Source organism: Mesorhizobium jarvisii, from assembly GCF_003601985.1.
Classification (GTDB): Bacteria; Pseudomonadota; Alphaproteobacteria; order Rhizobiales; family Rhizobiaceae; genus Mesorhizobium; species Mesorhizobium jarvisii.
Genome location: NZ_QZXA01000001.1, coordinates 396,473 through 453,665 on the forward strand (window position 1 = coordinate 396,473; position 57,193 = coordinate 453,665).

Sequence of the window (57,193 nt, forward strand, 5' to 3'; positions counted from 1 at the left end):
GCCGTCACGGCGCGTCTCGATCTTTTCGCCGAGCACCTCCCAGAGGCTTTCGACCTGGATCGCGTCGGGATTGGCGAGCACCTGCTCGCGGCTTTCGGAAGTCGACACCAGCCGCCTCAGTTCGGCGTCGTCAGGTGCCTGTCGCCAGGCCTTGGCCAGCAGCACGAGCTTGCCGAGTTCGCGGATTGCGGCGTCTGGCCGTTCCTCGCTGCGCAGACCCATCAGCCGGGACGGAATCTCATCGATGCGGCCAGCAAGCGCCGTCGCCTTCATGTCGACCAGCCGCGCCGCAATGCGGCGGCACCGATCACTGCTGTTGTCGACAAAGCCTACAAGACCAAGCCGTAGCTGATCCGATATCCATTGATCGAGTTCGTCCAAAGCCGCCGAGACCGAGGACCGCGTATCCTCGTGGCGCTTGCGCTGCGCCGTCTCCCGGCGTTCGATCGCGGCTGCGTCCTCGACAGCGGCGCCTTCGTCGTTAAGCGAGGCCTCGCCGATGCTCTTGCCTGCCGCGCCGGGCGTCGGTGCAACCGGCGGCGATGTGGTCTTCCTGCGACGGCCGAGCCAATCGTTCACCCATTCCGGCGTCGAGCCGGCGGCGGCGAAACTCGCTGGCGCGGTGGCGGCGATCCACATCAGCGCCAAAGTGTGCTTGCAGGGAAATTTCCGCGACGGACAGGTGCATTTGTAGCCGTGGTCGCTGGTGTCGACGACGACGCGATAGGGGTTGGAGCCGGAGCCCTGGCATTCGCCCCAGATAAGCGCCAGTTCTTCGTTCTTTTCGAGCCGTGGCCAGTTCGATTGCTTGGTCAACTTGGACGCCGCGCTCAACGACGCCTGGTCGGGCGCGAGCGCTTCGATGGTTTTCAAGTCAAATTCCAAGCCGCGCCTCTCGTCGCTCGAACGAATTCCGGTCGCCAGTATAGATGGCCCGATATGACGGATTCTTGTAGCAGCAGAGGGATAGAGGTCGATACAGCGGGCTGCAAGCACTCAACTGGCGTTGCGCAGAAACTCTATCACCATTGCCGCCGTCCAGGTGAAGCGGCCGCCGCCGAGCGGCTCGCCGGTGAGAGGGTCGTAATATTCGGCAAAACCGCTTTCCCGAATTAGATCCAGGCTGGACTGGGTGATGCGTTGCGCGACCTTACCGTGGCCGGCGGCGGCTAGGCCATCTGATATCATGTAGTTGACCACCAGCCAGACCGGGCCGCGCCAATAGCGCTTGGCGTCGAAGCGCGGATCGCCGGGATCATGCGACGGCACGACATAGCGTGCCTTGCCGGCAAGCCGTTCGACGGTCGCGGCGATCGCGGCAGCACGAGGCTTGGGGATGGCCGCGAAAGCCGGAAGGATGCCGCCGACCGACGCGCTGTCGATCAGTTCGCCAGTGATGCGGTCGAGGCAGAGATACTGGCCGTGCACGTCGCTCCACAGCCGCTCCATGGCAACCAGGCCCTTTTTCGCGCGGGCGCGGTTGGCGGCGGCAATTTCGGTTTCGCCGAGCGTTTCGGCGAGATCGGCGAGATCGGCCGCGGCGCGGATCAGGATGGCGTTGAAGCCGGGATCGACGACCTGGAAGGGCGAGGCGTTGTGCAGCCTGGCATTGTCCCAGCCGAGCCCGCGAAAATGCTGCACCAGCCAGATGTAGCGGTCATACTGCTCGCGCGTTGGCCGATGCGCCGGATCGGCGTGCAAGGTGTCGCGGCGGGTGTAGGGCTCGACGCCTTCGGTCGGCACGCGCTCGAAGGCATCGTCCCAGTCGATGGAATTGTCGCGGCCGGACTCCCAGGGATGGATGATGGCGACCAGCCCCTCCCCCTTGGGATCACGGTTCTCGTAGAACCAGCGGTGCCAGGCATCGATTTTCGGCAGCAATGCGCGGGCTCGCTCCGCAGCCAGTTTCTTGTCGTTCGCCCGGTCGAACAGGCGGCGCGCGGCAAAGCCGGCGACCGCCGGCTGGGTGATGCCGGACGTCGCCGTCGGACGGCCAGTCCGCCAGACCTCGGGGCCGGGAAAATAGCCGTCGTTCCAGACATGGAAGACGATGTGCGGCACCATGCCGTCCGGCCACTGATGCGCGAACAAGGTCTCGATCTCGGTCCAGGCGCGCGCCTCGTCGTAATGGGCAAGGCCGAGCGCGGTCAGGCAGGAATCCCAGTTCCATTGGAAGGGATAGAGGCCTTTTGTCGGAATGGTGTAGGCGCCCTGGTCGTTCTCCCTGAGCACCTCGACGGCGCGGGCGATGATGTCACTTGTGGCGGAAACAGTCATGGGCGTTTCAGGGCTTTCGGCGTCAAAGGGCATTGGTGGTTTCGGGATCGAACCAGCGGATGCGGTCGGGTTTGGGAGCCAGGCGCAGGTCGTCGCCGACCTGAACGCTGGCGTTGGAGTCCAGGATGGCGCGGAACAGGCCGCCCTCGACATCGCAGGTAACCAGCGTGTGCGGCCCGAGCGGCTCGATGACGTGCACCGTGGCGCGCAAGCCCTCGCCGCCCGCATCGACATCCTCGGGACGGATGGCGAATTCTATTCTTGGCTTGTCCGACTTCGGGCCCGACAGCGTCAGTCCGGCAACGGTCCAGCTGCCGTTCGCGGCCTTGGCCGCCGGGATAAAATTCATCGGCGGATTACCGATGAAGGAGCCGACGAAACGCGCGGCCGGATTGCGGTAGACCTCGACCGGCGAGGCCGCCTGGACGATGCGGCCCTGATGCATGACGGCGATGCGGTCGGCAAGGCTCATCGCCTCGACCTGGTCGTGGGTGACATAGATGGTGGTGGTCTTCGACGCGGCGAGCACGCCCTTGAGCTCGGCGCGCATTTCCAGCCGCAGCAGCGCGTCTAGGTTCGACAGCGGCTCGTCCATCAGGATGACGTCGGGCTCCATGGCGAGCGCGCGTGCGACCGCGACACGCTGGCGCTGGCCGCCGGACAATTGGCCGGAATAGCGCTTCAGCAACTGCTCGATATGCATGAGCTCGGCGGTGCGGTTGACGCGGCGCTCGACCTCCTGCTGCGGCAATTTCTTCATGCGCAGGCCGAAGGCGATGTTCTCGAACACAGTCAGATGCGGAAAGACGGCATAGTTCTGGAACACCATGGCGATGCCGCGCTCGCGCGGCGGCAGATGGTCGACACGGCGGCCGCCGATCCAGACCTCGCCCTGGCTCGACCTCTCCAGCCCGGCGACGATCCTCAGCAGCGTGGTCTTGCCGCAGCCCGAGGCGCCGAGCAGCACCACGAATTCCTGGTCTGATATTGTGAGGTCGACCTGATGCAGCGCTGTGAAGCCGCCGAAGCGCTTGGCCACGCCCTTGATTGCGATTTCAGCCATGGGCCGTCTCCGTATAACGCGTCATCGGTTGGCGATCCCCCACATGGCGAAAAGGTATTTGCGGACGGCGAAGATGAAGATCAGCGCCGGCACGACCAGCGCCGCGCCGCCGGCGAATTTGAGATAGAGTGGCGATTCACCAAGGCTCTGCAGCAGGAACGCAGTCAGCGTGCGGTTTTCGATGGTCAGCACGGCGGCCGCGAATACCTCGTTCCAGGAGATGGTGAAGGCAAACACCGCCGAGGCGGCGATGCCGGGCAGCGCCAGCGGCAGGATCACCTTGCGGAACGCCTGCCAGCGCGTGCAGCCGAGCGTCCAGGCCGCCTCCTCGAGCTCGACGGGAATGCCGGAAAACAGCGAGAAGGCGATCAGTACGGCGAACGGCAGCGCCAGCGTGGTGTGCACCAGCGCCAGCCCGATGGCGGTGTCGTCGAGGCCAGTGCGGATGAACATCACTGCCAGCGGCAGCGCCAGAAGCGGCAGCGGGAAGGCGCGGGTCATCAGCACCAGGAAGCGGAACGCGCCCTTTCCCGGAAAATCGAAGCGCGACAGCGCGTAACCGGCCGGCGCGCCGAAGCCGATGGCCAGGATCATCGTCAGCGTGGCGACAAGCACCGAATTCCACAGCGCCCGGGCGACGCCGGCGAAATTGATGAAGAACGAAAGACTGCCGAGATCGAAGGACGGAAAGAAGCGCTTCGGGAAAGCCGTCACCTGGTCGGGCGACGACAGCGCGTTGACGATCAAGAGATAGATCGGCAGCAGCACCCAGACGCAAAGCAGGAGGGCGGTGGCGACCAGCAGCAAGTCGCCGGCCTTGCGTGCGTCGGCGGTCGCCGCAACCGGCGATTCGGTGATGGCGTTCATATCCGTGCTTCCTTGGGCACACGCAGCACCCTGAGGAAAAACAGCGTGAAGCCGATCGAGATGGCGAGGATGAGCAGCGCCGAGGCGGCGGCGACATTGCGGTCCTGCAGCGTGAATTGCCAGTTGTAGGTTTCGCCCATCAGCACCGGCAGGTTGGTGCCGCCGAGTGCCGCGACCACGGCGAAGACCTCGAAGGCGAGGATGACGCGCAGGATGATCGCCGTCTGCAGGCTGGGGCGCAGCAATGGCAGCGTGATACGCCGGAAGCGCTGCCACGGGCTTGCCCCGAACACCTCGGCCGCCTCGTAATATTCCTTGGGGATCAGGCCCATGCCGGCGACGAGGATGACCATCATGATTGCCGTGGCCCGCCAGATCTCGGCCAGCGCCACGGCGATGAAGATGGTCAGCTTGCTCTGGTAGCCGAGGAACATGACCGGCCTGTCGACGACGCCGAGGCTCGAAAGCAGCGTGTTGAGGAAGCCGGACTGATCGAAGATGGCGAGCCAGATCATCCCGGCGGCGAGATCGGAAATGCCGAGCGGAATGGCAAAGACATAGAGGGCCGCGCTGCGCCCGGTCTCCAGCCGCGACACCACGCTCGCCATCAGCAACGCCATGACCAGCTGGATCGGCACGACGATGGCCGCCAGCAGCAGCGTATTGCGGACGGTGACCGGGAATTTCCAGCTGCCGGCCATGGTGCGGAAATTGTCGAGGGTGAAGGCGCCGTCGCGGCTCACCGCCTCGAAGGCGACCAGCGCGAACGGGTAGAGGAAGAAGATGCAGAGGAACAGCGTCGCCGGCATCAGCAGCAGATAGGGCAGAGCCTTGCCGTGCATGGTGGTGTCCTTCGCGTGCTGCGGTCGAGTGCTGCGGTCTGGGCGCCCGGAGTGCAACAAACTCCGGGCGCCCCCTCGGGAGGATTCCTACTTTTGTTTGACCATGATCTTTTCCGAAAACCGGTTTCCACTTTTCGGGATCATGGTCTAATCGACCGGGCAAGCGCCGGCGGATGGCTTGTCGGGCGCCCAGCACGGCGCCTTCGACTGGTCGATGATCGCCTTGAGCGCCGCTGCTTCTTCGCCGAGCACGCCATGGACATCTTCGCCGCCGAGTACGATGCGCTCGAAGCTGTCGGTGTAGACCTGGTTGAACTTGCCGCCGAGGTCCCCGAGCCCCATCGGCAGCAGCGCCGGCAGCGCGTCGGGTGCAGCGGTCATGGTGGCGATCGCCGGGCCGAACGCCTTCACCGAGGCCGGCATGTCGTCGGGCAGCTTGACGTCGACGACCGGAAAGAAATTGGTCGCCTTGAGCGTGGCGATCTGGGTTTCAGGCTTCAGCATATAGGCAACCAGCGCCTTCGCCTTGTCCATGTCCGGCGCGGTCTTCGGAATGGCGACGCCGGCCACGACCGGCATGAAGCCGCGACCGGCAGGCCCGGCCGGCGCCGGGAAGGCGACGAAGTCGTCGGGCTTCTTGTTGAAGGCGTCGGCGAGCCGCGCTACATGGTCGAACGCCACCCAGACTTCGCCCGAGAGCAGCGGCTCCTGCATGAAGGCGTAATTGGTCGAGTTCGGGTTGGTGTACTGCCACAATTCCTTGAACTTGTTCCACGCCGTCTCGGCCTCGGCCGAACGGAATTTCGTGACCATCGAACCGGTGTAGGACGGATAGAGAAAGCCCTCGAAGAAGCGATGCTTCAGCCCCTTGGGGCCGGCCGGAAAGCCGAATTTCGGCGACCCGGTCTTTTCGGCGATATTCTTCGACCATTCGATCAGCTGGTCATAGGTGATGGTGTTGAGATCGGTGCCCGCCGGCAGATATTGCAGCGCCTGCTTGTTGGCGGCCATCAGATAGGTGGCCTGCATCCAGGGCATATATTTCTGTTCGCCGGTGCCGAGCATGCCGAGTTTCTTGTAGGCCTCGTTGACCTTGACCCCGCCGACATCGACAGCCGACAGGTCGACAAGGTTGGCGCCGACGGTGGAGAAATCGCCGTGCAGGCCGCCAAGCAGGCCGATGGTGCCGGAGCCGGCCTGCAATTCCGCCTGCAGGCGGGTGAGCCAGGGACCGTCCTCGGCGACCTGATAGTCGACGGGACCGTCGAAACCCTTCAGCACCTCGTCGCGCATCTTCTGGGTTTCCTCGACCGGCCGCGCCTGCGTCGACCAGAACAGCATCTGCTGGGCTTGCGCGCCGCCCGAAGCGATCGATAACGCCAGCGCGGCGCCGGTCAGTGTCTTCAACGCTTTCATCATGGTCTTCCTCCCTGGATATGCGCCGTCAGGCGGCGTCAGCTTCTTGTCTGCGGTGCGGGTCCATGGCTTGCCCGCGCAACCAGCGTCGGCCGGATCAGCCGCGTCAGCGGCTTGCCGGGTTTTTCGGCGATGACAGTGAGCAGCATGTCGGCGATCTCGCGCGCGCATTGCCGGATCGACGCGTCGAAAGTGGTCAGGCCCGGCGGCGCATAGGCCGACGCCGCAATGTTGTCGAAGCCGATGACGGAGAGCTCGCGCGGCATGCTGAAACCAGCGCGGGCAGCCTCCTCCATCACGGTCAACGCCAGTTCGTCGAACAGAGCGACGATGGCCGTCGGCCTGTCGGGGCCCCGCAACATCCGGTTGACGGCCTCGATGCGCGCCTGCTGGTCGAAGCGCGGCGCCGTGACCACGTCGAGCCGCACCGAGGGGTCGCCCCGCCGGGCGATGGCCGCGGCGAGGCCATCCTGCCTGAGATGGCGAAAGGTCATCGCCTCCGAGATCGTCACCAGGCCGAAGTGGCGATGGCCGAGCTCATAGAGCATGTCGAAGGCTTCGCCGAAGGCGTGCGCGCCATCCGTGTCGAGCCAGTTGTAGTCAAAGTCGCTGTCGAGCAGCCGGCCGTGCGCGACGAACGGAAAGCCACGCTCGCGCAGATAGGCAAGGCGCTCGTCGGTCTCGGCGATGCGGGTCACGACGACGCCATCGGCGCGCCCGGATTCAACGACGTGGCGCAGCACCGACAGCTCGGAATGGCCAAGCGCTGCCGTGGCCAGGATCAGGTCGGCGCCGTGCGACACCAGCCCTTCGCCGAGCCCGGTGACGAATTCGCCGAGGAAGGAATCGACGAGATTGGGGCCGCGTATCGGCAGGACGAGGCCGACGAAGCCGCTGCGGCCCGAGACAAGCGTGCGCGCTGCGGTGTTGGGCACATAGCCGGCCTGGCGCGCCGCCTGCGCGACGCGCTCACGCGTCTTCAGCGCAATCTGCTCATGGCCGGCAAGCGCCCGCGAAACCGTCGTGATCGACAGGTCGAGGCTTGCCGCAAGCTCCTTCAGCGTGATGACGCGGGTGGTCATCGATCCTCCCTCAGGCGAGTTTGAAACGTTTGTAATTGCCTTTTGCAAAAATGCAAACGTTTTAAACTTCGGTCGGGAATGGCCGTTTTGTCCAAAGTGGGGAGCGCAAGCGAATGCAGCGCGCCTGCGTCATTCCGCAGGCCGCCTGCCCGAGGCTCCCTTAAATTCGAAGAGAAAAAGCTACTGCAAGATCCTTGCGGCGGACGGCACGGAATGGTCATGCGCGATGCCGGCATCGGCCTCGCCCACGCCGAGCGCACGGTCGAGACCCGTCGCCACCACCGAGACCCTGAAGCGGCCTTCCATGCTCTTGTCGAAGATAGCGCCGACGATGATGTCGGCATCCTCGTAGACCTCCTCGCGGATGCGGGTGGCGGCCTCGTCGACCTCGAACAGGGTCATGTCGCGGCCGCCCGATATCGAGACCAGCACGCCCTTGGCGCCCTTCATCGACACTTCGTCGAGCAGCGGGTTGGCGATCGCGGCTTCAGCCGCTTTCATCGCCCGGCTTTCGCCCGACGCCTCGCCGGTTCCCATCATGGCGCGGCCCATGCCGCGCATGACCGATTTGACGTCGGCAAAATCGAGATTGATCAGACCTTCCTTGACGATGAGATCGGTGATGCAGCTGACGCCGGAATAAAGCACCCGGTCGGCGATGACGAACGCGTCGGCGAAGGTGGTCTTGGCATCGGCGATGCGGAACAGGTTCTGGTTCGGGATGACGATCACCGTGTCGGCGGCTTCGCGCAGCCGCTCGATGCCCTCCTCGGCCATCTGCATGCGGCGCCGGCCCTCGAAGGTGAAGGGCTTGGTAACGACACCCACCGTCAGTATGCCGGCCTTGCGTGCCGCCTGGGCAATGACCGGGGCAGCGCCGGTTCCGGTGCCGCCGCCCATGCCGGCGGTGACGAAGCACATATGCGTGCCGGCCAGATGATCCATGATCTCGTCGAGCGATTCCTCGGCGGCGGCACGGCCGATCTCAGGCAGCGATCCGGCACCAAGGCCTTCGGTGACGTGCGCGCCAAGCTGGATCAGCCGCGTCGCCTTCGACATGGTCAGCGCCTGGGCATCGGTGTTGGCGGCAATGAATTCGGTTCCCTGAAGCTGCTCCGCGATCATGTTGTTGATGGCGTTGCCGCCGCCGCCGCCGACACCGATAACGGTGATCTTGGGCCTCATCTCGGAGATTTCCGGCTTCTTGAACTCGGCCATGCCTGCTTCTCCTTCGCCAATTGCGCGCGCTTCACGACCCACGAGCAGACTGTCTGCAAGACATTGCAATCGAGCGGCATGACGCGAATCAGTCCGTTCGGATGGGTGCCCCAAAAAGCCAGAGAGCGGCCGGACGTGCAAGTGCGCGCAAGGTCAAGATTTGTGATCGCGATATTGCAAACCGCTACGCGGCTACCGCGTGCGCCGGAATCGTGCCGCGCGACCTGCCCTTGGCCGCATTGCTAACGGCTTGCCGCGTAACGATTGAGGCGTCTATCATGCGCCGATATATCGCTGACTTCGGCGCCCGCCGTGCTCGGCCCAATCAGGATCACCTGCGGCTGCCGTCGTCAGGCCAGATTTCAGAACGAATGAAGTAGCGCCCCCGCCAATGGCCGACAGAACACAATTCGGGTTGAGCGCCATCGACAGCGTACCCCTGCATGAGAAGGTCTATCTGGAGCTTGTGCGGGCGCTGATGTCCGGCCAGTTCACGCCGGGCCAGAAGCTGACATCGCGCAGGCTCGCCAAGGAACTCGGCACCAGCGACATGCCGGTGCGCAGCGCTTTCATGCGGCTGCAGGCATTGCGGGCGCTGAGCCCGATGCCGAACGGCAGTGTCGAGGTGCCGGTCATTTCGGCCGAACGGTTCTCGCAATTGACCGCCGTGCGCACGATCCTCGAAGGCTCGGCGACCGAACTCGCGACAAAACGCATCAACGGCAACAATCTGCGGGCGATCCGGCGCCACAGCAGCGAATTGACCCTGGCGGCGCGCGAGGGCGATATCGACGATTATCTCAGGAAGAATTACGCCTTCAAATTCTCGATCTATCGCCATTGCGGCAACGAGCAGATGATCTTCCTGATCGAGACCGTGTGGATGCAGGTCGGCCCCTTCCTCAGGAACCTCGCCATGGGCTTCGAGGACGATCTCGCCTCCATCCTCGACATCGACTATCACGAGGAAGTCGTCGCCGCGATCGAGGCGCAGGACGCGGCACGCGCTCGCGCGGCCATCGTTCGCGACATCGAAGAAGGCGCGGCGCACATCCTGCGCCAGGCCAGATTTCCGGGCGCCGGGCGCTAGGATCGCCGGGTGATAGTCGCTCGACCCAAAGGCCGATCAGGCCTGCCCGGCGGCAAAGCCGGCATGCCGAATGCCCCTTGGCTTTCCGCCTCCTAGCCTCTATGTTGCGATCGCAGATCGCGCAATTGGTTTTGAAATGCCTCCCGACATCCCAGCTAGTGACTTGAAAAAATAAGGAAAAATATCCGGCAGTGGCTGGATAGGCTTTCCGAAAACTCACAAGCACTTTTACCAGGGATAGCGCAGCCGGCAGGGCTTGGGCACCTTCGAAAACCAGAGGTTTTAAAATTGAGCGATGCAATTGCGGACGTTCTGAGCTGGCTTGAAAGCAGAAGCGACATACAGAGCCTGAGGGCGGCGGTGTGCGACCTCAACGGCGTCATGCGAGGAAAACGCATACCCGTGGAGCAGGCCCGCAAGGCGCTGGAAGGCAAGCTGCGCATGCCCTATTCGCTGATCGGGCTCGACATCTGGGGCGAAGACATCGAAGGCAACAGTCTGGTTTTCTCGACCGGCGATGCCGATGGCCTCTGCCAATGGACGGGACGCGGCATTCTGCCGGTGGACTGGACGGCGCATCCGACGGCACTTGTCCCGCTCTGGCTCGCCGATGAAAGCGGCGCGCCCTATCTCGGCGATCCCCGGCGGGCGCTGGCCCGCATCCTCGACCGCTACAAGGCGCTCGGCCTGACCCCGGTCGCGGCAACCGAACTCGAATTCTATCTGGTCGATCCGCAATCGCAGCGGCCGGTCGGGCCGGTGTCACCGGTCACCGGGCGGCGTCTCGATTCCGACGCAGCGCTGTCGATCGATGAGATCGACGATTTCGAAGCCTTTATTCATGACGTCTACGAAGCCTGCCGGGCGCAAGGCATTCCGGTCGACACGGCCATTGCCGAAAATGGCGTCGGCCAGTTCGAGATCAATCTGAACCATGTCGCCGACGCGCTGCGGGCGGCCGACGACGCGGTGCTGTTCAAGCGCACGGTGAAGGGCATTGCCCGCAAGCACGGCTTTGCCGCCTGCTTCATGGCCAAGCCCTATGGCGACCGCGCCGGCAACGGCTTTCACGTCCATTTCAGCCTGGTCGACGCCGAAGGGCGCAATGTGTTCGACGACGGCACCGATCAGGGCTCGGAAACGATGCGCCACGCGGTCGGCGGGCTGCTGGCGGCGATGGCCGAGAGCACGCTGGTGTTCGCACCGCACTTCAATTCCTACCGCAGGCTCCGCCCGCGTTCCTATGCGCCGACCGCGGTCGCCTGGGGTTACGAGAACCGCATGGTCGCGATCCGCATTCCCGGCGGCCCGACCGGGGCGCGCCGCATCGAGCATCGCGTGTCGGGCGCGGATGCCAATCCCTATCTGGTGCTTGCCGCCATACTGGGCGCGGCCCTGATCGGCATCGAAAGGCAGATGTCGCCGGGCGAGCCGACCGGGAGCGACGGCCAAGGCGCGGCACCAGCCAAGCTGCCGCCGGACTGGGCCTCGGCGATCGCCACCTTCGAAAGCGGGACACATGTGGCGGAGATTTTCCCAGCGATCCTGCGCGACTCCTTCGTCGCCTGCAAACGCCAGGAGTTGAATACGTTTGCTCTCAACGTCAGCGATTTCGAGATCGAGACCTATCTCGAAAGCGTCTGAGACCTTACGAGGACCGCTCGGCCTTCAGCACCGAGACCGCCGCTTCGCTGTTGTGGACATAGTCGTTGGCGTCGGGCTGCTTCTGCAGCAAAAGGATGAACAGCAGATCGGTCAGCGTCAGCTGCGCATCGCGCGCGGTGATGGAGGAGGAGCGCGCGCGCTCCTCGTCGGCGATGGTGTAGAGGCGGATGTCGGCGACCCGGCTCAGCGGATTGTCGTGCAGGCCGGTGACGGCGATCACCGTCGTCCCGCGCTTGGCGGCGAGTTCGGCGATGCGCAAGGTTTCGATGCTGGCGCCGGAATAGGAGAGCGCGAACAGCACGTCGCCAGGCCCGAGCGTCGCGGCATTGGCCATCTGGATGTGGCTGTCGCTGTCATGCAGCACGTTGCGGCCGAGCTTCATCAGCTTGTAGGAGAAATCGCGCGCCACCAGCGACGAGGCGCCGACGCCGACCAGATGAATGCGGCGCGCGCCATCCAGCAGCTCCAGCGTCCGGGAAATGATGCGCTCGCTGTTGGCGGCGACGGTCTGCTGCATCGACAGAAGTTTGCTGCCGATCAGTTTCTTGAGGATGACCGGATAGGTGTCGCCGACCTCGATCGAGCCATGGATGACGCCGGCCGGCACCTGCCAGTCCTGCGCCTTGGCCTCGCTGACGGCGAGCTTGAGCTCCTGGTAGCTGGCATAGCCGAGCTTCTGGCTGAACTTGACGACGCTCGACTGACTGCGCCCGATCTCGGCGGCAAGCGCTGCCGTCGACAGGCGCAGCATCTGGTCGGGATTGTCGACGATGTACTGGCCGATCTCGCGATCGCCTGGCGCCATGCCGTCGAGCTTCGCATTGATCTTCTTGAGAACGGACATGGACCCTCTGCAGCGCTTCGGTGCTCGGAGGAATAAAATATTCCAATTTCGATTGACAGCCAAGAACGCAGAATTAATTCTCGAACCGGCCAGGTTCGGGAATCGAATGGCTCTTCCGGAGCGACCGGACCGCCGCCCGGCTTTCGCCATACGAGGGTTCAGCCATGGACAGATTGCGGATCGTCGGCGGACGAAGACTGGAAGGCGCGGTCACCATTTCCGGCGCCAAGAACGCTGCCTTGCCACAGATCGCGGCCGCCCTGCTCAGCCCCTACCCGCTCGAACTGACCAATTTGCCTGATGTGACCGATGTCGAGAACATGCTGGGCGTTGTGCGGCTTCACGGCGCCGACGTGACGCGATCGGCCCATGCCGCGACGATCGACACCAATGCCGCCGTTTCGAAGGAAACGTCCTATGACACGGTGCGCAAAATGCGCGCGACGGTGCTCGTTCTGGCGCCGCTGCTCGCCCGGTTCGGCCACGCCCGGGTTTCGCTGCCGGGCGGCTGCGCCATCGGTGCGCGGCCGGTGGACATGCATGTCGCCGCACTCGCGGCACTCGGCGCCAAGATCGCCGTCGAGAACGGCCTGATCGTCGCCTCGGCGCCGAACGGGCTGACCGGAACGCGCATCGTGCTCAGCTCGCCGTCCGTCGGGGCAACGGAAACCGCCATGATGGCGGCAACCACCGCCAAGGGCGAAACCGAGATCCTCAACGCGGCGCGCGAGCCCGAGGTGGCCGATCTCGCCGCTTGCCTCAACGCCATGGGCGCACGCATCGAAGGCGCCGGCACGCACCGCATCCTGATCGCCGGCGACACCGGTTGGCACGCGGCCCGGCACGACATCATTCCGGACCGCATCGAGGCCGGCACCTATGCGATCGCCGCGGCGATCACCGGCGGCCAGCTTGAGCTCACACACGCCCGGCTCGAGCACATGGCCTCGGTGGTGCAATTGCTGGAAGCCACCGGCGTCAGCGTCTGGCCCGGCGATCGCGGGCTCATCGTGTCGCGCGAGCGGCCGCTCAAGGCCGCCGATCTCACGACGGAACCCTATCCGGGCTTTCCGACCGACCTGCAGGCGCAGTTCATGGCGCTGATGTGCTGCGCCGAGGGTGCGTCGCTGCTGCGCGAAACCATCTTCGAGAACCGCTTCATGCATGTGCCCGAACTGATGCGGCTCGGCGCCAACATCAAGTTGCAAGGCACAATGGCTTTGGTGCTCGGCGGCGAGAAGCTGCATGGCGCGCAGGTGATGGCCACCGACCTGCGCGCTTCGGTGTCGCTGGTGCTGGCGGCATTGGTGAGCGAAGGCGAGACGATTATCAACCGCGTCTATCATCTCGACCGTGGCTATGAGCAACTCGACCGCAAGCTCCGCCTTTGCGGCGCCGACATCGAGCGGCTGAGCGCATGAGCGGCGCTAACTATCTTCTCGGCGTCGATGGCGGCGGCACCGGCTGCCGGGCTCGTATCGAAGACGCGGACGGCAACGTGCTGGGACAAGGCTTGTCCGGCCCGGCGACGACGCGGCTTGGCATTGACGCGGCATGGGCCTCGATTGCCAAAGCGTTTGGCGCGGCGATCGCGGAGGCTGGCTTTGGACCGACCGAAATCGCTCGGACCCACGCCGGCATCGGGCTTGCCGGCATTGGCCGCAAGGGCGCGCTGGAGGCGTTGCGGGCAATCGCGCACCCGTTTGCCAGCATCGATTTCGTCAGCGACGGCGTCGGCGCCTGCCTGGGCGCGCATTCCGGTCAGGACGGCGCCATCGTCATTGCCGGCACCGGTTCGATCGGCCTCGGCTTTGTCGAGGGGCGTGACCTGCGCGTCGGCGGTTACGGCTTTCCGATCTCCGACGAAGGCAGCGGCGCCCATCTTGGGCTGAAAGCCGTGCAAATGGCGTTGCGCGGTCATGACGGCCGGCACGAGCGGACGGCGCTGCTGGCGGAGGTGATGCAACGTTTCGAGGGTGACCCGATGGCGGCGGTCGCCTGGATGGATCGCGCCAGCGCCACGGATTACGCCGCTCTGGCGCCGATGGTCATGCGCCATGCCGACCAGGGCGATCCAGCCGGGCGGCGCATCGTGCAAAATGCCGCCGAGCAGATCGACACGCTGGTGCGGGTGCTGTTCGAAAAAGGCGCGCCTCGCGTGACCTTGCTGGGTGGCCTCGCCAGCCCGCTCGAACCGTGGCTTTCGCCCGATGTAAGGCGCCGCCTGAAGCCCGCCGACGGCGACGCCGTATCCGGCGCGATCATCCTTGCCAAGAGATCGCCCCGCGTATTGTAGGCTTAGCAAAGAGATAGGAATAAAATATTCCAATCTCCTGTTGACGATACGAATATCCAATTCTAGAAAGTTAACAAAGAAAGACTGTGATGACGGATCAGACGTCCGTGTGCCCTGGCGCCCGTTGAGCCATGCCGGACGCCGGCAGCAGAATTTTTGAAAGCGCTGGAATGACCGAGCAAGGTTTGATGTCTGAGCTGGACCTGCTGGTTTCCGAAGGCCGCAACCCGCGGACAATGGATATCGACCTGCTGCCGACCATCGACGTGCTGCGCAAGATCAATGATGAGGACAGGCTTGTCCCGGCTGCTGTTGAAAAGGTGCTGCCGGAAATCGCCGCGGCCGTCGACCGGATCGTTCTTGCCTTCCAGAAGGGCGCAAGACTGATCTATATCGGCGCCGGCACCAGTGGCCGGCTCGGCGTTCTCGACGCTTCGGAATGTCCGCCCACCTTCGGCGTGCCCGAGGGCATGGTGATCGGCCTGATCGCCGGCGGTCCGGACGCCTTGGTGCGGTCGACGGAAGGCGCCGAGGATGATCCGAAAATGGGCGCGAAGGTGCTGCAGGAGATCGGACTAGTACGGAACGACGTGGTGGTCGGCATCGCGGTCAGCGGGCGCACGCCTTACGTTATCGGCGGACTGAACTATGCCAAGCAGGTCGGCGCAACCACGGTTGCCCTGTCGTGCAATCCGGCATCGACCATTGCCGGCATCGCCGACATCGCCATCTCGCCGGTCGTCGGCCCGGAAGTGCTCACCGGATCGACGCGGCTGAAGTCGGGAACCGCGCAGAAGCTGGTGCTCAACATGCTGACCACCGCCTCGATGATCCGCATCGGCAAGAGCTATGAAAATCTGATGGTGGACCTCAACCCGTCCAACAAGAAGCTGGTGGCGCGGGCAACCAGGATCGTCATGCAGACCGCCGGGTGTTCGGCGCAGCAGGCCAAACAAGCACTCCATCTGACAAACAATGACGTGAAGCTGGCGATACTGGTGACGATCACCGGCCTTGATGTCGAGGCGGCGCGAACTGCCCTCGGCAAGGCCGGAGGCTTCCTGCGAAAGGCAATCGGCGATGGGACGGCATGAAGCCGCCCGGGACAAGACGGCAACAAGCCGCTTTAGACAAGACGGCAAGAAGCCGCTTTAGACAAGACGGCGTGAAGCCGCATAGACTGGGCCGATACTCCGAAGCATGTGTGTCTTGGAAGCGGTCGGCGGAAACTGCAAGGCATCAAGTCAAATCATAATGGGAGACGGAAATGACAAGGCATCTCACAAGAACATTGCTGTCGGGCATCACGGTTGCCGCGATGCTCGGCATGGCTGTGGTTTCGACGCAGGCCGCGACGCTGCACATGGCGTGGTCGCAGGACGCCACCGGGCTTGATCCGCACAAGCAAACGGCCTTCTCGTCGCTGCGGCTCCTGGAACTGATCTATGAGCCGCTGGTGCGCGTCGATGCCAGCCTGCAGATCATTCCGGCAATCGCCACTTCCTGGGAATTCTCGAAGGACGGCAAGGAACTGACCTTCAAGCTCGATCCCAAGGCGAAATTCCAGGACGGCAAGGCCGTCACCTCCGCTGACGTCAAAGCCTCGTTCGAGCGCATCCTCGACGAGAAGACGGGCGCGGCCGCCCGCGCCAATTTCCTGTCGATCGCCAGCATCGACACACCTGATGCGGCCACCGTCGTATTCCATCTATCGCAGCCCGACGTGCCGATCCTGACGGCGATGAGCGACGTCAACGCGGCCATCGTTCCCGCAGCCGAGATAAAGGCCGGCTCGATCGGCACCAAGGCGGTCGGCTCGGGCCCGTTCAAGCTCGACAAATGGGACCCCAACGCCAAGGAAGTCTTGAGCGCCAACAAGGATTGGGCGGGGGGTGCTACCGGTGTCGACGGCATCGAGATCAGCGTGCTGCCCGACGAAGCGGCGATCCTGGCCGCCATGCGCACCAAGCAGATCGATTTCGCCCTGCTCAACGACCCGCTGGTCGCGACGCTGGTGCCGAAGGAGGCCAGCCTGCAGCTGAATCGCGTACCGGTGCTTGCCTATCACGTGCTGCAGCTCAACCCGTCGCGCAAGCCGATGACCGAGTTCAAGGTGCGCCAGGCGATCTCCTGCGCCATCGACCGGCAAGAGGTGCTGGACACCGCATCGCTCGGCGAAGGCAAGGTCACCGGACCCCTGACCATCCCGGCGCTCGCCACCGATCCGACCCAGCTGTTCTGCTACAAGCGCGATGTCGAAAAGGCCAAGAAGCTGATGGCCGAGGCCGGCTTTGCCGACGGCTTTTCGGCAACAGTGATCGGCGCCACCGGCGAGCCGCCGACGGCGGCTGCGGAGGCCCAGGTCATCCAGTCACAGCTCGCCGAAATCGGCGTCAAGCTCGACATCAAGATGATGGAGCTCAACGTCTATGTCGACGCCTGGCTGAAGGGCGATTTCGACATGGCGATCGCGCTCAATGGCGGCCGCGCCGACCCCTACACCATGTACAACCGCTACTGGACCAAGGCCGGCAATCTGCAGAAGGTAGCCAACTACATCGACGACACGCTGGACAGCCAGATGCAGCAGGGGCGCGCCGAGACCGACCCGGCCAAACGCAAGGCGATCTTCGCTGCATTCGAGAAGCACCTCGCCGAGATGTCGCCGTGGATCTGGCTCTACACCTCCTATAGCTACACGGCCCAGCAGAAGAACATCGCCGGCTTCGTGCCGACGCCGACGGGCACTCTGTTCAGCCTGAGCAAGGTTACCATCCAGCAGTAGCCTCGGCAGGCATTGGACGAGAGGACTTCTTCGCGTGATTTATCTGATGCGACGACTGGCGACGTTTCCTCTCGTCCTGCTTGGCGTGTCCATCCTGGTCTTCGTTGCGATCCGGATGGTACCGGGCGATTCGATCACGGCGATGCTGGGCACCGAAGCCGGGCTGCTGACGCCGGCACAGCGGGATTCGCTCGCCGCCTATTTCGGCATCGACCAGCCCTGGTTCGTCCAGTACTGGCGCTGGATCGGCGGCATCCTGTACGGCAATTTCGGCATTTCGGTCACCTATGGCAGGCCGGTGCTCGACGTCATCCTTGAACGCTTTCCGCTGACACTGGAGCTGGCTCTGCTGTCGATGATCATCGCGCTTGCCGTTGGCATGCCGGCCGGCATCTACGCCGCCACGCATAGCGAAAAACCGTCCGATCTTGGGGTGCGCATCGTTGCCATGATCGGCCAGTCGACGCCGAGCTTCGTGCTCGGCCTCTTGATCATCTACACGCTGTCGGCCGGCTTCGGCGTGCTGCCGGCGATGGGCGAATTCGCGCCGCTCTGGCAGGATCCCTTGCGCAATCTCAGCCAGCTGATCCTGCCTGCGATCACGCTCGGCTTTGCCTTCGCCGCGTCGGTCACGCGCATATCGCGTTCGGCCATGCTCGACGTTTTGAGCGACGACTATGTGCGCACCGCGCGCAGCAAGGGCGCTTCGGCGCGCAGCGTCATCTGGCGGCACGCGCTCCCCAATGCGCTGATCCCGGTGGTGACGCTGAGTGGCATTGAATTCGGCTATCTCCTGGGCGGCGCCGTCATCGTCGAGCAGATCTATGCCTTGCCCGGCCTCGGACGCATGGTGCTCGACGCCATCCTGCAGCGCGACTACGCGCTGGTGCAAGGCGCTGTGCTGTTCATCGCCTTCAACTTCATGATCGTCAATCTCCTGGTCGACCTCGCCTATGTCGGGCTCGATCCGCGCATCCGGCTGGGAGAACAGTGATGCGCACCCTGCGCGCTATCTTCGGCCATGGCAGCGGCCGTATCGGCGGCGTCATCGTCAGCGTCTATTTGCTGATCGCCATCCTTGGCCTGTTCGGGCTGACGCCGCACAATCCGATCACGCAGTTCCGCGTCGACCGGCTGCACGCACCCAATGGCGCCTACTGGATGGGCACCGACCTGTTCGGCCGCGACGTGGCCAGCCGGCTGATGGCCGGCATCGGCCAATCCTTCACGGTCGCCTTCTTCTCGGTGGCCTTCGCGACCCTTGCCGGCACCGTGCTGGGGCTGGCGGCAGCCTGGCTCGGACGCCGCTGGGACGGCGTGGTGATGCGCATCATGGATGTGCTTTTGGCTTTCCCAGCGATCCTTCTGGCATTGCTCATTGTCACCGTCGCCGGGCCTGGCACATGGACCAGCGTGGTTGCCATCGGCATCGTCTACACGCCGATCTTCACGCGCGTGGTGCGCGGCCCTGCCCTTTCGCTCAAGGCCCGCGAATTCGTCGATGCCGCGCGCACCTTCGGCAGCAGTTCGAGCTACATCGTCACGCGCCATTTGTTGCTCAATCTGGTGGCGCCGCTGACCGTGCAAGTGACGCTGGCGCTGGCCTGGGCGCTGCTCACCGAAGCCGGCCTGAGCTTCCTCGGGCTGGGCACGCAGCCGCCCGCCGCCTCGCTCGGCCTGATGCTGAGCGACAGCCGCAATCTGATGGAGACCGCGCCCTGGCTGATGATCTTTCCAGGACTGACCATCATGATCAGCATTCTCGGCTTCAACCTGCTGGGTGACGCCTTGCGCGATATCCTCGACCCCAGGATGCGGAGGGCGCCGGCATGACGCCGCTGTTGTCGGTTCGCGATCTGCACGTCGGCTTCGGCCGCGATCCGCAAGCCAATGAAGTGGTGCGCGGCATCAGCTTCGACCTTGCCGATGGCGAAACACTGGCCATTGTCGGCGAAAGCGGCTCCGGCAAATCCGTCACCGCGCTGTCGATCAACCGGCTGATCGATTTCGGCGGCGGCCGCATCACCGGCGGCGCGATGAAGCTGAAGCGGGCCGACGGCAGTCTCTTCGACCTGACGAGCGCCGCCGAACCGCAGCTACGCGGCATTCGCGGCGCCGAAATCGGCATGATCTTCCAGGAGCCGATGACCTCGCTCAACCCGGTGCTGACCATCGGTTCGCAGATCGAGGAATCGTTCCGGCTGCACCGCGGACTGACCGGCCGGCAAGCCACGGCGGCGGCCAAAGATGCGCTCGACCGCGTGCGCATTCCCGATGCCGCAAGGCGGCTGAAATACACGCCAAACCAGCTATCGGGCGGCATGCTGCAAAGGGTGATGATCGCCATTGCGCTCGCCTGCAATCCGCGCCTGCTGATCGCCGACGAGCCGACCACCGCGCTCGACGTCACCGTGCAGGCGCAGATCATGGCGCTGCTGGCCGAGTTGAAGCGCGAAACAGGCATGTCTGTGATCTTCATCACCCACGATATCGGCCTGGTTGCCGGCATCGCCGACAAGGTCATGGTGATGCAGAACGGGCAGGCCGTGGAGCAAGGCGAGCTGAACCAGATCCTCGACAGGCCGCGGCACCCCTACACCCAGCATCTGCTGCAGGATGTGCCGCATTTTGCGAGGGGAGGCGCGACCCGCGCGGACGGACAACGCGACAAGGATCCACACGCAGAACCGGCCTTGAAGGTCGACGGACTGGTGGTGCGGTTTCCCCTCAAGAGCAATTTCTTCAGCCGCGCCACCGGCGCCGTGCATGCCGTCGATGGCGTCGACTTCGACCTGATGCCGGGCGAGACTTTGGCCATCGTCGGCGAGAGCGGTTCGGGCAAATCGACCACCGCGAAGGCGGTGCTTGGGCTGGTGCGCTCGACGCGCGGCAGCTTCTCGGTCGGCGCACGAAAGGCTTCGGCCGAGCGCAGCGCCAAGCCCGTGCAGATGGTGTTCCAGAATCCCTATGCCTCGCTCAATCCGAGGCTGGCCATCGAGAGCATCCTGGCAGAACCGGTGATCGCGAACGGTGGTCGTGTGGACACCGAGACACGCGCCAAAATGGCGAGCCTGCTGGAACGCGTCGGCTTGCCCAGGAATAGCCTGGAGCGCTATCCGCATGAATTCTCCGGCGGCCAGCGGCAGAGGCTGTGCATCGCGCGTGCGCTGATGCTCAACCCGTCCGTGGTCGTTCTCGATGAGGCCGTGTCGGCGCTCGATGTCTCGGTGCAGGCCAAGGTGCTGGAGCTGCTGGTCGAGCTTCAGCGCGAATTTGGGCTGGCTTATCTCTTCATCTCGCACGATATAGCAGTGGTCGAGCGGATCGCGCACCGCATCGCCGTCATCTATGCCGGCCAGATCGTCGAGATCGGCGATGCGGCCTCGGTGCTGTCGAAGCCGAAGCACTCCTATACGAAGAAACTGATCGCAGCGGTTCCGACCATCGACCGGCGGCGCGAGCATTTCGAGATCGACACACGCCAGGTTCCCTCGCTCGTGCGCCCGCAGGGTTTCGAGCCGGCGCCGGCGCTGTGGGAGCGGTTCGGGAGCGACCATATGGCGAGGGTTGAGGCGTGACTTCAGTTCTTTCGGCCGATCTTCAACAGCTCTTCGACCGCGCGTTCGCACCGTTGGAAGCCGCAGTGGCTGCCAAGCGGATTCCCGGCGGCGTGCTCGGCATCGTCGACAGCAATGGCCACCGCATCGTCAGGGCGATCGGCTCGGCGCAACTCGTGCCCAAGCAGCGTCCAATGACCGTCGAAACCTGGTTCGACCTGGCATCGCTGACCAAGGTCATCTTCACCACGCCGCGCATCTTGGCGCTGGCGGAGGACGGCGTCATCGATCTCGACGCGCCGCTAATCTCGGTGCTGCCCGACCTTCGCCAGTACGATCAATCGGCGTGGGAGCGGAAGGTGACGTTTCGCCAGTGCCTCGGCCATCAGACGCCGTTTCCAGCCGTCGAACCGATCTACACCTACGGGCGCGATCCCGAATTGCTGCGCGCCTTCATCCTGCAGCGCGAATGGCGAGCCCGTGACCCCGTTTACTCTGACATCAACTTCATCCTGCTCGGTTTCGCGCTCGAGCGGCTGTCGGGCAAGACCATCCGCGACATGGATCCCGGCCCCGGATTTGCCTGGTCCACCGAGCCGGATATCGCCGCGGCGACCGAGGACTGCACCTGGCGTCATCGCGTGCTGTCCGGCGAGGTGCACGACGACAATTGCTCGGCGCTGCAAGGCGCCGGTCATGCCGGGCTGTTCGGCACGGCAGCTTCGGTGCTGGATTTCGCACAAGGGCTGCTGGACGGCAGCGGTGCTTCCGCACGGTCGATCGCGCTGATGCGCACACCCCTTTCCGCCACCCGCACCCATGGATGGGAGCGCCCCTATGACGGCTGGTCCGGCGGGAAGTTGTGCAGGCTGGGAACGATCGGCCACACCGGCTTTACCGGCACCGGACTGTGGATCGATTTCGACAGCGGCAAGGCCTGGACCTTGCTCACCAACCGGATCCATCCGACACGTCATTTCGACAGCGGAATCATCCCGCTGCGGCAGACGGTCGGCGATCTCGTCAACGGACTTTAGGAGCTAGATGATGGAACCAATCTGGGCCGTCGGCCTGATGACGGGCACGGTGCTTGACGGCAATATCGACGTCGCGGTGATCAAGACCGATGGCGAGCGCATCGACGACTTCGGCACCTACCGGCTGATGCCCTATCCCCCGTCGATCCGCTCGCTGCTGGAAGAGACGCTGACGGCGGCGCGGGCCTGGAATTTTGTCGGGCCGGAACCGGCGATCTTCCGCAAGGCCGAGGAAGCGCTGACGCGTGCCCAGTCGGCGGCGGTGAAGGAATTGGTCGAGGGCTACGGCATGACGATGGCCGATATCGGCGTCGTCGGCTTTCATGGCCAGACGGTGCTGCATCGCGCGCCGCAGGTGGGACGACTCGGCCAGACGCGGCAATTGGGTGACGGCGAGCTGATGCATGCCCTGTTGGGCACCAAGGTCGCCTATGACTTTCGCTCGGCCGACATGCGCGCCGGCGGGCAAGGCGCGCCCCTGGCCGCCGCCTATCACACCGCGCTGATGCGCAGCGCCGGCGCCAGCGGCGAAGTGGCCGTGCTCAATCTCGGCGGCGTCGCCAACGTCACCTGGTGGGACGGCGCCGACAATGTCGTCGCCTTCGACACCGGACCGGCCAATGCGCCGCTCAACGACTTCATCAAATCGAAGGGGCTCGGCGACATGGACCGCGATGGCGCCCTTGGCCGTGCGGGAACGGTCGACGAGGCCCGGCTCGCCAAGCTGTTGCAGCATCCTTATCTCAGCAAGCCCCACCCCAAATCGCTGGACCGTTTCGATTTCGGCGCCGCCATGGCCGACGGCCTCAATGCCGAGGACGGTGCCGCCCTGCTCACCGCCTTCACCGCCGGCGCCGTCGGCAAGGCGCTTGATCTCTTGCCAAGCCGGCCCAGGAAACTGGTGGTCAGCGGCGGTGGCCGGCACAACCCGACGATGATGGCGATGCTCGCCAGCCGCGCCGGCGTCGAGGTGGTGCAGGCGGAAAGCCTAGGCTGGAGCGGCGACGCGGTGGAGGCCGAGTGTTTTGCCTTCCTGGCGGTGCGCGTGCTGCGCGGCCTGCCGATCAGCTTTCCAAGCACCACTGGCGCGCCGCAGCCGATGCGCGGCGGAAAGCTGGCCGGTTAAGCCAGTTTCTTCCGCAGGAAGATCCGGCTGCGTCCGACCGGGAAATCGGCCAGCGTGCCGAAGGGCTGATAGCCCTGGCGCTGGTAGACCTTGGCGGCGTTCGGATTGAAGGTGTCGATCCAGGCGTTGTTGCAGCCGCGCGCCAAGGCTTCCTGCTCGGCCGCGTCCAGCATCCGGCCGGCCATGTGCTGACCGCGCAGCCTTTCATCAACCCACAGCCATTGCACGTAGAGCCAGCCCCAGGCGGTGTAGCCCGAAATGCCGGCGACGACTGCGCCATCCTCGTCGCGCACGAACACAGCGAGCGCCTTTTTTTCGGACGGGCCGACATCGCCGTCATTGAACGCCGTCAGCCGTTCGGCAAGAAAGGCAAGGTCCTCCGGCAAGGGGTTTGCCGTTGTTTCGAGTGTCGTGTGCATGGCTCTTTCCGGAAAGCTCGGCTGGATGGGATGAAGGGTTACGGATCAGGAGGCTCTTGCGCAATTTCTATGTCTGCTCCCGAACAGGGTGCGGATCGCCGCCGTTGCGGAATTCGGATGCGGCAATGCCGTAGCGCTTGAGCTTGTCGTAAAAAGTCTTGCGCGGCACGCCGAGCGCGTCGATGGCGCTGCGCACATCGCCGCCATGGTCGCGCAACGCGTCACGGATGAGCTGCGCCTCGTAGTGGCCCACGCGTTCGGGCAACGAGGCGGCTGGCTCCGCCGATTGCGGGGAAACAGCTTTCGTCTCGTCATCAGGCCCAAGACCGAGTGTGACGCGATCAGCGAAATGCGCAAGTTCGCGGACATTGCCCGGCCAGGCATGCGACTGGAGATGATCGCTGACCGCGGCATTCACCTTGGCGACAGGACGGCCGAACCGTTCCGCTGCCTTGCCGAGGAAATGGCCGAACAGCATTGGAATGTCGCCGCGCCGCTCGCGCAGCGGCGGAATGCGCAGCGTCACCACGTTGAGGCGGAAATAGAGGTCCTCGCGGAAATCGCCACGCTGGTCCTGCCGGCCGAGATCGACCTTGGTTGCCGCGACGACCCGTAAATCGATGCGCCTTGTCTCGTTCGAGCCGAGCGGGGTGAGGCTGCGTGTTTCCAGCACCCGCAGCAGCTTGACCTGCAGGGCCGGCGGCATGGATTCGATCTCGTCGAGAAACAGCGTGCCGCCGCTGGAATGCTCGACGCGGCCGATCCGCCGCCGCTGCGCGCCGGTGAACGCGCCGGCCTCGTGGCCGAACAGTTCGCTTTCGATGACGGTCTCCGGCAAGGCGCCGCAATTCAGCGCCACGAAGGGTTTGGAACGACGCCGGCCCCACCGGTGCAGGAGGTCGGCCACCACCTCCTTGCCGGTTCCCGTCTCCCCCTCCACCAGAACGTCGACATCCATGTCGGCGATCTGGCGCAAGGTCTCGCGCAACCGCCGAATGGCCGGCGCCTCGCCGATCAGCGGCAGGCCGTCGGCCGCAAGCGCGGCGGCCTCGCGCAGCCGGCGGTTCTCCATCACCAACCGCCGCTTCTCCGAGGCCCTTCTCAGCGCCTCGACGAGGCGATCGCCGGCATAGGGTTTTGGAATGAAATCGTAGACACCGTCCTTGAGCGCGGCGACAGCAAGATCGACATCACCATGCCCGGTGACCAGGATCACCGGTATATCAGGGTCGATCGCCTTGATACGATCGAACAGCTGCAGCCCGTTCATTCCCGGCATGCGGATGTCACTAACCACCACGCCGTCGAAGTCCCTGTCGACGACCGCAAGCGCGGCCTCGGCGGCATCGCGCGCCACCACGGTGAAGCCGGCAAGTTCGAGCAATTGCGTGGTGGCATGAAGCAGGTCCGCATCGTCGTCGACGAGCGCCACCCGCCCTGATCCCTCGTTCATTCAATTCGCCTCAAATCGATGGTGAAGGACGCGCCTTTGGCGCTGTCGGGATCGAGCCGCAAAGTGCCGCCCAATTCCTGGGCAATCTCCTGCGAGATCACCAGCCCGAGGCCGAGCCCCTTCTCCTTGGTGGTCTGGAACGGCATGAACAGATTGCCGGCCGCTTCCAGCCCGAGGCCGGGGCCGTTGTCGCGCACCGAAATCAGCACTCTGTCGCCACGTTCGGCGAGGTCGATGTCGATGCGGGGATCGGGCTGGTCCTTCGTGGCGTCGAGCGCGTTCTGCAAGAGGTTGACGAGGATCTGCTCCAGCCGGATGCGGCTTGCCATCACCATCGGCGACGCGTCGCCTTGCGGCTTGACGATGGTGACGCCGGAATCGCGGATGCGGCCGGAGAGCAGCGACAGCGCGCCGTCGATCGCCTCGCGCACCGGCAGCGGCGAAGCGGCGACACCGGGCCGGCGGGCGAAGGTGCGCAGCGTGTTGGTGATGGCGCCGATGCGTTCGGTCATCGAGACGATCGAGCTCAGATTGCCGCTCGCCGGTTCGGTCTTGCCGGTTTCGAGGAAGCGGCCGGCATTCTCGGCATAGGTGCGGATCGCGGCGACCGGCTGGTTGATCTCATGCGCCACGCCGGCGGCGATCTGGCCGAGGATGGAGAGCCGGTTGGCCTGAGCGAGATCGTCGCGCAGCCGGCGGACCTTGGCCTCGGCATTTTCGCGCTCGGCGATTTCGCCGGCAAGCGCGGTGTTGGAGCGGGTCAGCTCGGCCGTGCGTGTGCTGACCCGGCTTTCAAGCTCGGCATTCATGCGCGCCAGCGCCTCCTGCCGCAGACGGCGTGTGCGGCGGCGCCTTGTGAATACGTAGGCTAGCAGGCCGGTCAGCAGCAGCCCGAGCAGCGTCGTCAGCCGCGCCGTGTTGGCGGCGGACGAGAGAGCCGCATCCGCCGGCGTCAGCAGCCAAAGGCGCCAGCCGGGAACCGCACCGGGCAGATCCTGCACCACCTCGACAAACTGGCGCGGTTTGCCGGGGCCGTCGACAGTCGCCAGGCCGTCGCCGGCACCTCGCCGTATCGGCAGAGGTTCGAAACCGGCGTCCGGCAATTGCAGCTGCTCATGGGCAGCGGCGGCGTCCTCCGCCGAAAGCGGCGCAAGGGCATGAAACCGCCACTCGGGCTGGCTGGTGGCCAGTACGACGCCGCGTTCGTCGGTGACGAAAACGAGAAACCCGCTGGAGCGCCAATTGGCCTCGACGCCGTCAAGCTCGACCTTCAGCACCGCGACGCCCAGCGGCTTGCCGTTGTCGTCGACGCGGCTCGAAAGATAGAGTCCCGGCCGGCCGCTGATCGTGCCGAGCCCATACTGGCTAGCCGAACCCTTTGCCATCGCCTCGTTGAAATAGTGGCGGAAATTATAGTCGATGCCGACAAAGCTGGTCGGCTCGCCGGCATTGCTGGCCGATATCGCGATGCCCGCCGTGTCGATGACATAGATGGCGGACGCCGAGGCGTCGCCTGATATCGCCTTGAGCTTGTCGTTGAGGGCCGCTTCCTGCATCGTCCCGGCCCGGCGCAGCGCCCCGCGCACAGCATCGTCGCGCGCCAGCACCAAGGGAACCAGGCGCTGTTTTTCGATTTCGCCGGTCAGCGTTCCCGCCGCCAGCGGCAAGGCGGCAAGTGCGCCATCGCGCAGGTCAGTGGTCGCCTGGCCGGTGGCGATGCGTCCCGCGACGGCGATCGCGCCTGCCAGGATCGCGAGGGCGACGACGACGACAAGCCAGCGGCCATCGCGCAGCCGCGCCACCGCCTCGCGCAGCATTTCACGACCGGCTGCGGAGCCGCTATCGGTGCCTGTCTGCGGCGTCTGCCTTCTCCTTTTCCTAGAGCCCGCCACTCTAATGCGAAATTCCGCCCAGGCAAATGCCACGTGTGCGGAAATCCGCACACGCTTCCCCCGCAGGACGCCGAACAAAGCCCGGAATCCCGGCATTCCGGGCTTCCCCCGATCTGGCACAGCGCTTGCAAAACCCCTTGCCAGCGGCGGGCGACCGGAACGCCGCGATGGGAGAAGTCACGCAGGGCGGGTTCCGTCCATCCGGCCAGGGAGAGTTCGATGCACATCGCAGACCAATCAGGCGCGGCTGCCGCGCAGCGCAAGCCCCTCTATGCCCAACTCTACGTGCAGGTGCTGGTGGCGATCACCGTCGGCATCCTGCTCGGCCACTATTATCCGTCGATTGGCGAAAGCATGAAGCCGCTCGGCGACGCCTTCATCAAGCTGGTCAAGATGATCATCGCCCCGGTGATCTTCCTGACGGTGGCGACGGGCATTGCCGGCATGAGTGACCTGCAGAAGGTCGGCCGTGTCGCCGGCAAGGCGATGCTCTACTTCCTCACCTTCTCGACGCTGGCACTGATCATCGGCCTCATCGTCGCCAATGTCGTGCAGCCGGGCGCCGGGTTCAACATCGACCCGGCGACGCTGGACGCCTCGACCGTCAACACCTATGCCGCCAAGGCGCATGACCAGTCGGTCACCGGCTTCCTGATGAACATCATCCCAGGCACGATCGTCGGCGCCTTCGCCGATGGCGACATATTGCAGGTGCTGTTCTTCTCGGTGCTGTTCGGCATCGCGCTGGCGCTGGTCGGCGACAAGGGCGCACCGGTGTTCAACTTCCTGCAGGCGCTGATGGCGCCGATGTTCAAGCTGGTCAGCGTGTTGATGAAGGCCGCCCCCATCGGCGCCTTCGGCGCCATGGCCTTCACCATCGGCAAATACGGCATCGGTTCGGTCATCAACCTCGCCATGCTGGTCGGCACCTTCTACGCGACGTCCTTGCTGTTCGTCTTCGTCGTGCTCGGCGCGGTCTGCCGCTACAACGGCTTTTCCATTCTGGCGCTGCTGCGCTACATCAAGGAAGAGCTGCTCTTGGTGCTGGGCACGTCCTCGTCGGAAGCGGCCCTGCCCTCGCTGATGGAGAAGATGGAAAAGGCCGGCGCCAAGCGCTCGGTGGTCGGCCTGGTCATCCCGACCGGCTATTCCTTCAACCTCGACGGCACCAACATCTACATGACGCTGGCCGCGTTGTTTATCGCGCAGGCGACGAACATCCATCTGTCGATGGGCGACCAGATCCTGCTGCTGCTGGTGGCGATGCTGTCCTCGAAAGGTGCCGCCGGCATCACCGGCGCCGGCTTCATCACCCTTGCCGCGACGCTTTCGGTCGTGCCTTCGGTGCCGGTCGCCGGCATGGCGCTGATCCTCGGCGTCGACCGTTTCATGTCGGAATGCCGGGCGCTGACCAACTTCATCGGCAATGCCGTCGCCACGCTGGTTGTCGCCCGCTGGGAGGGCGAACTCGACGAGGCAAAGCTGGCGAGAGCCCTGGCCGGCACGGCCGACGACAGCCTGCCGGCTGATATTGTTCCCGCCGAGTAGTTGGCGCAGCGAATGCATGAAAAAGGCCGGAGGCAGCGATGCCTCCGGCCGCTTTTCTAACGTGACATGTCAGCCATTGAAATCCCTCCGCGCTTCCGGGAACGTGCTTGGACCGACGGGCATGCGGGCTGCCAGGCTGCCATCGTCGAACAGGACAAGGCTGGCGGCGCCGACCAGCCCGGCGTGGCGGCCAAGCTGGGCCTGCACCACCGGCACGTCGCGATAGGCGCGCATGGCGCGCTGCCGGATGGTCGCCTCGATAACGGGGTGCATCAGGTCGAGCCCATTGGCGATGCCGCCGCCAACGACCAGGACGTCGGGCGAGTAAAGGTGCAAGAGATTGGTGAAGCCGACGCCCAGCCAGCGTGCCTCTTCCTCGAGCAGGGCCAGAGCGAGGTCGTCTTGCAGCCGCGCCGCCTCAACCACGTGGCGGCCGGTGACCTCGGCATTGGCCGAGAGGCGGCGCAACGTCGAGCCGTCAAAGGCCGATGTCGCGGCGTTGGCGCGACGGCCAAGTGCCGTGCCCGAGGCGATGGCCTCGAAGCAGCCGACGACGCCGCACACGCAGCGCTCGCCCTCGTTGGTGATGGTCATATGGCCGATCTCGGCGGCCAGCCCACGGCGGCCGTGCAAGATGCGCCCGTCGGCAACGACACCGCCGCCGATGCCGGTCGAAACCGTAACGAAGACCAGCGAGCGGGCGCCATGGCCGGCACCGAAGCGCCATTCGCCGAGTGCGGCCGCGTTGGCATCGTTTTCCAGCCGCACCGGCAGGCCGAGCCGGCGCTCGAGGATGTCGGCCAGCGGCACATCCTGCCAGCCGGCAAGTGTCGGCGGTCCGACGGCGATGCCGGCCAGCGGGTCGAGCGGTCCCGGCGCGCCGACGCCGACGCCGACAATGGCGAGGCCCGGCGCCTCGGCATGCACGGTCGCGGCCAGCGCCTCGATCTGGCCGATCACCACGTCAGGTCCGGCCTGAGCCTGCGTCGGCACGGCGGCGAAGGCCAGGATCTTGCCGTCACGATCGACCAGCGCGGCACGAAGCTCGGTGCCACCAAGATCGATCGCGAGGGCGGCTTCAGTGCTCATGCCGCGACCTTCAGCCCATGCAGCCAGCCGATGCGGCCGGCGAGATCCTTGTCGCCGAAGGCGAGCGAACCGAGAACCACGGTCTGCGCACCGGCGGCACGCAGCAACGGCACGGTCTCGTGGCGGATGCCGCCATCGGCGGCAAGCACCACTTCTGCCTCACGGCCGGCTCCTCGCAGGATAGCGCGGGCAGCCCCCAGCCTGTCGCATGCCTTGTCCGACAGGCTCTGGCCCTTCACGCCGATCGCGGTTCCCAGCAGCGTGACGAAGGCGACCTCGGAGACGAAAGGCTTCACTGCCTCGACCGGCGTCTCAAGCCGCAACACGACGCCCGCTTCGGCGCCGAGTTCGCGCGCCAGCCGCACGGCGCGCAATCCTGCCTCGCCGTTCTCGGCATGGACGCTGATCATGTCGGCGCCGGCCTCGATGAACTGGCGCGTCTGTGCCTCGACGATTGCGGCATCGACCATCAAATGGACATGGATGGGTTTGGCCGTCAGTCCGGCGATGCGGGCGACGAGATCGGGGAAGAACAGGAAGGACGGCGCGAAATGGCCGTCCGCCACATCGATGTGATGCAGATCGACATGGGGTTCGATGCGCCTGAGGTCGCTCTCGAAATTGGCGAGATTGGCCGACCAGAGCGAGAATTCGGCGATCAAGCGATCGCGCGGCAATGCGGCTATTGCCGCCGGGCCTGACGGGGGCTTTGAAGTCATGATTGGTCCTGATTGTTGAAATGTCTGTCGAGAAAGCCGCCGATAGCGGCGCGGATTTCGGCGAAATGGCGATCCTTGTCAGCCGCTTTCGGCGTCACCTGGACGAAGGCGGCATCGGGGATGGTCTCGCCGAGTTCGCGGGCGGTCGCCAGGGGATGGACGAGATCGATGCCGCTGCCGATGACCAGCGAGGGAATTGCGAGGCGAGCGGCTGCCGCCTGCGTCACGCCAGGCCCATCATTGGCGATCTCCTGCATCACCTCGGCGAAGGTCGTCGCGTTTTCACGCGCAAAGAAGCCGAGCAGCGAAGCAAGATTGTCCGGCGCTTCCGCGCGAAAGCGGGCTGATGTCGCGGAGGACGCGAAGGCGTCGTGGGCCTCCGCGAGGGGGAGCCGTCGGATAAGTTCCGCCACTTCGACATAGGGGCGCATGTTGCACGGTGCCGCATCGAAGGCCCAGGCAGGTCGCACCAGCACCAGGCCAAGCACGCGGTCCGGATGGCGAGCAGCAAGCCGCAGCGCAATAGCCGCGCCCATGGAAATGCCGCCGGCTACGAAACGGTCGAGGCCGGCCGCATCGGCGGCGGCCAGCACATCGTCGGCGAACATGGTGATCGAGAACGGACGCCTGCTGCCGGCGCTGGAGGCGCCCTGCGCGCGGCATTCGACGGTCAGCCGGCGGTATGATGGTTGGTCAGGAAAGTTCTGCGCCACCTGATTGGCGTCGCCGCCGAGGCCATGCTGGAAGACGACGGGAAGCCTGCCCTGCCCCGTGTCGAAGACACGAAGCGCGGCGTCGTCGCGCAGCAGGATCGTCGGCGCGGCGCTCATCAGAGCAACCCCCGCAGGAAGGCGGCGACTTCAGGGGCCTCATCAGCGGACAGCCCGTGCGTGACGAGCGCACCGCCAAAACCCACGGCCTTCAGCCGCGCGACGAAATCCGGGAAATCGACGATGCCTTGTCCAGCCGTGGCGAAGCGGGCATCACCATGCCGATCCTTGGCGTGCGCCATGGCGATGTGCCCGGCGGCCTCGCCGACCGCGGCAGCGACGATAGTACGCGCTTCGTCTGGCGTGGCGTACTCGAACAGATTGGCCGGATCGAGCACGATCTTCAGTCGCTTCGAGCGCATGTCGGCGATCAGGCGCGTCGCGTCGCTCGCCGAAGTGACGATGTTGGCCTGCTCGGGCTCAATGCCGAGATCGATGCCGGCATCCTCGGCCAGCGCCAGCGCCTTGCCCATTTCGGCAGCCATGTCGCACCAGGCGGAGGGGGTGGCATTTTCGGGATGATAGGCCCATTGATCGGCGATATTGCGCGAGCCGGTGCAGAGCGTGACCAGCGGGATGCCGAGGGATGCAGCCGTCTTGATGACCACACCAAGACGGCGAAGGCCATCGTCGCGCACCGATCTGTCGGGATGCGCCATGTTGTAGGTGCCCGAGAGGGCTGCAAGCGAGACGCCTGATGATTGCACTGCAGCACCGATGGACTCGATGGCATCCGCCGGGACGGCATCCGGCATTGACGGCAGGCCGGCGCAGGCGAGATTGAACTGCGTCGTCTCATATCCGGCCTGCTTCACCGCGGGCAACACGGCGCTCGGGTCGGTGCCGGGAAAAGTCTTGGCGAAAATGCCGAGGCGCATCAGACCGCACCCGAAACCGAGGCGAGTTCGACCCGCTCGCCTGTCTCGACAGAACGGGCAATCGCCACCATGGAGCGGATCGAGGCGATGCCGTCCTCGACATTGGCGCCGCGCATCGGCGCGCCGGTCAGCACCGTATCGGCAAGACCCTCCAACTGACGGCGGAAGAAATGGCCGTCGGCGCCGAGCGGCTTGCGCGAGGTCGCATCCTTTTCATGGAAGATATCGACCTCGCTGGCGCGGAAGTACCAGGGGTTGAATGTTTTCGCGATAACGGAACCGTTCTCGCCATAAAGCTGGAAGCCTTCATGCCAGTCCATGCGCACGGCGACGGTGAGGTCGAGATGGCCGAGCGCGCCGCTTGCGAATTCGGTTTCGACGAACCAGCAGTAGGCGCCGAAGCGTTCATTGAGACGGGCGCGCACGGCGGTGATCTCGCCGCACAGGAAGCGCGCCGTGTCGACCAGATGCGAGCCATGCGCCAGCATGAAATATTGCCGCAGGTCCGCCTTCGGGTTGCCCGAAGGTTTCCTCGCCAGCTTGCTGGTGACCGGCAGTGGCTGCACGGCATCGGTGTTGGTGTAGCGATGGGTGGAATCGCAATACCAGGCCTTCAGCGCCAGCACCTCGCCCATCTCGTCACGGACGAAGTCGCGCGCGGCCTCCAGCGCCGGATCGAAGCGCTTCATGTGCCCGACCTGCAGCACCTTGCCCGAACGCTTCACCGCCGCCGCCAGCGCCTCGCCCTCCTCGACCGAAGTGCCGATCGGCTTTTCGCACAGCACATGCTTTCCGGCGTCGAGCGCCTTGATCGACATCGGCACGTGATAGGCATCCGAGGTGGCGACGACCACCGCCTCCAGCTCAGGATCGGCGAGCATGGCGTCATAGTCGGCATACATTCTTTGCGGCTCGTAGGTGGCGCCCATGCGGGCGAGCAGGTCGGGAGCCGCATCGCAGATGGCGTAGAGATCGGCATTGCCGGCCTTGGCGCAGGATTCCAGGTGCGCGAACTGTGCGATCGGGCCGCAGCCGAGCACACCGACCCTGAGGCGTCTGTCTTGTTTCTTGATCATCGTTTCGTTCTTCAGGCGCCGTAGCTGCGCATCGTCTGGCGGTTGGTCTTGACCGCGCCGGCGGGATCGGCGGCGGCCGTTTCGGATTCCTCTTCCAGCACCAGCCAGCCATTGAAACGCGGCGCGGTGCCGGCAATCTCGATAACTGCAGGGGTATCGCAGACCCCCTTGCCCAGCATCGCCCAAGTGCCGTTGGCGTCGACGTCCTTCAAGTGGATGTAGCGGATGCGGTCGCTATAGGTGCGCAGCGTGTCGGCCATGTCCTTGTGGCCGCGCAAAATATGACCGGTGTCCGGCACCCAGCCGACCAGATCGCGGTCGAGCAAGGCGAAGATCCTATCGTAGTCGGCGCGGTCGAACAGCAGCGTGTTGTGGTGCGAACTCGGATGCACCGCCACCTGGACACCGGCCTTGCGGCCGAGTTCGCCGGCCCTGTTGTAAACCTCGGCGGCGATGGCGAACTTGCCGTCCCGCGGCCCGTCGGACACCACGGTTGCCGAACCCATGGAGACCAGCGCGCCGGGAAAGGCGGCGGCGAAATCGATCCAGCGCTGCGCCGCCTCGAGGTCGGCGCCAATCTCCTCCTTCAGCGTAAAGCCGCTGTTCGAGCCGAAGGCAAAGGAGACCAGCGTCAGGCCGGACGACTTCAGCGCGGCGGCGAATTCCGACGGCCGGTCGGCGTAGCGGCCGATCATGGTGTCGGTGATCTCGATGCCGGAATAGCCGCCGTCGGCAATGGCCTTCAACAGATCGTCGGGGCCGCCGGCAAAACGGTCGCCGAGCATTTCCCAGGTAAAGGTCTGGCAGCCGACTTTAAGGTCCTTCACGTTCATCCTTTCAATCCTTGATACCGCTTATAGTTGATGCCGCCGTGGCATGGACATCCTACTTGACCGAGCCCGCGGTCATCCCGGCGAGGAAGTACCTCTGGGCAACGAGGTAGATGAGCAAGAGCGGCAGCGAGCCGAGCACGCTCATCGCCATCATCTGGTTCCATTCGAAGGCGTGCTGCCCCATCAACAGCTGGATGCCGATCGGGACGGTGCGCATGGACGTTGACTTCGTCAGCGTCAGCGCAAAGAGAAATTCGTTCCAGCACAACAGGAAGGTGTAGACCGACGTCGCCACGATACCAGGCAGCGAAATCGGGACGATCACCCGCCAAAGCGCTGTCCAGCTGGTGCCGCCATCGACAGCCACGGCTTCATCGAGATCGCGGGGCAAGGTGTTCAGATATCCCGTCATCAGCAGGATCGCGTACGGCAGGGTGAACACCAGGTAAGTCAGGATCAGTGCGACATAGGTATCGAAGATACCGTATGAGACGACAAGCCCGAAGAACGGGATCAAAAGTGTGATCGGCGGAATCGTCTGCGTGCTGATGATGAGTGTGTTCAGGCTGCCCTTGCCGCGGAAGTTGAAGCGGCTGAACCCGTAGGCCGCCAGCAAGGCGATCAGCACCGTCAGCACGGTTACCGTTCCCGCCACGAAATAGCTGTTGAAGAAGAAGCGCAGCTTTACCGGGTCGCCGAGGATGGCTGCATACGCTTCCAGCGTGAAGGCCTTTGGCAGGATGGTTGGCGGCAGGGCAAAGATTTCGGTATTCGATTTGAACGAACTGCTCAGCATCCAGTAGATCGGGAATGCCGCGAAGAAGAGTCCCGCTGCAAGCGCTACATGGAGCGCGACGGTGATCAGCCTGTCTTTTGGCGTATGCCTTTTCCTCATGGTGACTACCGAGCCTTTTGATAGCGAATATAGAACAGCGTCAGGCCGAGAGAGATCAACAAGATGACCACAGCGCTCGCCGAAGCCTGCGACAGGTTGTAGCTCGAAAACGCCAGCTTGTAGGTGTAGGTACTGAGGACCTCGGTCGAGTAGATCGGACCACCGCCCGTCGTTATCCAGATTAACGGGAAGACCTGCATGGTCCAGATGAAGTCGAGCAGCGAGATGCTGATGATGATCGGCATCAGCTGCGGGATGGTGATGAAGATCAGCTTCTGGTAGGCTTTCGCCCCGTCGATGTCGGCGGCCTCGTAGAAATCCTTGGGAATGCCCTGCAAACCCGCGAGCAGGCTGACCATGAAGAGCGGATAACCCGCCCAGATGTTGGCGAAGGTGACGGCGTGCAGCGCGGTCTCAGGCGAGGAAAACCATTCGATCTTGGAACCGATAATGCCGATTTGCATGAGAATGCTGTTCACCACGCCGTTCGGCTCGAGCAGCAGGCGCCAGATCACCGCGATGATCACCGCGGTGAACAGCCAGGGTAGTATGTAGAGCACGCGCAGAATATTGCGCAGCGTCGGATTGATGCGGTCGCTGTTCAGCATGAGCGCGAAGACCATGCCGATGGTCATGTGGAAAATGACACTCATGCATGTGAAGTAGAGCGTGTGCCACAGCGATGCCCAGAACACCGGATCGTCGAAGATCGCCTGGTAATGTTTCAGTCCGGCAAAGGTTGGGTCACGACGCAGCACCGCGCTGTTCTGGAACGAGTAGGCAATCACCGTCGCCATCGGCAGCAGCATCAGAAGCCCGATTATGAGCAGCGAGGGCGACAGATAGAGGTAGGGTGCGACCGCTCGTTTCAGCTTGTGGTGGGAGCGCTTTTGCCGGGTCATGTGCCAACCTTGGGATACGCCTTCAAGAGAAGGTAAACTTCGGAAACTGAGCCATCTCAAATTGCCGATCCGTTGTTGCCGGGTGGCCCGAAGTCAGGCCACCCGGCAGAAGATAGCAAACCGGAACGGGTCGATCAGAATTTCGCCATCCAGCCCTTCTGAGCGGCGGTTGCGGCTTGCTCCGGAGACTGCTCCCCGGCGAGCATCTTCTGGGCTTGCACGTCGAACTGTGTCATCAGGTCTTCAGCCACCGGCAGGCCCGTGAACTCATTGGCGAGATAACCGGTCTTGAATATCTCAAAAGCCTTGGCGAAAGCCTTGTCCGAGGTCACGAAATCGGGCTTGGCGTTGACGTTGCCCGGGAAGGCGTTCGCAAGCGACACGAGCTTGGCGTTCACCTTTTCACTCATCAGATACTGGACGAGTTTCCAGGCCTCTTCCTGATGTTTCGAGGCGGCAGAGATGCCGATGCCCCAGGAGGCATAGGGAAGGCCGCGCTTGCCGGTATAGTTTTCCACGACCGGGACCGGGATGAGGTCGAAGTTCAGCTTGGGATTGCGCTTGCGGATGAGGTTCACATGCGCGAGCGAGTCGATCATCATCCCGACGCGGTCGTTGACGAATTCCTCGACCTTTTCCTGCTCGGTCTTGGTGGCGATGCCGGGCGAGATGGTGCCGGCGTCGTTGAGTGATTTGACGAAGGTGAGCATGTCCACCACCGGTTTGCCCTCAAGGGCTGGCTTGCCGTTCGCCATCATCGACTGACCCGAAGCCCAAACCCATGACATCATGTCGTTCTGGACGCCGGATGGCGTCTGCAGCGACAGGGGCAGCACCCAGCCATACTGGTTCTTGTCGGCATGGGTCATCTTCTTGGCGGCTTCGAGAAACTCCGCACGGGTCGACGGCAGCTTGGTCACGCCCGCCTGGGCGGCGAGGTCCAGATTGACGAAGACCGGATAGACGAAGGAAGCGACGGGAAACATCACCGCCTTGCCGTCCACCTTGATGATGTCAGCGACTTGGGCTTTATCGAACTTGCTCGCATCCATCATCGGGTTCATGTCAGCAAGCGCACCCTGCGCGTTCAGATTGTTCACCCAGGCGCCGTCGAGACCGACGACGTCGCTGAGCGTTCCGGTTGCAGCGCCAACCGAGATCTGGTCTCGCGTGGTCGCGTAGGGACCGCTGACCAGCGTCACCTTGATGCCGGGATTCGCGGCCTCGAAATCGTCCATGATTTTCCGCAAAGAACCTGCGGGCAGCTCCGGCTCCCACCACTGGGTGAATTCCAGCGTGGTGTCCGCCATTGCCGCTGTTGCGCCAATCAACCATGCTGCCGCGGCTATTTTCAGCATCGCGGGCTTTATCCGAAACGTCATTTTTTCTCCTCCTTCTTTGGGATCGACCGCACAATGCAGCCGATCGTCTGCTTCATTCAGAAGTCTTCTTACGCGTACTTCGTGGGCGCCTCGCCCTCGCCCGCGGGCTCTGCCACAATTCGTCAGATCGCCAGATGCGTCTCGGGATCGAAGAAATGGAGCTTGGTATCATCCAGGGCCAACCGGATTTCCGAACCGGAACGGACTGTGCTGTCCGGTTCGAATCTCGCCACCGCATTCGACGTCAGGCCGAAATCCTGCACCGCGTCGGGGTCGCCGGAGTCCACCCGGACCGCGTCGATGTTGAGATGGACGATATGTTCCGACCCGAGTTCTTCGATCGAGGTCACCCTTGCCGGTATCGTCTGATACTTGCGGCCGGATTCGAGGCTGCTGTCATAGAGATCCTCCGGTCGTATCCCGAACACGACCTTGCGCCCCGCATACGACTTCAAACCCGGCCTGCGCACGAAGGCCGCATCCTGCAGCCGAATGGCAAAGGCCCCGGGCATCAGTTCGCCGCCCGTCAGGGTCGCTTCGAAAAGGTTCATCGAGGGAGAGCCGATAAAGCCGGCAACGAAGGCGTTCACCGGTGATTCGTAGAGCCTCTTGGGCGTGTCGACCTGCTGCAGCACACCGCCCTTCAGCACGGCGACCCGGTCCCCCATTGTCATCGCTTCGGTCTGGTCGTGGGTCACGTATATGGTCGTTACGCCGAGCTGCTTTTGCAGGCGGGTGATTTCGGCGCGCATTTGCACGCGCAGTTTGGCGTCCAGATTCGAAAGGGGTTCGTCCATGAGAAAGGCGGCCGGCTCGCGCACCATGGCGCGGCCCATGGCAACCCTTTGACGCTGTCCGCCGGAAAGGTTGGCGGGTTTGCTGTCCAGCAAAGACGTCAGCTGAAGGGTCTTGGCGATCTCGTCGACGCGCTTCTTGCGTTCGGCCTTCGGCTTGCCTGCCAGCCGCATCGAAAAGGCGATGTTTTCGAACACAGTCATATGCGGGTAAAGCGCGTAGCTCTGGAAGACCATCGCGATGTCGCGGTCCTTGGGCGGCATGTCGACGACGTCGGTACCGCCGATCCGAAGACTACCGCTGGTGATGTCCTCCAATCCAGCGATCATCCGCAACGCGGTGGATTTTCCACAGCCCGACGGCCCGACGAGAATCAAAAACTCGCCGTCCTCGACCGACAGGTTCAATTGGTCGATTGCGCGAAAATTGTTCCCGTATGTCTTGCATATATTCTCAAGAACGACTTCTGCCATATTCCTCCCTCCACAAGTCTAAGCCGCTGGTTTTTATTATTCTTCTTGGCCCTTTCGCCTGTGAGATGTTTCCTCGGATGGTTGCAGGCTATGTTCCTGTATCGAGCTGCGCATATTTCAGTTCGACCGCCGACGGCGCGTTCGCCGATGCCAGCAGTTCCGTTACCTGGTCTTCGGTCGGAAGCGCCTCGCGCCCGCCACGCCCCGTTATCGAAAGGGCTGCCGCCGCGGCAGCGAATGCCACTCGGCCTGCGGTGTCGGCGCCGCGCGTCAATGCATGGGCGTAGGCGCCGTGAAAGCAGTCACCGGCGCCGGTCGAGTCGACAACGGCAACCCGGTGCGGCGGAAGTTGCCAGAGCCGTGTCTCTTCACGCCCGCGATAATATACGCCCCTGCCGCCATCGGTCAGAACCACGGCGGATCGCGACGGCGACCACAATGCTTCGAGCATCTCGGCGGGCAATCGGCAGCCCGTAGCGGCCCGCGCAAAGCCAAGAGGAAGAATGAGGTGGTCGCAGAGCGCCATCAGCCTCTCCGTGGCTGGGCCACCGCTCCATTCGACATCGCCGAGGATCGCAAGGCCGTGATCGCGAGCCCGAGCCACGACATCCATCGACCGGATCGCGTAGCTGTCGACGATCAGGACGGCCGCTCGGCTGAGGACCTCGTCTGAGAAATCCGGCGTGGTGCCCAGCATCGCGTCGTCGTCATATGCGATGAACCGCTCCCCGTCCGAGCCGACCGTGATGCGTGAGCGCACCGGGCGCGCGTCGGCGTGGCGCGGCGCGAATGCGGTTTCAACACCGCTCTCGATGAGATCGCACAGTACCGGGTCGTCCGCGGCATCGCCCAGCCATCCGACGAACCCGGCGCTTCCGCCGAGCCGCGCGACGGCGGCAAGGGCCGTCGCGACATTTCCCCCGAAAGCCCGGGCACTTTGCCGAACCCTCCCCTTGCCTGCCGACAACGGCTGATCGACATAGACGATGTCGTCGATCGCAATAGCGCCGAAGCCGAGGATCGAGGGGACGGCGGGCATCGCTCAGGCCCCCGCTTTCGCCAAGGCGTCTTGCGCCGAAAGGCCGTCGTGGATGACGCCCCGAAAGGCAAGCGCTGCCTTCTGAGGATCGCCATGCCCCCAGAGATTACGGCCGACCACGGCACCGCGCGCGCCGGCACGGATGGCGTCCGCCGTCTGCTGAAGGGCGCCAAGCAGCGTATCGGTCTTCGGACCACCGGCGATCACAACCGGCACCGGGCAGGTCCGAACGGTCTCTCGGAACGACTCGAAATCGCCCGTGTAACCGATCTTGATCACATCGACGCCGGACTCGTAGCCTATGCGCGCCGCATAGGCGATCTCGTCGGGGGTGAAGACGATCTTAGCTCCGTCGGTAAAATCGCGAGGGTAGATATGCGCCACCACCGGCATGCCGTAGCGGGCCGCGGCATTCACCGAATCGGTCAGCCAGCGAATGTATTTGCCCTCGGTCGCGCCGCGCACCGGAATGGCCACCGCCAACGCATCGGCGCCAGCGCGCACCGCATCCTCGGGCGTTGCAATCAGTTCGCTGATGCGATCGTCCGGGGTGAAGCAGCCGGCCTGGATCACCAGGGAAGCCTTGCCCGCATATTGCGGCCACAGATGGCGCGCGGTGCCAGGCTGGATGCTGACATAGTCGGGTTTGCCCGCCATGACGCGTGCAAGCGCGCCCGGCAGGTCGGCAAGACCTCCTCTGCGCACGTCGCCATAGCCGACAAAGTGGTCGACCGCGCCGCCAAAAAGATTCCCCGATGGATGTGAGAAGAGGCGCGCCAGGCGCACCTTGGTTCCGAGGCTCATGAGTCCAAAACTCTCCAATCGATTGATTTCAAAATCCTGGACATAGTGTTTTCGAAAGAAAGGTTAAATGCAATCTTTCGAAACCTTTCGAATTCGCATATTTTTGGTAGAGTGAACCGAGGCCAGGGCGATCGCCTGGCGCATGGAGGCAAGGACAGGGCAATGTTGTCAGAGCAGAGACGCCAATCGATCCTGGGTGAAGTGCAACGAAGCGGACAGGTTCGCATCAAGGATCTGTCAGACAATTTTGGCGTGTCGGAAGTCACGGTGCGCTCCGACCTCGAGATACTGGACCGCAAGGGACTGCTGACCAAGACGCGTGGAGGGGCGGTGACCCGGACCACGGATTCGACCACGGCCGCTTTCGCCCGGCGGATGCAAACGAACCTCGACGCAAAGAAGCGCATCGCCCGGGCAGCGGTGGAACTGTTCGAGGACAACCAATCAGTCATCTTCGACGGCGGCTCGACTTTGATGCAGGTTGCCATGCTGTTACCGCCGCTCAGCAATGTCGTGGTCGCGGCCACGGCGATGAATATCGTTCAGCATCTGATGCATCGGCCCGGGCTCGACGTTCACATGATAGGCGGCCGGGTCTATCCGGACACGGTGAGCACGCTGATCACCGATGCCGACACGGCTCTCGGCGGCTTGGTAGCGCATCAGGTCTTTGTTGGAGCGCATGCGATTGACTCGTCACTGGATGTGGTCGACGTGAACGAAGACATGGCGCGAACGAAACGAAACCTCGTGCGCATGGCCCGCCGCGTTGTCCTTCTTGCGGATTCGAGCAAATGGGGCGTCAGCGGGACCTCCAAGGCATTTTCGCTGTCGAGCGTCGATGTTGTGATCACCGACGATGGCCTGTCCGGCCCGATACGCAGCCAACTCGATAGGACCGGGGCCAAGGTGATCTATGCCTGACCCTGTCGCGGTCCCTGGCCGCGACGGAAATATCCAATGCGCGCATGACCCACGGGATTCGCATCGGCGGTCGGCCGTTTCTTGATGTCTGTCATTTTCTCCTCCCAGGGCTGGCGGCCTCCCGATATTGCGCCGCCATTTCCGCATGGTCTATAAAAATTTTACGCGCGTCAAGATCTAAAAAGTTGTATAGCGCTCTTCCACCACGATCCGTTGCCGGCGCAGCGGATCAAGCAGAGCATGACCCTATTGGGAGGACCGATCAGAAATGCAGGCAAAATCAAAGGAAAAGCTCGCAATCGGCGTCATCGGGTGTGGCAACATTTCGATGACCTACCTGCGCAATGCCGCCCTCTTCGGTGGAATCGAATTACGCGCCTGCGCCGACATCTCCGCCGACATGGCGGCGGTGCGAGCCAAGGAATATGGCATCCAGGCGCTCGGCGTCGACGCGCTACTGGCCGACCCCGAGATCGATCTGGTCCTGAACCTGACCATTCCCGCCGCGCATTTCGACATTTCGTTTTCAGCCCTTTCAGCGGGAAAACACGTCTTCACTGAAAAGCCGCTGGCGACGTCGGCCAGCGACGGGCACAGGCTGGTAGCGGAGGCCGCCAAGCGCGGCCTGCTGCTCGGCTCGGCGCCCGACACCTTCCTCGGCGCCGCCGGGCGCCGCGCGCGCCGCCTGATGGATGAGGGCGCCATTGGCCGCCCGGTCACCGGCACGGCCTTCATGATGGGGCGCGGCATGGAGCACTGGCACCCCAACCCGCAATTCTACTATCAGCCGGGCGGCGGCCCGGTGTTCGACATGGGCCCCTATTACCTGACCATGCTGGTCAATCTGCTTGGCCCGGTCGCGCGCGTCATGGCTATGGCGACACGCGGCCAGGAGGAACGCCTGATCACTGCCGAAGGGTCGTTCAAGAACACCACATTCAAGGTCGGGACGCCGACCAACGTGCTGTCCCTGCTCGAATTCCGCTCGGGCGCCACCGTTACCTTCGGCGCCTCATGGGACGTCTTCAGGCATTCCAACCACCCGATTGAGCTGCACGGCACGGAAGGCTCGCTGCGCCTGCCCGATCCCGACACGTTCGGCGGCACTGTCTCGCTGTCCGAGCGCGGCGCGGAGTGGAAGGATTTCGCCAGCGAAGGCGAGTTCTACGGCGCCCGTAACTGGCCGTATGCGGCGCCTGACCGCGCCAATTACCGCATGCTCGGCGTCGCCGATCTGGTGCGCTCGCTGAAGACAGGCGCCGCACCCCGTGCGTCCGGCAATCTGGCGCTGCATGTGCTGGAAATCATGGAGGCGATCCTGCATTCCGGCGAAACGAAAGGCTCGGTCGCCATCACCGGTGACGTGGTCCAGCCGGCGCTGTTGACCGAGGACGAGGCAAGCACCCTCCTTGCCTAGAACGGTTCGCCGTTTCGCGGAAACGGCGAACCGCCCTATCTCTTGTTTCACGCAATTCCCACGGGAAAGCGCGCTACGCGCTTTTCCCGGGAAAACCGCTGTACACTTTTCCTGGAATTGCTTTCGATGGAGATGGCAATGACGCTCGACCCTGATGCTTTGCGCGCCCTTGAAATCGGCCGTGCGGCCGGCGGCGAGCCTTTCGAAAACGGCAGCGTGGCGGCGGCTCGAGCTGCCTACAACGCTTCGTTCCCGACACAGCAGGGCGACCACGAGCCGGTGGCGGCGACCTTGCAACAAGTGATCGATGGGCCGAACGGCCCGGTCACGATCCGCATCCATCGCGGCATCGGCGCGCCGCGCACCGGGGCGCGCGCCGTGCTCTATCTGCATGGCGGCGGCTGGGTCATAGGCAATCTCTCGTCGCATGACGAGATCTGCCGATGGCTCGCCAATCTGGGCAACGCCGTCGTGGTCTGCCCCGATTACCGGCTGGCGCCGGAGCATAAATTTCCCGCCGGGCTCGAGGACTGCGCGGCAGCGCTCCGCTTCATGGCGCAGAATACCGGCGAACTGGGCATCGACCCCGCTCGCATCAGCGTTGCCGGCGACAGCGCAGGCGGCAACCTTGCCGCCGTTCTGGCATTGCTCGCCCGTGACGGGCTGATACCCCGGCTTGCCGCGCAGGTCCTGATCTATCCCAACACCGATGCCCGCCAGACGGCGGACAGCTACCGGCGCTTCGGCGACGGCTTCGGGCTCACCGCCGCCACCATGGCCTGGTTCCGCGACCACTATGTGCGAACGCCGGACGACATCACGGACTGGCGCGTCTCGCCGCTGCTGGCATCGAGCCTTGCCGGCGCGGCACCTGCATTCGTCGTGATCGCCGGCCATGACATTCTTGCCGACGAAGGCACGGCCTATGCCGAGCGCCTGCGGATCGAAGGCGTGCCTCTGGTGCTGCGGCCCTGGCTGGGTCAGATCCACGGCTTCGTCTCGATGGGCCGTCATATACTGGCCGCGCGGCAAGCGGCGAGCGAGGCGGCGGCCTGGCTGCAATTGCAGACGCGTGTTCAGGCCGACTGACGCATCACCAGCGTCGCACCGAGCTTCACGTTGCGCGCCAGACCCTGGCCGGGTGGATCGGCCTCATCCAGCAAGGCCAGCAGGATCTCGACGCTGCGGCCGGCCATGGCAGCGAAATCCTGCGCCATGGTGGTCAGCGCCGGACAGGTGTAGCGGCTCAGCGGATGATCGTCATGGGCGGCGACACGGAAATCGCAATCGGCCCGGCGGCCGATCTTCAGTCCGCGCGAAAAGGCCGCCGCCATGACGCCGAAAGCGAGGCGGTCATTGGCGCACAGCAGCGTGCGCGCCGGCAGGCCGCCGTTCTCGAGTGTCCTGTCCATCCATTCATGGCCGATGCGCTCGAAATCCCAGCTGTAGTCGCCTGCCGCCTTGAGCACGACGGGTTCCATGCCGGCGGCCCGCATCGTGTCGATATAGCTCTGCAGGCGTTCGCCGGAATTGTGATTGACGTGCGGAATGTCGACATAGGCCGGCGGTTCGCCGGACCGGCAGAGATAGTCGACGATGGTCGACGTGCTCTGGTGGTTGTCGTTGCCGACGAAAGGCGTGTCGCCTTCGATATAGGTGTCGAAATAGACAATCGGAATGTCCTCGCTCATCCGCTCGAAGACGCCGGGTTCGGAGACCAACCCCAGCGGAGCGACGATGGCGCCCGCGACCTTCAGCGACATCAGCGTCCTGACGGATTCCGCCTCCAGTTTCGGCGAGCCGTGCGAGGAGATGACGATCGGCCAGAAACCTTCGTCGCGGCAGCGCAGTTCGATGCGGCTGACCATTTCGGCATAGAACGGATCGGTGAGCGCCGGCACGACAATGCCGACATTGCGGGTGCGCTTGCGGTTGAGATTACGCGCGAAAACGTTCGGCTGATAGTCCGAGGATCGCAGCGCCGCTTCGATGCGCGCCCGCGTCGCCGGCTTAACACTGGCCGGATCATCGAAATACTTCGACAGGGTCGGTCGCGACACGCCTGACGCCCTGGCGAAATCATCCATCGTGCGGTGGGTCTTCTCCGCCATCGATATGTCCAGCCCCTTTGCTCGCGCCCGTCAACCTTCCCGGTCGGGCCAGAATCAGTCTTGCGGCCGTTGCCGCGAGGCAGCATTGCTTGACCGAATTTGTTCAGTCAAATTTTTGCGTTTCCAATACAACGCAAAAGAGTTGCGCGCGTCAAATTATTTATTGACGCTCCAAAAGCTGCGACTTAGGTTTTGAACCCGCACGGACATGACGAAAGGCGCTCGGCAACCGGCCGCCAACCATCCGGCAATGGTGAGGACATGAAGAAACTGGTTTGTGCCGGCGAGATCCTGGTCGAGATCATGGCCGAGCGGATCGGCCAGAGTTTCCTTGCCCCCGGCCCGCTGATCGGCCCGTTTCCATCGGGCGCGCCGGCGATCTTCATCGACCAGGCGGCACGGCTCGGCCAGCCGGCTGGCCTGATCGCGGCCGTCGGCGACGATGATTTCGGCCATTTGAACATCGAGCGCCTGCGCGCCGACGGGGCCGACATCTCGGCCATCAAGGTTCACCGGGGCGCCGCCACGGGCACAGCTTTCGTGACCTATGAAACCGATGGCAGCCGGCACTTCGTCTACAACATCAAGCAAAGTGCGGCCGGCCTGATCGAGATCGGTGTCGAGGCACGCGCGCTGCTCGCCGGGGCCGACCATTTTCACGTCATGGGCACCTCGCTGTTCTCGCCAGAGGTGATCGAGGTGGCGCGTATCGGGATCGAGACTGTCAAGGCGCGCGGCGGCACGGTGTCCTTCGACCCCAACATCCGCAAGGAGATGCTCGATCTGCCGGGCCTGCGCGATGCACTGCACTTCGTGCTGTCGAAGACCGACGTTTTCCTGCCGAGCGGACCGGAACTGTTCATCTTCGCCGGGGCGACCGACGAGGAGAGCGCGGTGCGCGAAATGCTGGACCGCGGCATCTCCGCCGTGGTCATCAAGAAAGGCGCCCAAGGTGCCGTTCACTACGACAAGACCGGACGCACCGCGTCACCTGGCTTCGTCGTCGACGAAATCGATCCGACCGGCGCCGGCGACTGCTTTGCGGCGGCCTTCGTCTCATTCTGGCTGCGTGGAGAAGTACCTGAAAAAGCACTGCGCATCGCCAATGGCTGCGGCGCGCTGGCGGTGACCAGGAAGGGCCCGATGGAGGGCATCGCCTCGCTTGCCGCCGTCGAGGCCTTCCTCGCGACCGCCCGAACCGGAACGCCGGCATGAGCCAGGCGACGGACAGGCTGGCGATAATCGCGACGCGCCGTGCGGCCGGCGAACGCAGCGGCATCGCCTCGATCTGCTCGGCCCATCCGCTGGTCATCGAGGCGGCGCTGCGCCATGGCAAGGCGCGCGACGCCGACGTGCTGATCGAGGCCACCTGCAACCAGGTGAACCACGAAGGCGGTTATACCGGCATGACACCAGCGGATTTCCGACGCTTCGTCGAGACGATCGCTGGCAAGATCGGATTTTCCCTCGACAGGCTGGTGCTCGGCGGCGATCATCTCGGCCCCAATCCGTGGAAGCATCTGCCAGCGTTCGAGGCCATGGCCAAGGCTTCGCGCATGGTCGACGCCTATGCCGAGGCCGGTTTCACCAAGATCCATCTCGATGCCAGCATGGGCTGCGCCGGCGAAGGTGCCGCACCGTCCGATGCGACGATCGCCGCGCGCGCCGCCGAACTGGCCGAGGTGGCGGAGGCCGCCGCCGAACGAACGGGCGGCACAAAGCCTGTCTATGTCATCGGCACCGAAGTGCCGGTGCCGGGCGGCGCCCTGGAAGCGATGGACCATCTGGCGGTGACGACGCCCGAAGCGGCACGAGAGACGGTGCGTCTCCACCGCGATGCCTTCAGCCGGCGAGGCCTCGACCAGGCCTTTTCGCGCGCGCTCGGCGTCGTCGTGCAGCCGGGCGTCGAATTCGGCAATGCCGAGGTGATCACCTATAAACCGGAACGCGCCCGAGCATTGGCCGGCACGTTGCGGGATCTGCCGCAATTCGTCTTCGAGGCGCATTCGACCGATTACCAGCCGGTCTCGGCTCTGACCGCGCTGGTCGATGACGGCTTCGCCATTCTCAAGGTCGGGCCATGGCTGACCTTCGCGCTGCGCGAAGCATTTTATGGCCTGAGCCATATCGCCGACATTCTGGCTCCCGACCCGGCGCGCGAAAGCCTGCCGGCGGCGATGGAGCGCGTGATGCTGGCAGCGCCGGGCAATTGGAAGAATTACTACCACGGCTCCGAGCCAGAGCAGCGGATCGAACGCCACTTCTCCTACAGCGACCGCATCCGCTACTATTGGCCGGCGCCGGCGGCACAGCACGCGACGGAAGCGCTGATGCACGCGCTCGGCGACCGCGACATCCCCCTGCCCCTCATCAGCCAGTATCTCGGCCATCTCGACGGCGCGGTGGCGAACGGGTCCGCGGCGCCAAAGGCCGGGGAGTTGCTGATCGCCAGCGTGACAGAAGTTCTCGACATCTACGCCAGCGCAACCGGCTGATCCGCCGGTTACGGCTTCGGTACAAGGCCAGCGCCGCCCAGCCCTGCGCCCCTATTCCAGATCGCGGTGCGCGTTGGGGAGGCATCGCCTCCCCAATCTCGGAATATCACTCCCCGCGCATTGTCGCCTGGAAGGTCGGCAGGTGCTTCTTCTGCGCTTCCAGCATGCGTTCGCGGTAGACGCCGTAGATGACGTCGGTGTCGTGCAGCGTCACGCCCGCAATCGTCGGCGAGGCGAAGACCGGCAGTTCGATGCCGCGCTTGGCGAGCTGCTCGGCGGTGCGCGCGATCAGTTCGTGCGCCAGGATCATGGCGAGCACCGTCGACGAGCCGGAAACCGGACGGCTCCAGCCTTCGACCGGCACGATGGCGTCCTCGATCGGCGAGCACGTGTCGATGACGAGGTCCGCCGCATCCGCCAACCGCTTGCCGGAGGAGTGCGTCGCCGGCTTGTCCAAATTGTTCTTGCTGGTCACCGCGACGACGAAAATGCCGCGCTTCTTGGCATAGAGCGCGGTGTCGATGCCGGAGGAGTTGCGGCCGCTATGGCCGAAGATGATGATCGAGTCGCCCTTGTTGAGCGGCTGGTGGTCGAGGAATTTCTCGGCGTATTTCTCCGTCCGCTCCAGCCACAAGAGCTCGCGCACGCCGCCGGCGCCGAGCACGTTGTGCCACATGACACGCGGGTCGGTCAGCGGGTTGAAGCCGACATAGCTGCCGTAGCGAGGGAACACTTCCTGAACCGGCAGCACCGAATGGCCCGAACCGTAGAGATGGACCAGCCCGCCACCTTCGAGCGAGTCGGCAAAGCGGCTGGCGGCCTGGCCGAAGGCCTCTTCATTGGCTTTTGCCGCCTGATCGATAAGGGCGGTGAGACGGTGGATGTAGAGATCGGACACTTGGGTACTCCTGTTGATATCTAGGCTTGGAAAGGATCAGCTTCTGGGGGTTGACGGGACGCGGCCGGCGCGCAGCGTCGAACGGATTTCATAGCGGTCGCCCCGCATGATCGAGACGGTGAATTCGAACGGGCCGCGCTCGTCGGTGGTGATGCGCTCGACGACGAAAGCGGGGCTGCCGGCCGGGAGATCGAGCAGTTCGGCATCCGCCGCGCCGACGGCACCGACGCGGTAATTCTCGCGCGCGGCCACCGGTACGATGCCGTAATGGCGCTCCAGCGCCTCGTAGAGCGAGCCCTGCAGCAGGCCGGCGTCGAGGAAGCCCGGCACGCGCACGGCCGACAGCTGCGCCGTCTGGATACCGATCGGCTCATTGTTGCCCAGTCTCAGCCGCCGGATGCGCACCACCGGATCACCCTCCTCGATCTCCAGCGCGCCGGCGGCGGCGGCATTGGCGGTGGTGAGGCTGCAATCGAGAAGGCGCGAGCCGGCGACCACGCCCATATTGCCCATCTCCTGGGTGAAGCTGGTCAGCTCGCGGGTGCCGGCGACCAGCGTGGTCGAGCGCACGAAGGTGCCGCGGCCATGTTCGCGGCGCAGCAGCCCGGCCTCCTCGAGATTGCGCAAGGCATGGCGCAAAGTGATGCGGCTCACGCCGAACAAGGCGCACAGCCTGTCTTCGGCCGGGATCTGGTCGCCCGTTGCCCATTCGCCGCTCTTGACGATGGCGCGGATCGCCTCCTCGACCTGATACCAGAGCGGCTCCGGCCTTCTGCGGTCCGGCTGCTGAAAGCTCGCTTCGCTCATCGCACCTGCCTCCACCCTTCCCCCACACGGCCGGCCAGCGCCGCGCCGACAAGTCCCGCATCCGGGCCGAAATGGCCGGGCTGGATCTCAATGCCGCGCAAATGCGAGGGCAACTGACGGCGCAGTGCCGCGAGCAGCGGCGGGCGCATCACGTCCAGCGCCTCGGCCAGCCCGCCTGAAATCAGCACCGCCTGCGGGTCGAGCAGCGCCACCGCGCCGGCAAGCGCCGTGCCGATCTGGCGTGCCGGCACTTCAAGCAAGGTCTGCGCGGCGAGCTCGCCGGCGCGGGCAGCGGCGATCAGCTGGCGGCTGTCGGCGAGCCCGATCTGGCCGGCAAGCGCATCGAGCGCCCTGCCGGAAGCGGCACGCTCCAGCCAGCCGCTGCGCTCCGCGCCATGGTCCCTGATGTCGGCGCACGCCCAGCCGAACGAACAGGCGCCGCCATGCGCGCCGGCAACGATACGGCCATTGGCCAGCACCGCCGAGCCGATGCCGGTGCCGATGGCCAGCAGGATCGCGTCCGACATGCCTTTCGCGCTGCCTTCGACGGCTTCGGCCAGCAGCGCGATCTGCGCGTCATTGCCAAGCGCGATGCGCAGGCCCGGAAACAGCGCCTGGAGGTCGACGCCGTCGAGGAATGGCAGGTTCGGAATCCAGCGGCAGGCCGAGCCCTCGACCAGCCCCGGCACCGCAATGCCAAGCGCCTCGACCGAGCCGGCTTCCGCGCACAGTGCGTTGATGCGGGCGACAAGAGCATCGAGGCTTGCCGGCGCCAGCTCACGGCTCAGCACCTTCAACGCGCTGATGTCGCCGGTCGAGATGGCGGCGCGCAGATTGGTGCCGCCGAGATCGATGGCCAGAACCCGCGTCATCGGCCCGACCCTTTGCCGAACGGTGGCGAGAACAGGCCGCTGCCGGCATTCCAGGAATGCGATGCCGCCGCGAAAGCCTGGGCATGGCGCGTGCCGCGCAGGCAGCCGCGCAGGCGGTAGAGCGCGCTGTAATAGTCGACATAGGGAAAGCTGCTCAAGCCTCGCGCCAGCTCATATTCCTTGACCGCCCCGGTCCAGGCCTCGAAGCCGTCACTGACATCGACAAGATGCTCCGGGCGAAAACCGTCATCGTCCTCCCAGTTCTCGCCGAACAAGAGCAGCTGCGGCGTATGCGCCGCATGGTCGCTGGCAATGGTCGGCAGCGCGGCGAAGAAGATGCCGGTCTGCGTGAGATGCGCCGCGGCGCGATGGTCCTTGTGCCAGCTGCCATGCCAATGGGTGATGACGATCTCGGGTTTCAGCTCGCGAATGACCTCGCACACTTTCAGCGCCGTCTCGTCGTTGGAAGGCAAGAAGGCATCGCGCAGCCCAAGACTGCGCAGCGTGACCCCAAGGCGCGCGGCCGCCCTGCCCGCTTCTTCTTGCTTCTGCACGCAATAATTCTCGGGGATCAAACAGGGATGGCCCTGTTCGCCCATGGTCAAGTGCAGAAAGGTTACCGCGGCACCACGCTTCACGGCGGCCGCAGCCAGCGGCCCGGCGATCACCTCGGCATCGAAGGCATGCGCGCCGATCACCAGGATGGAGTGCGCGGCGTAGATCCTGTCCTCGATCATTTCATGCCTCCCCCGGCGCCGACGCCCTCGCGAATCTGGCGCGCCAGCAGACAATACATGATCAGGATGGGCGCCATGGAGATCGCCAGCGAAGCGAACACCAGGCCCCAATCGGTGCGGAACTGGCCGACGAATACACTGATCGCCAGCGGCACCGTCTTGTGGCGATCGTCGAAGATGAAGATCAGCGGGAAGAAGAAATCGTTCCAGACCGCGATCGCGGTGAAGATGGCGACGATGGACACCGCCGGCTTCACCATCGGCAGGATGATCTGGAACAGGATGCGGACTTCGCCGGCGCCATCCATGCGCGCCGCCTCGTCGAGTTCGGAGGGCAGTACGCGCATGAAATTGGCGAAGATGAAGACAGCGAAGGGAATGCGGATCGCCGAATAGACCAGGATCAGCCCGGTCAGTGAATCCAAGAGGCCGAGATTGCGCATGAGCGTGAACAGTTCGACCGAGGCCAGCCTGATCGGCAGCATGATGCCGGACAGGAACAGGCCGAGCATGACGGCGTTCCAGCCGAGCCGATAGCGGCTCAGCGGATAGGCGGCCATGGCCGAGACGACGATGGTGAGCACCACCGCACCGCCGGTGACGATCAGGCTGTTGATGAAATTGTGGCCGAGATCGGCGCGCGTCCAGGCGTTGACGAAATTGTCGAGAGCCCAGCTTTGCGGCAGGCCAAGCCGGGTGGCGTAGATCTCGGCTGTGGTCTTGAAGCAGGAGACGACGAGGATGTAGAGCGGCAACAGCACAGCCGCCGTCCACACGGCCAACACCGTCCAGCCGGGCAGCCGCGCCAATTGCCGAGAGATCGCCGCCCTGTCTGAAATCGCCAGCGCGCTCATAGCTGCACCGTGCGGCGGTCGAAGAAGCGCAGCATCATCAGCGTGCCGATGCTGAGGATCAGAAACAGTAGGGTGCCCAGCGCCAGCGCCAGACCGATATCGGTGATGCCGACGGCGCCTTCCGCGCCGAAGGCCAGGCGGTAGAAATAGGTCACCAGCGTGTCGGTCGAATAGCTCGGATTGCCCTGCACGCCCTGCATGACATAGACGATGTCGAACTGGTTGAAGGTGTTGATGAAGGATAGCGTCGTCAGCGTGCCCAGCGCCGGCATCAGCAGTGGCAGCGCGATCGAGAACAGCATGCGCGCATTGCCGGCGCCGTCGAGTTTCGCCGCCTCGAAGATCTGGCCGGAAATCTGCCGCAGACCGGCCGTGTAGATCAGCACCGGCAGGCCCATCCAGTTCCAGGCATCGACGGCGATCAGCATGGCGAGTGCGGTGTGGCTGTTGCCGAGCACGGTGAGGCTGCCCTGGTGCAGGCCAAGCCCATTCAGCGCCCATTCGACGACGCCGCCCGGCGCCAAAAGCAGCCGCCACAGTGCGCCGACGATGACCGGGCTCAGCACCGCCGGGAAGAAGAAGACCGACTGGAAGAAGGCGGCACCTTTGTCACGCAGGAACAGCAGCCAGGCAAACAAAAGCCCGATGCCGTTCTGGAAGACCATGATGCCGAGGAACCAGGCGGTGTTGTGCCAGAGCGCGCCATAGAGCCGCGCGCCGCTCGGGAAAACAAACAGCCGCGAGAAATTGGAAACGCCGGCGAACTCGACCATGCGCAGCCCCTTCCAGACGAAGACGCTGCCCCACAGCGACATCGCCAGCGGATAGAGAACGAACAAGGCATAGACCGCCAGCGCCGGCAGGATGAACAGCACGGCCATGCGCTGCTGCGTGCGCTTCAGGCTGCTTGTGCGGCGAAAGGTGGTCATGCGCTGTTTGTGTCCGGACGAGAGGCCGGCCGCGATGCGGCCGACCGGCTCCCTACTGCTTCGGCTTGAACCAGGTGGCGACGGCGGCCTGCATGTCGGCCGCCAGTTTCTCCGGCGCGATGTTGCCTTCGACCATGTCGATGATCTCCGACTGCAGCACAGAGGAGGCCGTCGGCGACTGCCAGCGGAAGCCGACCAGCGTCAGATAGGGCGTCGAATTCTTCGACATCGCCATCATCTCGGCCAGCACCGGATCCTTCACAGTGACATCGGTGCGGGCCGGCGGCCAGCCGAGTTCGTCGGCGAACATCTGCGCGAATTCGGCCGAGGCCATGAAGCCCAGCACCTTGGTCGCGGCTTCCTTGTTTTGACTCTCCGAGACCAGACCATACGAGCCGTCGGAGAAGGCCGAGGTGTAGAGCTTTGCCCCGGCATCGTCGGCCGGGAACGGGAAGATCGAGAATTTCAGCTTCGGGTTCTGCGCCTTGAAGCTGCCGTTCTCGAACGAGCCGCCGAGGAACATCGCGGCCTTGCCGCCGATGAACTGTTGCGTGGCAGTGGTGTAGTCGATGCCGGCGAAGCCATCGGGGAAATAGGGTTTCAAATCGGCGAAGCGCTTCAACGCCGCGACATAGCGCGGATCCTCGAAGGTCGCCTTGCCGGTCATCATCTCGTCGTAGAAGCCCGGGCCGTAGACGGTCGGGCCGATGACGCCGACGCCGATCTCCAGCTCCCAGGCCGAACCGTTGGCGCCGCCGGTGGCGACCGGCGTGATGCCGGCCGCCTTCAACTTCTCGCAAGCGGCGACGAAATCCTTGTAGGTCTTGGGGATCTCGATGCCCTGGGCGGCGAAAATATCCTGGTTGTAGAAGACGCCCATCATCGGCACCGAATAGGGCACGCCATAGAGCTTGCCGTCGGTGCGGCCGCGCGCGCCGCCCAGCGCGGCGTCCGCCATGTTCTTCAATTCGGGCACGCTGTCGTCGAGCGCGTCGAGATAGCCGGCGTCGACGAAGGGCTGCAATTCACCATAGGCCTTGAGCTGGGCGATGTCGGGGCCCCGGCCGCCGCGCAGGGCGGTGCTCAGACGGTTCTGGTAATCGGCGTCCGGCGTAAACTGGATGTCGACCTTGATGCCAGGGTTCTTCGCCTCGAAGGCATCGAAGATGCGGCGCATCGCGGCCTGGTCCTCGGTGCGCCAGCTCCACAGTGTCACCGTGCTGTCGGCCCTCGCCGGCAAGGCAGTGAAGACGCCGGCGCAGGCGGCGGCAAGGCCGCCGATAAGGCCAAGGGCGGTACGTCGATGAAGTGAAAGCATGCTCATTGCCAGTCTCCCATTTTTTCTGTCCTTGGCGTCCCGCAGCGCCTCGACGCCGCGAGAGAGTCATTGGCTCAGGCAAAGTCATTATAACGACATAGCAGCATTCGCAAGAGGTCTGGCACGCCTCGGGCATGGCGCCGTCAGGGAAGAACTAGTAGTTTCGTGCAATCAATATACTGTTTTATAACGATAAAATCTTCTTATTCGGCAGATCGAAGAAATCTGAAACCGGTCGATACCAAGCTTTTTCGCCGACGGGCTCTTGCGCCGCCGCCCGAACTTGTCATAACGTCATCGTGATCGATAGGGAGGATGAGGAATGTCGTTTGCCTGGACTTCGAAGCTGGCGCTCGCCGCGGGCTTGGCCATCCTGCCCGCCACGGCATGGGCGCAATCGGTCAACATCTCCTATTTGACGCACTGGTCGCCGGAGACGGTCGCGCTGCTGGAAGCGGCGGCCAAGGATTATGCCAAGACCAATCCGGACGTCAGCGTCACCGTGCGCGCCGTTCCGTTCGGCGATCTCCTGACCACGTTGCGCTCGCAAGGCGGCGGCTCGGACGGCCCGACGATTGGCGGCATCTACGATCTGTGGCTGCCGGAACTCGCTCGCGACAAGCTGGTCGCGCCCGCTCCCGATGCGGTGGCCAGCGAGGTCAAGGTCTCTTGGCCGGCGGGTATCACCAGCGCTGCCTCAGTCGGCGGCAAGCTCTACGGCATTCCCAACGAGATCGACGTCTATGCGCTGAACTACAACAAGGCGCTGTTCAAGCAGGCCGGCATCGCGGCGCCACCGAAAACCTGGGACGAGTTCAAGGATGCGGCGAAGAAACTGACCAACAAGGAGGCCGGCCAGCAGGGTTTCGGCATGATCAACAGCTGGGCGGCCGGCGTCGTCCATCCCTTCGCTTCGCTGCTCGTTTCTAACGGCGGCGAGCTGGTCAAGGACGGCAAGCCGGTGTTGGATAGCCAGCAAGCCGCGCAGACCTTCCAGCTCTATGAGGACCTGATCAAGTCGGGCGCCAGCGTGCCGGCGATGGCGACGGCGGATGCCAACACCACCGGTCCGTTCCTCGACAATTTCGTCTCCGGCAAGACCGGCATGATCATCATGGCCAATTGGTGGGAAAGCGCGCTGAAGACCGGCATGGGCGACAAGTTCGCCGACATCGCTACCGCGCCGATCCCGGTCGGCCCGAGCGGCGGCAAGCCGCATTCGATCTCCTATTCGTGGATGACCGTGGTCAACGCCAATGCGGGTGCTGCCGAGCAAAAGGCGGCGTGGGAATTCCTGGCCTGGCTCAACAATCCGAAGTCCGGCAAAAACGGCGCCTCGGCCATGTCGGATATCCTGATGTCGATGGGCATCCTGCCCTCGCGCCTGTCCGATATCGAAGCACACAAGGACAAGCTCGGCTCGGAATTCCTCTCCGGCTATGTCAGCGTGCTCGCCGATGCCAAGCCGTTTCCGGTCGTGCCGGGCGGACAGGAATTCTCGGAATCCCTGCAGCAGACGCTCGAGGCGTTGCAGTATGGCCAGGTCTCGGCCAAGGATGCGCAGGCGACGGCGCAGGCCGACGCCACCTCGATCCTGGAGCGCGCCGCCAAATAATGATCCAGAGGTACCGTGCCTCGGCGGGCATCATGCTTACGCCCGCCGTGACGCTGATCGGCATCTTCATCCTGTTGCCGATGATGCTCACCGTCTGGCTGTCCTTCCAGGACTGGTCGACGCAGACGCCGTTTTCCAGCGCCAGCTTCGTCGGCCTCGACAATTTCCGCGAGATCTTTGGGGCCTCCTCGGTCGGGCGTGACTTCAAGGGCGCGCTCACCAACACCGCCATCTACACCGCGCTCTCAGTCATCCTCATCCTGCCGCTATCGGTCGCGTTCGGCCTGATGGTCTACCAGCATGATGTCGCCGGCGGCACGGCGCTGCGGACTGTGCTCTTCTCCACCTACATGGTGCCGATGATCGCGGTGGCGCTGGCCTGGTCGAAGCTCTATTCGCCGAGCGAAGGACCGCTCAACCAGATGCTCGGCCTCATCGGTATCGGCCCGCAGCCCTTTCTGTCGTCGCCGCGCTCAGCGCTGGTCTCGATCGTCTTGCTCAATGTCTGGCAGCAGGTCGGCTACTTCACCGTGCTGGCGATCGCGGGCCTCACGCAGATCCCGGGCAGCCTCTACGAGGCAGCGAAGCTCGACGGCGCCAACCGCTTCGAGCAGTTCCGCTTCATCACGCTGCCGTTGATGCGGCGCACGCTTTTGTTCAGCGCCGTCATCGCCATCATCAACGCCGTGCAGGTGTTCGAGCCGGTGGCGCTGATCACGCAAGGCGGGCCGGTCGGCTCGACCAATGTGCTCACCTACCACATCCGCCGCGTCGGCATCGAGCGCGCGCAAGGCGGTCTGGGTTCGGCGATGGCGGTCATGCTGATGCTTTCACTTATCGTCGTGGTCTGCGCGCTGTTTGCTCTCGCCAACCGGAAGGATCAGGAATGAGGAGGGGATCATCGAGCCGGCTGCCGCGCAAGCGCCCGTCCGGGCGCAAGGCGCTGCTGGCGACGCTGATGCTGCTGGTCGCCGTGGCCTCGGCCTTCCCGCTGGTGTGGATGGTGCTGTCGAGCCTCAAGACGCCGGCAGAGAGCATGCAGGTGCCGCCGGTGTGGATACCGCACACACCCAGCCTCGACGCCTATGAAAAGGTTTCCGGCGTGGTCAATGTCGGCCGCTCGATGTGGAATTCCCTGGTCATCGCCTCGATCACCACCGCTGGCATCCTGATCACCAGCATGATGGCCGGCTATGCCTTCGCCAAATACCACTTCCCCGCCAAATCGCTGCTGTTTTCGCTGCTGATCGCCACCATGTTCCTGCCGCCGATCGTCACGCTGATCCCGCTCTATCGGCTGGTCGGCTCGATCGGGCTCAATGCCAGCCTGGCAGGCATCATCGTGCCCAACCTCGCCAATGCCTTCGGCATCTTCCTGATGCGCCAGTTCATATCAGGCGTGCCGGACGACCTTATCGATGCGGCGCGGATGGACGGCGCTTCAGAGTTGCTGATCCTCTTCAAGATCGTGGCGCCCAGCGTCGCGCCGGCGATCGCCGCACTCGCCCTGTTCGCCTTCGTCTACCATTGGAACAGCTATCTCTGGCCGCTGACCGTGCTGCAGGGCAATGCCGACGCCTACCCGATCGTGATCAGCCTGAGCCGGCTCTTGAGCTACAACCGTGGCGCGGTGAATACCGGCCTGGTGATGGCCGGCGCGACGCTGGCCGTGCTGCCGCCGCTCATCCTGTTCGTCCTGCTGCAGCGCTTCTTCGTCGATTCCATCGTCGGCTCGGCGATCAAGGGATAGCTGCTTCAGTACGGCAGCCCGACATAGTTTTCGGCGAGCGCGGTCGACGCGGCCTGCGAGTGCACGAGATAGTCGAGTTCGGCTTCCTGGATGCGCTGGCCGAAATCGCCTGTGTCAGGGAAGCGGTGCAGCATGGTCGTCATCCACCAGGAAAAGCGCACCGCCTTCCACACCCGCGCCAGCGCCTTTTGCGAATAGGCCTCAATGCCAGCTTGGGACTTTCCAACGTAGAACTCGCGCAGACCGGCGAAGAGATAGCGTACATCGCTGGCGGCGAGGTTGAGGCCCTTGGCGCCAGTCGGCGGCACGATGTGGGCGGCATCGCCGACCAGGA

At 64.3% G+C, this 57,193-nt stretch carries 53 protein-coding genes (2 of these 53 cut by a window edge); 20 read left to right on the forward strand and 33 right to left on the reverse strand.

Features of this window, described 5'->3' with window-relative positions; translation table 11 throughout:
- From D3242_RS01960 to ftsZ, 8 genes are all read right to left on the reverse strand, one after another.
- A protein-coding gene (locus D3242_RS01960) for an SWIM zinc finger family protein (protein ID WP_223217770.1) crosses the window boundary here: on the reverse strand, positions 1-873 show its 5' portion. 513 nt of this gene lie to the left of the window's left edge; 873 of the gene's 1,386 nt are visible here — the first part of the coding sequence; the start codon lies at positions 871-873; its stop codon lies off the left edge, out of view.
- A gap of 123 nt (positions 874-996) precedes the next feature.
- A complete protein-coding gene (locus D3242_RS01965) occupies positions 997-2,277 on the reverse strand; it encodes an MGH1-like glycoside hydrolase domain-containing protein (protein WP_064983581.1) in 1,281 nt (426 codons plus the stop codon).
- Between the two features lie 22 nt (positions 2,278-2,299).
- On the reverse strand, positions 2,300-3,340 hold the full coding sequence (locus D3242_RS01970; protein ID WP_064983251.1) for an ABC transporter ATP-binding protein: 1,041 nt from the start codon (positions 3,338-3,340) through the stop codon (positions 2,300-2,302).
- 21 nt (positions 3,341-3,361) lie between these two features.
- Positions 3,362-4,198, reverse strand: a complete 837-nt coding sequence (locus D3242_RS01975; RefSeq protein WP_202380028.1) for a carbohydrate ABC transporter permease — start codon at positions 4,196-4,198, stop codon at positions 3,362-3,364.
- Positions 4,199-4,203: 5 nt separating this feature from the next.
- Complete coding sequence (locus tag D3242_RS01980) at positions 4,204-5,049, reverse strand: carbohydrate ABC transporter permease (protein WP_064983254.1); 846 nt, start codon at positions 5,047-5,049, stop codon at positions 4,204-4,206.
- Positions 5,050-5,196: 147 nt separating this feature from the next.
- Positions 5,197-6,468, reverse strand: a complete 1,272-nt coding sequence (locus D3242_RS01985) for an ABC transporter substrate-binding protein (RefSeq protein ID WP_064983255.1) — start codon at positions 6,466-6,468, stop codon at positions 5,197-5,199.
- Between the two features lie 35 nt (positions 6,469-6,503).
- The gene (locus D3242_RS01990) at positions 6,504-7,547 is read right to left on the reverse strand and encodes a substrate-binding domain-containing protein (protein WP_064983257.1); all 1,044 of its coding nucleotides are present in this window, start codon (positions 7,545-7,547) and stop codon (positions 6,504-6,506) included.
- Positions 7,548-7,727: 180 nt separating this feature from the next.
- Positions 7,728-8,765: a cell division protein FtsZ gene (ftsZ, locus tag D3242_RS01995; RefSeq protein ID WP_064983259.1), complete on the reverse strand. Its 1,038-nt coding sequence runs from the start codon at positions 8,763-8,765 to the stop codon at positions 7,728-7,730.
- Between the two features lie 391 nt (positions 8,766-9,156).
- Between ftsZ and D3242_RS02000 the strand changes: the two genes are divergently transcribed.
- Entirely contained in the window at positions 9,157-9,855 is a 699-nt protein-coding gene (locus D3242_RS02000) for a GntR family transcriptional regulator (RefSeq protein WP_064983261.1), read from the forward strand.
- A gap of 288 nt (positions 9,856-10,143) precedes the next feature.
- Positions 10,144-11,499 (forward strand): glutamine synthetase family protein, encoded by a 1,356-nt coding sequence (locus D3242_RS02005; protein WP_064983262.1) that lies wholly within the window; start codon positions 10,144-10,146, stop codon positions 11,497-11,499.
- 4 nt (positions 11,500-11,503) lie between these two features.
- On the opposite strand, the gene D3242_RS02010 is transcribed toward D3242_RS02005, so the two are convergent.
- Positions 11,504-12,364, reverse strand: coding sequence for a MurR/RpiR family transcriptional regulator (locus D3242_RS02010; protein ID WP_038645222.1), 861 nt, complete (start codon positions 12,362-12,364; stop codon positions 11,504-11,506).
- A gap of 164 nt (positions 12,365-12,528) precedes the next feature.
- Here D3242_RS02010 and murA point away from each other — a divergent pair, with 164 nt between their 5' ends.
- From murA to D3242_RS02055, 9 genes are all read left to right on the forward strand, one after another.
- Positions 12,529-13,785: a UDP-N-acetylglucosamine 1-carboxyvinyltransferase gene (gene murA, locus D3242_RS02015; protein WP_064983264.1), complete on the forward strand. Its 1,257-nt coding sequence runs from the start codon at positions 12,529-12,531 to the stop codon at positions 13,783-13,785.
- Complete coding sequence (locus D3242_RS02020; protein ID WP_064983266.1) at positions 13,782-14,660, forward strand: glucosamine kinase nucleotide-binding domain-containing protein; 879 nt, start codon at positions 13,782-13,784, stop codon at positions 14,658-14,660. Before murA ends, D3242_RS02020 begins: the two co-directional genes overlap by 4 nt.
- Before the next feature lie 170 nt (positions 14,661-14,830).
- Positions 14,831-15,754: an N-acetylmuramic acid 6-phosphate etherase gene (murQ, locus tag D3242_RS02025; protein WP_038645216.1), complete on the forward strand. Its 924-nt coding sequence runs from the start codon at positions 14,831-14,833 to the stop codon at positions 15,752-15,754.
- Positions 15,755-15,927: 173 nt separating this feature from the next.
- Positions 15,928-17,445: an ABC transporter substrate-binding protein gene (locus D3242_RS02030; RefSeq protein WP_064983267.1), complete on the forward strand. Its 1,518-nt coding sequence runs from the start codon at positions 15,928-15,930 to the stop codon at positions 17,443-17,445.
- 34 nt (positions 17,446-17,479) lie between these two features.
- Positions 17,480-18,439, forward strand: coding sequence for an ABC transporter permease (locus D3242_RS02035; RefSeq protein ID WP_064983269.1), 960 nt, complete (start codon positions 17,480-17,482; stop codon positions 18,437-18,439).
- Entirely contained in the window at positions 18,439-19,278 is an 840-nt protein-coding gene (locus D3242_RS02040) for an ABC transporter permease (RefSeq protein ID WP_027046582.1), read from the forward strand. Before D3242_RS02035 ends, D3242_RS02040 begins: the two co-directional genes overlap by 1 nt.
- Positions 19,275-21,023, forward strand: a complete 1,749-nt coding sequence (locus tag D3242_RS02045; RefSeq protein ID WP_064983270.1) for an ABC transporter ATP-binding protein — start codon at positions 19,275-19,277, stop codon at positions 21,021-21,023. The genes D3242_RS02040 and D3242_RS02045 overlap by 4 nt, the downstream gene beginning before the upstream one ends.
- Positions 21,020-22,039: a serine hydrolase domain-containing protein gene (locus tag D3242_RS02050; protein WP_064983273.1), complete on the forward strand. Its 1,020-nt coding sequence runs from the start codon at positions 21,020-21,022 to the stop codon at positions 22,037-22,039. The genes D3242_RS02045 and D3242_RS02050 overlap by 4 nt, the downstream gene beginning before the upstream one ends.
- A 10-nt stretch (positions 22,040-22,049) precedes the next feature.
- On the forward strand, positions 22,050-23,165 hold the full coding sequence (locus D3242_RS02055) for an anhydro-N-acetylmuramic acid kinase (RefSeq protein ID WP_064983275.1): 1,116 nt from the start codon (positions 22,050-22,052) through the stop codon (positions 23,163-23,165).
- Here D3242_RS02055 and D3242_RS02060 read toward each other — a convergent pair.
- The 3 genes from D3242_RS02060 to D3242_RS02070 all read right to left on the reverse strand — a co-directional run bounded on the left by D3242_RS02060 (position 23,162) and on the right by D3242_RS02070 (position 26,854).
- Positions 23,162-23,584, reverse strand: coding sequence for a GNAT family N-acetyltransferase (locus D3242_RS02060; RefSeq protein WP_019856795.1), 423 nt, complete (start codon positions 23,582-23,584; stop codon positions 23,162-23,164). The two genes, D3242_RS02055 and D3242_RS02060, sit on opposite strands and share 4 nt — an antisense overlap.
- A gap of 67 nt (positions 23,585-23,651) precedes the next feature.
- Positions 23,652-25,037 (reverse strand): sigma-54-dependent transcriptional regulator, encoded by a 1,386-nt coding sequence (locus tag D3242_RS02065; RefSeq protein ID WP_038645200.1) that lies wholly within the window; start codon positions 25,035-25,037, stop codon positions 23,652-23,654.
- Positions 25,034-26,854 carry a sensor histidine kinase gene (locus D3242_RS02070; RefSeq protein WP_064983277.1) on the reverse strand — a complete coding sequence of 607 codons (1,821 nt, stop codon included), beginning with the start codon at positions 26,852-26,854 and terminating at the stop codon, positions 25,034-25,036. Before D3242_RS02070 ends, D3242_RS02065 begins: the two co-directional genes overlap by 4 nt.
- A gap of 294 nt (positions 26,855-27,148) precedes the next feature.
- On the opposite strand from D3242_RS02070, the gene D3242_RS02075 reads away from it, so the two are divergent.
- A complete protein-coding gene (locus D3242_RS02075) occupies positions 27,149-28,477 on the forward strand; it encodes a dicarboxylate/amino acid:cation symporter (protein ID WP_019856792.1) in 1,329 nt (442 codons plus the stop codon).
- 69 nt (positions 28,478-28,546) lie between these two features.
- Here D3242_RS02075 and D3242_RS02080 read toward each other — a convergent pair whose 3' ends face one another.
- The 12 genes from D3242_RS02080 to D3242_RS02135 all read right to left on the reverse strand — a co-directional run bounded on the left by D3242_RS02080 (position 28,547) and on the right by D3242_RS02135 (position 40,132).
- Positions 28,547-29,566 carry an ROK family protein gene (locus D3242_RS02080; RefSeq protein ID WP_019856791.1) on the reverse strand — a complete coding sequence of 340 codons (1,020 nt, stop codon included), beginning with the start codon at positions 29,564-29,566 and terminating at the stop codon, positions 28,547-28,549.
- Entirely contained in the window at positions 29,563-30,285 is a 723-nt protein-coding gene (locus D3242_RS02085) for a ribulose-phosphate 3-epimerase (protein WP_019856790.1), read from the reverse strand. Before D3242_RS02085 ends, D3242_RS02080 begins: the two co-directional genes overlap by 4 nt.
- A complete protein-coding gene (locus tag D3242_RS02090) occupies positions 30,282-31,115 on the reverse strand; it encodes an alpha/beta fold hydrolase (protein WP_019856789.1) in 834 nt (277 codons plus the stop codon). Before D3242_RS02090 ends, D3242_RS02085 begins: the two co-directional genes overlap by 4 nt.
- Complete coding sequence (locus tag D3242_RS02095; protein WP_019856788.1) at positions 31,115-31,933, reverse strand: sugar phosphate isomerase/epimerase family protein; 819 nt, start codon at positions 31,931-31,933, stop codon at positions 31,115-31,117. Before D3242_RS02095 ends, D3242_RS02090 begins: the two co-directional genes overlap by 1 nt.
- Positions 31,933-33,009, reverse strand: coding sequence for a Gfo/Idh/MocA family protein (locus tag D3242_RS02100; RefSeq protein WP_019856787.1), 1,077 nt, complete (start codon positions 33,007-33,009; stop codon positions 31,933-31,935). The genes D3242_RS02095 and D3242_RS02100 overlap by 1 nt, the downstream gene beginning before the upstream one ends.
- A gap of 11 nt (positions 33,010-33,020) precedes the next feature.
- Positions 33,021-33,842, reverse strand: coding sequence for a sugar phosphate isomerase/epimerase family protein (locus tag D3242_RS02105; protein WP_019856786.1), 822 nt, complete (start codon positions 33,840-33,842; stop codon positions 33,021-33,023).
- A 52-nt stretch (positions 33,843-33,894) separates the two neighbouring features.
- Positions 33,895-34,737, reverse strand: a complete 843-nt coding sequence (locus D3242_RS02110; protein ID WP_019856785.1) for a carbohydrate ABC transporter permease — start codon at positions 34,735-34,737, stop codon at positions 33,895-33,897.
- A 5-nt stretch (positions 34,738-34,742) separates the two neighbouring features.
- A complete protein-coding gene (locus D3242_RS02115) occupies positions 34,743-35,639 on the reverse strand; it encodes a carbohydrate ABC transporter permease (RefSeq protein ID WP_064983279.1) in 897 nt (298 codons plus the stop codon).
- 134 nt (positions 35,640-35,773) lie between these two features.
- Positions 35,774-37,021: an ABC transporter substrate-binding protein gene (locus D3242_RS02120; RefSeq protein ID WP_064983281.1), complete on the reverse strand. Its 1,248-nt coding sequence runs from the start codon at positions 37,019-37,021 to the stop codon at positions 35,774-35,776.
- A 122-nt stretch (positions 37,022-37,143) separates the two neighbouring features.
- On the reverse strand, positions 37,144-38,289 hold the full coding sequence (locus D3242_RS02125) for an ABC transporter ATP-binding protein (protein ID WP_019856783.1): 1,146 nt from the start codon (positions 38,287-38,289) through the stop codon (positions 37,144-37,146).
- 88 nt (positions 38,290-38,377) lie between these two features.
- On the reverse strand, positions 38,378-39,328 hold the full coding sequence (locus tag D3242_RS02130; protein ID WP_064983282.1) for a PfkB family carbohydrate kinase: 951 nt from the start codon (positions 39,326-39,328) through the stop codon (positions 38,378-38,380).
- A gap of 3 nt (positions 39,329-39,331) precedes the next feature.
- Entirely contained in the window at positions 39,332-40,132 is an 801-nt protein-coding gene (locus tag D3242_RS02135) for a beta/alpha barrel domain-containing protein (RefSeq protein WP_019856781.1), read from the reverse strand.
- A 162-nt stretch (positions 40,133-40,294) separates the two neighbouring features.
- Here D3242_RS02135 and D3242_RS02140 point away from each other — a divergent pair, with 162 nt between their 5' ends.
- The 3 genes from D3242_RS02140 (at position 40,295) to D3242_RS02150 (ending at position 43,562) form a co-directional block, all read left to right on the forward strand.
- The gene (locus tag D3242_RS02140; protein WP_010914678.1) at positions 40,295-41,056 is read left to right on the forward strand and encodes a DeoR/GlpR family DNA-binding transcription regulator; all 762 of its coding nucleotides are present in this window, start codon (positions 40,295-40,297) and stop codon (positions 41,054-41,056) included.
- A 268-nt stretch (positions 41,057-41,324) separates the two neighbouring features.
- Positions 41,325-42,473, forward strand: coding sequence for a Gfo/Idh/MocA family protein (locus tag D3242_RS02145; RefSeq protein WP_064983284.1), 1,149 nt, complete (start codon positions 41,325-41,327; stop codon positions 42,471-42,473).
- Positions 42,474-42,611: 138 nt separating this feature from the next.
- Positions 42,612-43,562: an alpha/beta hydrolase gene (locus D3242_RS02150; RefSeq protein ID WP_081296062.1), complete on the forward strand. Its 951-nt coding sequence runs from the start codon at positions 42,612-42,614 to the stop codon at positions 43,560-43,562.
- Here D3242_RS02150 and D3242_RS02155 read toward each other — a convergent pair.
- Positions 43,550-44,584: a LacI family DNA-binding transcriptional regulator gene (locus tag D3242_RS02155; RefSeq protein WP_019856777.1), complete on the reverse strand. Its 1,035-nt coding sequence runs from the start codon at positions 44,582-44,584 to the stop codon at positions 43,550-43,552. The genes D3242_RS02150 and D3242_RS02155 overlap by 13 nt on opposite strands.
- A gap of 261 nt (positions 44,585-44,845) precedes the next feature.
- Here D3242_RS02155 and D3242_RS02160 point away from each other — a divergent pair, with 261 nt between their 5' ends.
- A complete protein-coding gene (locus tag D3242_RS02160; protein WP_064983286.1) occupies positions 44,846-45,799 on the forward strand; it encodes a tagatose kinase in 954 nt (317 codons plus the stop codon).
- On the forward strand, positions 45,796-47,079 hold the full coding sequence (locus tag D3242_RS02165) for a D-tagatose-bisphosphate aldolase, class II, non-catalytic subunit (protein ID WP_019856775.1): 1,284 nt from the start codon (positions 45,796-45,798) through the stop codon (positions 47,077-47,079). Before D3242_RS02160 ends, D3242_RS02165 begins: the two co-directional genes overlap by 4 nt.
- A gap of 106 nt (positions 47,080-47,185) precedes the next feature.
- Here D3242_RS02165 and D3242_RS02170 read toward each other — a convergent pair whose 3' ends face one another.
- From D3242_RS02170 to D3242_RS02200, 7 genes are read right to left on the reverse strand one after another with little or no spacing between them, the layout of a single operon-like run.
- The gene (locus D3242_RS02170; protein ID WP_019856774.1) at positions 47,186-47,977 is read right to left on the reverse strand and encodes a sugar isomerase domain-containing protein; all 792 of its coding nucleotides are present in this window, start codon (positions 47,975-47,977) and stop codon (positions 47,186-47,188) included.
- A 36-nt stretch (positions 47,978-48,013) separates the two neighbouring features.
- Positions 48,014-48,784 carry a GntR family transcriptional regulator gene (locus D3242_RS02175; RefSeq protein WP_032920989.1) on the reverse strand — a complete coding sequence of 257 codons (771 nt, stop codon included), beginning with the start codon at positions 48,782-48,784 and terminating at the stop codon, positions 48,014-48,016.
- The gene (locus D3242_RS02180) at positions 48,781-49,656 is read right to left on the reverse strand and encodes an ROK family protein (RefSeq protein ID WP_064983287.1); all 876 of its coding nucleotides are present in this window, start codon (positions 49,654-49,656) and stop codon (positions 48,781-48,783) included. Before D3242_RS02180 ends, D3242_RS02175 begins: the two co-directional genes overlap by 4 nt.
- A complete protein-coding gene (locus D3242_RS02185) occupies positions 49,653-50,393 on the reverse strand; it encodes a PIG-L deacetylase family protein (RefSeq protein WP_019856771.1) in 741 nt (246 codons plus the stop codon). The genes D3242_RS02180 and D3242_RS02185 overlap by 4 nt, the downstream gene beginning before the upstream one ends.
- Complete coding sequence (locus D3242_RS02190) at positions 50,390-51,247, reverse strand: carbohydrate ABC transporter permease (protein WP_064983289.1); 858 nt, start codon at positions 51,245-51,247, stop codon at positions 50,390-50,392. The genes D3242_RS02185 and D3242_RS02190 overlap by 4 nt, the downstream gene beginning before the upstream one ends.
- The gene (locus tag D3242_RS02195; protein ID WP_064983291.1) at positions 51,244-52,176 is read right to left on the reverse strand and encodes a carbohydrate ABC transporter permease; all 933 of its coding nucleotides are present in this window, start codon (positions 52,174-52,176) and stop codon (positions 51,244-51,246) included. The genes D3242_RS02190 and D3242_RS02195 overlap by 4 nt, the downstream gene beginning before the upstream one ends.
- A 52-nt stretch (positions 52,177-52,228) precedes the next feature.
- Positions 52,229-53,500, reverse strand: a complete 1,272-nt coding sequence (locus tag D3242_RS02200; protein ID WP_064983295.1) for an extracellular solute-binding protein — start codon at positions 53,498-53,500, stop codon at positions 52,229-52,231.
- Positions 53,501-53,816: 316 nt separating this feature from the next.
- Between D3242_RS02200 and D3242_RS02205 the strand changes: the two genes are divergently transcribed.
- From D3242_RS02205 to D3242_RS02215, 3 genes are read left to right on the forward strand one after another with little or no spacing between them, the layout of a single operon-like run.
- On the forward strand, positions 53,817-55,109 hold the full coding sequence (locus D3242_RS02205) for an ABC transporter substrate-binding protein (protein WP_064983298.1): 1,293 nt from the start codon (positions 53,817-53,819) through the stop codon (positions 55,107-55,109).
- Positions 55,109-55,999, forward strand: a complete 891-nt coding sequence (locus tag D3242_RS02210; RefSeq protein ID WP_019856766.1) for a carbohydrate ABC transporter permease — start codon at positions 55,109-55,111, stop codon at positions 55,997-55,999. Before D3242_RS02205 ends, D3242_RS02210 begins: the two co-directional genes overlap by 1 nt.
- Positions 55,996-56,859, forward strand: a complete 864-nt coding sequence (locus tag D3242_RS02215) for a carbohydrate ABC transporter permease (protein WP_064983299.1) — start codon at positions 55,996-55,998, stop codon at positions 56,857-56,859. Before D3242_RS02210 ends, D3242_RS02215 begins: the two co-directional genes overlap by 4 nt.
- A 5-nt stretch (positions 56,860-56,864) precedes the next feature.
- Here the strand turns inward: D3242_RS02215 and pobA are convergent, their stop codons facing one another.
- Positions 56,865-57,193: the 3' end of a 4-hydroxybenzoate 3-monooxygenase gene (gene pobA, locus D3242_RS02220; protein WP_064983301.1), read on the reverse strand. 847 nt of this gene lie beyond the right edge of the window; the window shows 329 of its 1,176 coding nt (coding positions 848-1,176); the start codon falls outside the window, past its right edge; its stop codon occupies positions 56,865-56,867.

Coding starts and splice junctions, on each gene's coding strand:
- D3242_RS02160 (WP_064983286.1), top strand. CDS start 44,846: ATGAAGAAACTGGTTTGTGCCGGCGAGATCCTGGTCGAGATCATGGCC.
- D3242_RS02075 (WP_019856792.1), top strand. CDS start 27,149: ATGCACATCGCAGACCAATCAGGCGCGGCTGCCGCGCAGCGCAAGCCC.
- D3242_RS02055 (WP_064983275.1), top strand. CDS start 22,050: ATGGAACCAATCTGGGCCGTCGGCCTGATGACGGGCACGGTGCTTGAC.
- D3242_RS02115 (WP_064983279.1), bottom strand. CDS start 35,639: ATGACCCGGCAAAAGCGCTCCCACCACAAGCTGAAACGAGCGGTCGCA.
- D3242_RS02100 (WP_019856787.1), bottom strand. CDS start 33,009: ATGATCAAGAAACAAGACAGACGCCTCAGGGTCGGTGTGCTCGGCTGC.
- D3242_RS01990 (WP_064983257.1), bottom strand. CDS start 7,547: ATGACCACCCGCGTCATCACGCTGAAGGAGCTTGCGGCAAGCCTCGAC.
- D3242_RS02185 (WP_019856771.1), bottom strand. CDS start 50,393: ATGATCGAGGACAGGATCTACGCCGCGCACTCCATCCTGGTGATCGGC.
- D3242_RS02110 (WP_019856785.1), bottom strand. CDS start 34,737: ATGAGGAAAAGGCATACGCCAAAAGACAGGCTGATCACCGTCGCGCTC.
- murA (WP_064983264.1), top strand. CDS start 12,529: ATGGACAGATTGCGGATCGTCGGCGGACGAAGACTGGAAGGCGCGGTC.
- D3242_RS01965 (WP_064983581.1), bottom strand. CDS start 2,277: ATGACTGTTTCCGCCACAAGTGACATCATCGCCCGCGCCGTCGAGGTG.
- D3242_RS02180 (WP_064983287.1), bottom strand. CDS start 49,656: ATGACGCGGGTTCTGGCCATCGATCTCGGCGGCACCAATCTGCGCGCC.
- D3242_RS01985 (WP_064983255.1), bottom strand. CDS start 6,468: ATGATGAAAGCGTTGAAGACACTGACCGGCGCCGCGCTGGCGTTATCG.
- D3242_RS02145 (WP_064983284.1), top strand. CDS start 41,325: ATGCAGGCAAAATCAAAGGAAAAGCTCGCAATCGGCGTCATCGGGTGT.
- D3242_RS02030 (WP_064983267.1), top strand. CDS start 15,928: ATGACAAGGCATCTCACAAGAACATTGCTGTCGGGCATCACGGTTGCC.
- D3242_RS02080 (WP_019856791.1), bottom strand. CDS start 29,566: ATGAGCACTGAAGCCGCCCTCGCGATCGATCTTGGTGGCACCGAGCTT.
- D3242_RS01970 (WP_064983251.1), bottom strand. CDS start 3,340: ATGGCTGAAATCGCAATCAAGGGCGTGGCCAAGCGCTTCGGCGGCTTC.
- D3242_RS02140 (WP_010914678.1), top strand. CDS start 40,295: ATGTTGTCAGAGCAGAGACGCCAATCGATCCTGGGTGAAGTGCAACGA.
- murQ (WP_038645216.1), top strand. CDS start 14,831: ATGACCGAGCAAGGTTTGATGTCTGAGCTGGACCTGCTGGTTTCCGAA.
- D3242_RS02095 (WP_019856788.1), bottom strand. CDS start 31,933: ATGCGCCTCGGCATTTTCGCCAAGACTTTTCCCGGCACCGACCCGAGC.
- D3242_RS02205 (WP_064983298.1), top strand. CDS start 53,817: ATGTCGTTTGCCTGGACTTCGAAGCTGGCGCTCGCCGCGGGCTTGGCC.
- D3242_RS02150 (WP_081296062.1), top strand. CDS start 42,612: ATGACGCTCGACCCTGATGCTTTGCGCGCCCTTGAAATCGGCCGTGCG.
- D3242_RS02155 (WP_019856777.1), bottom strand. CDS start 44,584: ATGGCGGAGAAGACCCACCGCACGATGGATGATTTCGCCAGGGCGTCA.
- D3242_RS02010 (WP_038645222.1), bottom strand. CDS start 12,364: ATGTCCGTTCTCAAGAAGATCAATGCGAAGCTCGACGGCATGGCGCCA.
- D3242_RS02175 (WP_032920989.1), bottom strand. CDS start 48,784: ATGAGCGAAGCGAGCTTTCAGCAGCCGGACCGCAGAAGGCCGGAGCCG.
- D3242_RS02090 (WP_019856789.1), bottom strand. CDS start 31,115: ATGAGCGCCGCGCCGACGATCCTGCTGCGCGACGACGCCGCGCTTCGT.
- D3242_RS02135 (WP_019856781.1), bottom strand. CDS start 40,132: ATGAGCCTCGGAACCAAGGTGCGCCTGGCGCGCCTCTTCTCACATCCA.
- D3242_RS02195 (WP_064983291.1), bottom strand. CDS start 52,176: ATGACCACCTTTCGCCGCACAAGCAGCCTGAAGCGCACGCAGCAGCGC.
- ftsZ (WP_064983259.1), bottom strand. CDS start 8,765: ATGGCCGAGTTCAAGAAGCCGGAAATCTCCGAGATGAGGCCCAAGATC.
- D3242_RS02105 (WP_019856786.1), bottom strand. CDS start 33,842: ATGAACGTGAAGGACCTTAAAGTCGGCTGCCAGACCTTTACCTGGGAA.
- D3242_RS02165 (WP_019856775.1), top strand. CDS start 45,796: ATGAGCCAGGCGACGGACAGGCTGGCGATAATCGCGACGCGCCGTGCG.
- D3242_RS02130 (WP_064983282.1), bottom strand. CDS start 39,328: ATGCCCGCCGTCCCCTCGATCCTCGGCTTCGGCGCTATTGCGATCGAC.
- D3242_RS02120 (WP_064983281.1), bottom strand. CDS start 37,021: ATGACGTTTCGGATAAAGCCCGCGATGCTGAAAATAGCCGCGGCAGCA.
- D3242_RS02065 (WP_038645200.1), bottom strand. CDS start 25,037: ATGAACGAGGGATCAGGGCGGGTGGCGCTCGTCGACGACGATGCGGAC.
- D3242_RS02060 (WP_019856795.1), bottom strand. CDS start 23,584: ATGCACACGACACTCGAAACAACGGCAAACCCCTTGCCGGAGGACCTT.
- D3242_RS02215 (WP_064983299.1), top strand. CDS start 55,996: ATGAGGAGGGGATCATCGAGCCGGCTGCCGCGCAAGCGCCCGTCCGGG.
- D3242_RS02210 (WP_019856766.1), top strand. CDS start 55,109: ATGATCCAGAGGTACCGTGCCTCGGCGGGCATCATGCTTACGCCCGCC.
- D3242_RS02020 (WP_064983266.1), top strand. CDS start 13,782: ATGAGCGGCGCTAACTATCTTCTCGGCGTCGATGGCGGCGGCACCGGC.
- D3242_RS02070 (WP_064983277.1), bottom strand. CDS start 26,854: ATGCTGCGCGAGGCGGTGGCGCGGCTGCGCGATGGCCGCTGGCTTGTC.
- D3242_RS02085 (WP_019856790.1), bottom strand. CDS start 30,285: ATGACTTCAAAGCCCCCGTCAGGCCCGGCGGCAATAGCCGCATTGCCG.
- D3242_RS02045 (WP_064983270.1), top strand. CDS start 19,275: ATGACGCCGCTGTTGTCGGTTCGCGATCTGCACGTCGGCTTCGGCCGC.
- D3242_RS01980 (WP_064983254.1), bottom strand. CDS start 5,049: ATGCACGGCAAGGCTCTGCCCTATCTGCTGCTGATGCCGGCGACGCTG.
- D3242_RS02125 (WP_019856783.1), bottom strand. CDS start 38,289: ATGGCAGAAGTCGTTCTTGAGAATATATGCAAGACATACGGGAACAAT.
- D3242_RS02200 (WP_064983295.1), bottom strand. CDS start 53,500: ATGAGCATGCTTTCACTTCATCGACGTACCGCCCTTGGCCTTATCGGC.
- D3242_RS02190 (WP_064983289.1), bottom strand. CDS start 51,247: ATGAGCGCGCTGGCGATTTCAGACAGGGCGGCGATCTCTCGGCAATTG.
- D3242_RS02040 (WP_027046582.1), top strand. CDS start 18,439: ATGCGCACCCTGCGCGCTATCTTCGGCCATGGCAGCGGCCGTATCGGC.
- D3242_RS02000 (WP_064983261.1), top strand. CDS start 9,157: ATGGCCGACAGAACACAATTCGGGTTGAGCGCCATCGACAGCGTACCC.